This window comes from Tsuneonella sp. CC-YZS046 (assembly GCF_035581365.1).
Taxonomy (GTDB): Bacteria; Pseudomonadota; Alphaproteobacteria; order Sphingomonadales; family Sphingomonadaceae; genus JAWKXU01.
In genome coordinates this window covers 2263284-2318867 of sequence record NZ_CP141590.1, presented here as the reverse complement: position 1 = coordinate 2318867, position 55584 = coordinate 2263284, and the positions used below count along the sequence as shown (strand labels likewise).

The window sequence follows — 55584 nt, the reverse complement described above, 5'->3', positions numbered from 1 at the left end:
TATCCCAGGGTTCAGGCGGATCTCTATTACTTCGTTGGCAGCGTGATCGAGGAAAGCTGGATCAAGCGCGCCTTGAGGCAGGCGACCGGCTTTCCGGCGGGGGTCATCTCGTTCTGGGGCTGCGGCATGAGGAACGAGACGCCTCTTTCGCCCACGGCCAGGGCCTTGTGCCGCTTCCATGGAGTAAGAGGCCCGGTGACGCGGGATCTGCTCGGCCTGCCCGCCGATACGGTGCTGGGCGATCCGGGCCTGCTGGTTCCGCTGATATATCCTAAGCCGAACATTCCGACGCAGCCCGGAGCGGACCTGCGTGACGGCAATACGATATGCATTCCGCATATTTCCGATGAGAGTGACGATACGCAATTGCTTGCCTTGTCCGGCTGCGGGCGCGTGGTCAGGCCGGAGATCGAGGCATCGGAAGCGGGCCTCGCCGGGATCATCTCGGAAATCGCCCAAGCCGATTTCGTGCTTTCCAATTCGCTGCACGGCGCGATCATCGCCTGCGCCTATGACGTTCCCTTTGCCTTCTGGGACAGCGGCCACATCGATTGCCCGCTGAAATGGCGGGACTTTTCCCAGTCCATCGGAATTCCCGATATTTTCGCGAGGAATCTCCGGCAAGGGATCGAACTGTATCGGGAGAACGCCTCCCTCATAGCCAAGCCCAAAGCCGCCGACATGCTGCTGGCGGCGCCATGGGGCTGCCGGATCTATCCTCTGATGAAAGCGCTGGCGGCCGACGGAACTGATATATCCGACGGCGATGCGCTGATCGAATATCTGGAAGCGCGAGAGAAGATAGAGATACAGAAAGATTTTGCGAACGATAAATTGAACATGGAATACAATATGAGAAAAGAAATGCGCATGATGCAGATCATCAGTGATGTCAGCAAGAATGCACAATATTTCAAAAGGACAATATTCGAGAAATTTTCAAGGTGAAATCCAGATAATTTTTTGGTCCTGCGTCGATGAAGGGTTTCCGATGACCAGCATTGCCCCCGCTGCCCTCATTTCCCGATTGGGAAGTATGATAAACGATTGCCTTGGCCGTTATGTCGAGCCCGACCAGCCGCTGGCCATCGTCGACTTTCCCGACATCCGCAATTGCGGCGATTCGGCGATCTGGCTGGGGGAGATGGCCTGGCTCAAGCGGCATTTCGGCAAGGAGCCGTCTTATGTCTGCCGGCTGCACGATTTTTCCGAGAGCGAGCTGCGCAAGGCGGTGCCCGAAGGCCCCATCTTCATTCATGGGGGGGGATCGTTCGGCGATATATGGCACGGCATCCAGGACTTCAGGGAACGGGTTATCGAGGCATTTCCGGACCGGACGATCATCCAGTTCCCGCAGTCCATCCATTACAACTCGCCGGAGCGGCTGGCCCAATCCGCCCGCGTGGTCGGGCGCCACAAGAACTTCAAGCTGATGGTGCGCGATCGGGTGTCGAGGGAGATCGCCGAGAAGCACTTCGATTGCGAGATCACGCTTTGCCCCGATATGGCCTTCGCCATCGGCCCGCTGCCGCCGCGCCCGTCCAGCTTCCCGATCCTGGCGATGCTGCGCGAGGATCTGGAAAAGGCCGATATCGGCAAATGGACCTTCCCGGATATTCCGCGCGAGGACTGGATCACCGAGAACCGCTACAAGGTGAAGCTGGCCAAGCTCGGCGGGGCGATCCGCGCAGGCTTCACCTCCGGCGCGGTCCGCAAATACCGCTTCCTGGATGCCGCCGCCAATCAACGGTTCGAGCGGGGAATCAGCCAGATCGCGCGGGGCGAGGTGATCGTCACCGACCGGCTGCACGTCCATATCTGTTCGACCCTGCTGGGCCGGCCCCATGTCGTGCTCGATAACAGCTACGGCAAGATCGGCAGGCTGATGGACACCTTCTATCCCGAGGGCACGGGCATCACCTGGCGGGCGACCGATGTCGAGGAGGCCGTTTCCCTGGCCAGGGCGCAGCTATCCCGGGTGGAGAGCGCCGCGGCCTGACCCATCTTCATCGCCTGCATTTCCAGAAGGGCAACCATGACGCTTGTCACATTCATCATCCCCGTCCGCCATCAGGACAATGCGCGCGACTGGGGGCAATTGACCGCGAAGCTCAGGCAGACGATGGCCTCGATCGCAAACCAGACCCATCCGGACTGGCGATGCATCATCGTGGCCAATGAAATGGCGGAACTGCCGCCGTTGCCGGACAAATTCTCGATCACCAGAGTGACGTTCCCGCCGAACGATCTGCATGATCTCGGCAAGGCGTCGGAAGAGGTGATTCTCGACGCCTTCCGGTTCGACAAGGGGCGGCGCGTGCTGAAGGGCATGCTGGACGCCCCGGACACCCGGTTCTTCATGCTGGTCGATGACGACGACCTGGTCAGCAACCGCATCGTCGCGCATGCGGCCGCCAACCCGGATGCGAACGGTTGGTATGTGTCCAGGGGGTATCTGTGGAACGATGGCAGCCGGACCTTCTGCGGGGTCAACAATTTCAACGACCTGTGCGGCTCCAGCCTGATTATCCGGGCAGACAGCTATGAAATCCCCCCGACATTCGAAAGCGCGTCGACGGAGTGGATCAAGGACATGCTCGGCAGCCATCGGCGCATCCGGGATATTCTTAAGAGCAAGGGGGTTCCGCTGCAGCCCTTGCCCTTTCGCGGCGCCGTCTATCGGGTGGGCAACGCCGGCTCCCACAGCGGCACGCCGGGCATCGGCAAGCTGCTCATATTGAACAGGACCAACATGCGGAGGCCGGACCGCTCGGTCCGCGCGCTGCTTCGCCTTCGCCATGTGGGAGCAGGACTGGCCGGGGAGTTTTTCGGCGCCGCCGATCCTGCCGGGTGAATTATGCTGCGGGCTCTCCACGGCGCGCCCGCAAGGACTGTATCGCCGAGCCGAGCGTGTGCAGGATGGTCGTTTCCGGCCCCTGCGGGCGGCCTGCGGCCAGCCACAGCAGCAAGTGGCTGCATATATAGAGGCTGGCCCCCGCCGACATTATGATGGCGAGTTGAAGCAGCAACATCAAGCTGCCGGTTCCAAGGTGCTCGGTTGCGGCCTGTAGCGGGAAGACGCCCGCGACCATCACCGCGATGCTCAACAGCGCGCGCCCGTTCTGGAAGATCTGGCGCTTCACGCCGACCCCTATGAGCTTACGCACGAGATGAAGATTGAAGCCGATCGCGATCAGGCCGGTCGCCATGCGGGCGATGATGACGCCGTGCAGGCCGCCGAGCAGCAGGCCGGCCACCACCAGCGGTATGCGGATGAAGAAGCTCAGCAGATCGCGCCTGAACAGCAGGTCGGGCACCCCCTTGGCCATGGCAAGCGGTTGCACGAGCTTGCCGAGGGTCTGCAGCGCGAGGATGGCCGCCAGCCCCTGGATCACCGGCACGATGGGAAGCCATTTGGCGCCCATGGCCAGCAGCACGACCGATTTGGCGCAGAGCGCGAAGCCGAAGCCGACCGGCAATACCACCGATGTGAGTAGTGCCTGCGCCGCCGTGTAGGCGGCCTGCATGCGTTCCGGGTCGTTCTTTATGAGAGAAAGGCCGGAAAACAGCACCTTGGTGACTGGCTCGCTGGCCTCGCGGGTGGGGATGCCGGCGAGATTGTCGCCAACCGAATAATAGCCGAGCGCGGTTCGCCCGGCGACGCCGCCGATAAGGAAATAGTCCAGCCGCCAGTTGATCGTGTTCAGGATCTGCCCGAAGGTGAGCCAGAGAGAGAAGGAAAACAGCTCTTTATAATAGGTTATCCTGAAATAGGGCCGGTAGGGGATCAGCACGTAGGATACGACGATCATCGTCAGCTGCGAGGCCACGGTGCCCAGGACGAGCGCCCAATAGCTCTGGTAGATCAAGGCTATCGCGACGGACACCGCGAATCCGATGATCTTCTGCGAGACGTTCAGCATGAAGTCCTGCGCGAAGAGGAGATCGCGCAGGAAAACCGTCATCTTCGGGTTGGTGAAGCCGGTCAGGAAGACACTCAGCGCCAGCACGAGCGTGATCCCCTGCAGGCGGGGATCGTCGTAGACATAGGCAAGCGGCCAGGCGGCGACCGCGACCAGCCCGCCGATCAAGGCCGAGCGCGCCAGATTGAGCGTCCAGGCGGTATGGAAGTGATCCTCGGTCGGATCATCGTGCTGGATGAGCGCGTTGGCGAGCGAGAGGTCGGTCAGCGCGTTGACGATCATCAGCAGGGTCGTCGCAAGCGCGACCAGGCCGAAGTCGTCCGGCGTCAGGATGCGCGCAAGAATGAACGTGCTCAGCAGGGAAATCAGATTGACGAGCGCGCGGGACAGGATCACCCATCCCGCGCCTTTGGTGAGACGACCGCGCATGCCAGTCATATCGTGCTCTCTATCGGGATGATCCCGGCCGTGCCGTGGGATGGGTAACGCACTCGCTCGAATGCTGACGAATCGGCTCCGCTGATAAGGGGCTTGCTGTCACTGGGACGGGATACCGATGCCGGGCGGTCGACTCCATGAAGGATCGGAGCGGTTGGTCGCATAAAGTATACGGCTGGACGCCAGCGGGATGCCGGGCAAGCCGGCTTGCCTGTCTCCATGGGCAAGGAAGTTCGGCCGCCAGGCCAATCTCCCGGCGCAAACTTTTCCAATAAATATAAGGGTCTTATGCGCGTCTTTCCGCAGCGGGCCAGCAGGTTTCCGGGATCATCCAAAGTGCCGTTTCCCAATGAAGCGCTGTAGCTTTATCCTTGCATTATTTCGCAGTTGCAGCAAATTCTTTTTGCGGCTGCGATAATGCTGGCTGCTGCGGCAATCGCGAGGAGCACAAGGTGAGAAATCCGCGTCGGGTGGTGGTCAATGGCAAGTTCCTGACCGCCGAATCGACAGGCGTGCATCGCGTCGCCAGCGAACTGGTCCGAAACAGCATTGCGATCATTGAAGAGGACCCGCAGCTTTCGCGTCAGCTTGCGCTCGAAGTCTGGGTCCCGACCGCCGGCATCGCGCGGGCGCGCACGCTTGGCGTGCCGTTCCGGGTCGTGCAGCCGCTCCAGGGCATTCCGTGGGAGCAGATTACCCTGCCTGCCCGCGCGCGTGGCCGATTGATCCTGAGCCTCTGCAACGTCGGGCCGTTGGCCGCCCGCAACGCCGTCACCATGTTCCACGATGCCCAGGTTCATATCACGCCCCAAAGCTACGGCTTCGGTTTCCGTTCCTGGTATCGGCTCCATCAGCCGCTGGCGGGCCGGCGGCATCGGCGCATTCTCACGGTATCCGACTTCTCCCGCGAACAGCTTGAGCAATACGGGCTGTCTGCCAGGGAGCGGATCGGCGTGATCCTGAACGGGGTGGATCATGTCCTTGCCATCACGCCGGACGATGCAATCCTGGATCGGCTGGGATTGCGGCCGCAAGGCTATGTCGTCGGGCTGGCCAATACCCAGCAGCACAAGAATATCGGCCTGCTGCTGCGCGCCTTCGCCGATCCGTCCCTGCGCGATCTGAAACTGGTCCTGTTCGGTTCACACACCGCCGCCGACTTCGCGGCCCTGGGGCATGACGTGCCGGAGAACGTCCTCTTCGCCGGGCGCGTCAGCGATGCGGAACTGCGCGCGCTTTATGCATCCGCGCTTTGCATCGGGTTTCCATCCACCACGGAAGGTTTCGGGCTGCCGCCGCTGGAAGCGATGACCACGGGCTGCCCCGCTGTCGTCGCGCCTTGCGGAGCCTTGCCGCAAGCCTGCGGATCGGCCGCGATCTACGCGGCGCCCGATGCGCCGGATCAATGGGTGGCGGCGATCCGGAAGCTCGCGGACGATGCCGATCTGAGGCGGGACCTGTCGGAGAAGAGCCGCGAATGGGCGGCGGGGTTCACCTGGCGGAACGCCGCCAACCGCCTGATTGAGGAATTGCTGGCGCTTTAGGCGGCAATATCGCCCGATCGGCCTGGCGTTTGGATGCGCGAGCGCCCAGCGGCTCCAGCGCGGGACGGCGCAAGGCCAGCGAAATCCCGGCGAATGCGGCAAATTCCATGCCGGGATCGGGTGCGCCCAGCATGACCATGGCGGGGATCAGCCCTGCCACCGCGGCCCAGGCGGTCGCTTCCGAAATCGCCTGGCGGGTCTTGTCTTCCATCGGCTTGCGCGGGAGAAACAATACGGCGCAGCTTGCGACGAAGGTGACGATGCCGATCACCCCCATGCTGCCGATGATGGCCATGATAAGGCTGGATGAACGGAAACTGCCCGCGCCGATGCCCAGCCCCATGGAGAAGGTGAAGGCGTTGATGCCCTGCATGGCCCAGAACATGCGCTGCTGGCCTGAATCGGAACTCGATTTCCCGACGGTCATCTGATCGACCATTTCGGCGAAGGCATCCGCCGCCGGTCCGTAGAACAGGATCAGGCCCAGCATCATGATGAAGCCCAGCATCATGAAAATCGCCAGGGGAACAACGCGATCGGCGGCGAGATAGCGCGGCAATGTCGCGAAACGCGCGCCCAGCAGCAAGGCATAGCCGGCCAGCCCGATATAGGCCGTTGATGAGGTCGACAGGACGAGAACGGCGGCCAGCAGAAGCGCGGCGAATCCTGTCCAGGCCGGCGAAATTTTTCGCAGCCACAGCTCGAACGCCAGTATCATCCATGGGATGGACAGGCGGGAATAAGCGGAAGGCTCAGCCATGAATCCGGATATGCGGACATAGCCTTCGGCCGCTTGCCTGAGCTGGGAGTAGGAACCGTTGCGAACGAAATCGACGACGAGATCCCATGGCGTCCCGCTCAGCGCCACGCCCATTATGCCCGTGACCGCTTGCACAAGCGCGATCCCGACACAGAACTTCACGATCAGCGAGACATTGGGCGAGAGGCGGCAGGCGATATAGGCGCAGACTGCCGTCAGGCCTGTTCCCGCCATGTAGAAGCCGGTGGTGATGTTCTGGGCGGAGAAGAACAACGGCAGCGTATCGGTGAGGTGACGCAATCCACCCGCCCGCATAGGCACTACATTGATCTGGCCGGCAAAGATCTTGGGAAGGAAAAAGGCGCTTATCAGGCCGTAGGCGGCGAAGGTCACGAATGCCAGATTCGCGCCGACGGCTTCGCGCAGCAGGCTCGATCGCGTCTGAATCTGCTGGATGACAGCCAGCGCCAGAAACCCCAATGCGAAGCGTGGAGGAGGTATCGAAGAACCGCTGAGGGCTGTCAGGATCACGGCGGCGGAGGCTTCGAACAGCCCCATCGCGAGCATGGCGCACAGCAGTTGCAGCGGAGTTCCCCGCAACAGCAGCCATATGCCGATCGCCACGGTGACGAGGCCGATGAATGTGGGGATCATGGCTTGCCCGCCAGCTCCACGGCGTCTGTCAGGGGGCGGATATCCGGAGCGTCATCCCGGTTCAGGCCAGTCATCGCGGCGGCCATGAACTTGCCGTCGAACACGTCCGGGGCGAAGCGCCGGGCATTGGCGCGGGCCGCCTGCGGATCGAATTCAGGCAGCCATTTCTCGAATTGCTCGACCGCATCGATCAGCGCCTCGACGGTCTGCTGCCGGAAGAACAGCCCGGTTTCGCCCGGACGGATGGAGTCGATCGCGCCTCCCTTTCCATAGGCTATCACGGGCCGCCCGGCGGCATTGGCTTCGACCGGCACGATGCCGAAGTCTTCCTCCGGCGGAAAGATCAGCGCCTTGCATTCGGAATAGGCGCGCCGCAAATCCGCGAAATCCAGCCGGTCGACGATGCGGATATTCGGCCCGGCGCGTTTCGCGATATCTGCCGAGAGTTCGCCGGTTCCGACCATGACCAGCGGAAGGCCCAGGCGAGTGAAGGCGTCCGCCACCAGATCGGCGCGCTTGTAGGGGGTCATCTGGCCCACCCACAGATAATGATCGCCCGGCGCATCCGACAGGGAGAAAAGGTCCACGTCGACCGGCGGATGCACCACATCCGCATCGCGGCCCCAGGATTTGCGCACCCGGCGCGCGATGAAGCTGCTGTTTGCGAGGATCTTGTCGGGACGCTGGGCGGAAGTCGTATCCCACTGGCGCAGATTGCGGAACAGGAACGGCATCGCCATCCTCGTCAATCGGCCGGACATCTCCTTGTAGGGCTGATAGTGGTCCCACAAATAGCGCATGGGCGAATGGCAGTAGCAGAGATGGAAGGCGTCAGGCGGCGCCAGGATGCCCTTGGCGGGTCCGGATTCGCTCGAGATCACCAGATCGTAGCCGCGCAGATCCAGTTCCTCGAGAGCCATCGGCATGAGCGGCAGATATTTCTGGTAGTGCCTGACCGCCCCCGGCAGCTTCTGGATGAAGCTCGTCCGCACGCGGTGCGAGCGTATGAATGCGGAAACGGCGTCCGGGTCGTAGACATGGGTGAAGATGTCGGCCCCCGGGAACAGGCGGAGGATACGCTCGAGCACGCGCTCGCCGCCGCGCATTCCCACCAGCCAGTAGTGAACGACCGCGACCTTCATGCCGATTTGGCAGGGCGCGTTCATGCAGCCGCCGTCATGTAGCGCTGATAGGCCGATGCGTAGGCCGCGGTTTCGTCATTCGCGTAGCGATTCTGCTTGCGCAGGTCGACCCGGCTGAGAACCACGCCGGTGAAGTTGGAAAGGCGGGGCGGCAGGAGGCGGGCGGCGGCCCGCACCGCATCGCTGGATGTCTTGCGCCAGTGCGCCGCCAGCAGAACGCCATCGGCCATGGCCGCTATTTCTCTGGCCTCCGCGATTGCCAGCAGCGGCGGGCAATCGAGCAGGACCAGGTCGAAATGTTCCTTGAGTTGCGCGACGACTGCCTGGATCGCACCCTTTGCGGTCAGGCGCTCACCCGCCTCGGCGCTGGAGGTGATCGGCAGGATGGCGTGATCCCTGTCATCTATGAAGCGCAAGGTGTTATCCAGCGTCTCCTCGCCATTTGCGATTTCCCGCAGGCCCGCGCCATGGTTCAGGCCGTAAAGCCGGCTGAGCCCGCGCAATATGATGTCGCAATCCACAATCACCGTGCTCACGCCGCTATCCGCCGCGGTCTTGCCGAGCATGGCCGAGAGGACTGTCTTGCCTTCGCCGGGCAGGGCGGAGGTGATCGCCAGGACCCGGCCTCTGCCGGCGACGGGAATATGCGTCGCGGCATGGATGCCCCGGACCGCTTCCGCGAGCACGGAATCGGGCTGTTCGGTGAGTGTGTCGAGCGGCGTCGGGGCGTGACGGTCGATGGATTTGTTGTCGGGCGTCAAGCCGAGATAGGGAAGCCCGACCTTCTTCTCGACGTCCGCCGCCGTGGTCAGGCCCTTGTATTGCATCTCCGCCGCAAGGGCGAGGATGACCCCGAAGACAATGCCGCACAAGCCGGCCAGAATGAGATTGAGCATCACATTGGGGCTGTAGGGGGCGGTCGCCGGCAGGGCTTCGGCCAGTATTCTCGCCTCGGGTTGCTCGGTGCCGCTTCCCGCCATCAGCTCGCGATAGCGCGCGAGATAGGATTCATAGAGCCCCTGGGATGCCTCCGCGCGCCGCTGGAGATCGGCGAGAGTAATCAAGGCGCTGTTGTTCCGGGCAAGCTCGCCCTTGGCTGAGCCCAGGGTCGAATTGAGCGATGCGAGACGGCCCGAGGAGACGGCCGCCTTCGCTTCCAGGTTGGAGATCACCCGGTCTATCTCGGCCTGGATCTGGGAGTCGACCGAGGCCAGTTCTTCCTTGGCCCGCAGCAATTCCGGATGGCGGCTGCCATAGCGGGCCGAGAGATCGGCCACGCGCGCGGCGATCTGCGCCCGTTGGGTGCGCAGGGACGAGACGACCGACGAAGACAGCGCTTCGCCCACGTCATCGCCGGTCGATCCGCCCTGCAGCTGGCGCCGGGCGGTGGCAAGGCGGGCGATGTCGGCGGCGGCCTCCGCGCGGGCGGATGCCGTCTGCTGATTGTAGACGGAAATATCCTGCTCGGTGAGCGCCGTCGCCGCATTGCTGAGAAGGCCATGGCTCACCCGATAATGCTGGACTGCCGCGAAGTCCGATGTGGCCTGGTTGCGAAGCTCCTCGACCTTGGCGGACAGGAACTCCGCCGCCTCGGCGGTTTCATCCTTCTTCCTGGTGACTTGCGACTGGACATATTCGGTGGCGAACGCATTGGCCATCTTCGCGGCCACCTCGGGGTCGGAACTGCGATAGACGATACGGACGGAATAGGCGGTGCCGAGCCGCTCCGCCCCAAGGCCATAGCGCACGATCTGCGCCAGCTTGGCTTCCATCGCCTCACGCTGCTCGGGCGAAAGTTTCGCCAGATCCACCGGCTGGGGATCGGCTCCGAACAGGCGGCCTAGCAGGGAAGGCTGCGGGTCCAGCCAGGGATTGACCTTCGGGTCCTCGATCAGGTTCAGCTTGCGCACCACGTCCCTGGCCAGATCGACCGATCCGATGATCTGGATCTGGGTGGAAACGTCGGCATCGCCCTGCATGGTTTCCTCATCGGCCCGCTCCGTTACCCGCTTCTCGAGCTTCTGGTCGGTGCTTTTCAGGAGAACGACCGCATTCGATTCATACATCTTCGGCTGCAGCAGGGTCATCAGAACCCCGAAGGTCAGCAGCAGCGCGAAGGTGCTCAGGAACAGCCTGGACTGGCGGCGGAGCATATTGAGGAAAAGGCGGAAGTTCAGCCGCTCACTTTCCTGCTCGGCCATCGATGTATCGACACCGCGGCCGATTCCGCTGGTTGCCGGGGCAATTTTCGGCTCGTCGAACAGCTCGGGCAGGTTCATCTGTCTTCTACCTTTCAATCCGCTTTCGGATCATCCTTGCTTTCATCGCGCCACCGTCAGCGTCAGCATGAAGCGCAGCGCGTCGAATTCGGGGATCGTAACATCCGAGTTGCTCCCCCGCCGGTCGTAACTGGCGCGGCCTGTCACACGCAGCCACCGATTCGCCTTCCAGGCCGCCTGGCCTGACAGGGTGAGCAGGCCCGAGACATTGTCGCCGGCCCCGTATTTCTCATGGGAATAGTTCACGTCGGCCGAGATCAGGAGGTTGCGGCGCAGCTCGTAATCGGCCGCAAGCCGCCCCGAAGTCACCGCGACCGCGCTGGTCGCATTGAAGGAACTGGTCGTGGTCCGCTGCGATACATCGAAGCGGACGGTCAGAAGCGGTGTCGGATACCACCGCAGGCGGGCATTGAGGGCAAGGCCGGAAATATCGCCGAAGGCCGGATTGCGGAAATTGTGCTTCTGGATGCCGGCGTCGACTTCCGCTTCGAGCAGCTGGGTCAGCTCATAGCTTATGCCGCCCGTCACCGCATAGGCGGTGGCGTTACGATTGGTGAGCGGATCGGGATCGCTGTAATCGAACTTGTTGGCGGTGACGCGGGATACCAGGGAAAGGCGCGGGCCGACCACGTATCTGGCCCGCAGGGAACCGCCGATCTGGTGCCCGTTCCGGAAGGATTGATCGATCGACGTTCCATCGTCGAGGCGGACGTCGCCATAGCGGAAGCGGGATGCGCTGGCGCTGGCGACCACGGTAAGCCGGTTGAACCGCTGCAGGACGCTCAGATCCGCATTGACTTCTCGCATCCGCAGCGGGTCGCCGACCTGGAAGCCGTTCTCGAATGTGCCGCGCGTGGCGGTGACGTTCGCCCAGCCGAGATTGGCCGAGATGGCGGTATTGTCGGAAATCTCGAAGCGGGCGGCTGCCTGGGCGCGGTATTGCTCGTCGTTCTGGCGGTGGAGTTCGGCATAGCGGCGGATGCGCATCTCCCCATTCAGGGAGATCTGGCGACGGGGGTTGTTCCATTCCGCGCGCACCGCGGGAACCAGGGTCGCGGAAAAATCCGACACCGCATCGTCCGAACTGGCCAGGACATTGCTGTCCCAGCTGCCGGTCAGGCCCAGGGTCGGCAGGACGCGAATGCTTCCCAGCCGGATGCCCACCGCGTCATAGGCCGGCTGCGCCCGGTTGCCTGCCGTGTCCGCTGGCTCGGAGCCGTGCATGTCTTGTGCAATTGCAACATCGAGAGGGAGGAGAGCGCCGCCCCAGAACAGGATCGACGGCCCGCAAGCGACCACGGCGAAGCGAGTCGCATTGTTGGCGATGCGCCACTTTTTTTCTACAACACCTTGATTCGGCAGAGTCCTGACCATCAAGTCGGATCCAGCTCATGTTACTTGATTTACGGTTGGAAGCTTATCCTATCGCGCTATTGTTGCAATGCACAAAAAAGTTGCAACGCCCTATTTGTGTGGCAGGATGAAACGGTATCTGAATGGGGACAGCGCCATGTCGAAGGGGAGCGGCGTCGCTTCTTCGCTGCTGAGGATGCTCTTGCTTGCCGGTTGCGGGCTGATGCTGGGCATTTCTCTTCTGGGCGCGGTTTCATACCGGGCCGACAGCACGAATATCGTCGCGCCGTATTGGCTGGCGCTGGGCCTGGCGATATTATGCGTCATTGCCTGGTTCAGCCGCCGTGCCGCGAGATCGGCGGCGCTTGCGCTCCTGCTGGGCTATGCAGCCATGGCCGTGGCGCTGCTCGGGCCGCTGATACCCGGTTCGGCCAGCGCTTCCGACGCTACGCGCATCCGCGTCGTGAGCTTCAACATGTACAAGGCCAATCCCGATCCGGAGGCGGCGATGGACTGGATCATCGGGCAGGATGCCGATTTCGTGATCCTGCTCGAAGCGTTCCGGAGCAACCTTCCGGCAGTGGCCCGGCTCAGGCAGCACTATCCCTATTCCTACAATTGTGCCGGGTCCGGTTACTGCTCGACCGTGATCCTTGCCCGCCAGCCCGCGAAGGATGTGTGGCCTCTGGCCAGCGGCGATCCGGAAAACCGGCAGACCCTTTCCGCTGTCGCCGCGCATTTCGAGATCGCGGGGCGAACCATTCCGATAACCGGCGTCCACTTCGATCGCCCCTGGCCGCTGGGCCAGCAGGAGCAATATTGGGGCGAGCTTTCCAATGCGGCCGCCACGGTCGGGCGCCGGGGGATTCTCGCGGGCGATTTCAACTCCGCGCCCTGGACCTTCGCCATGCGCCGGCTGAGCGCGGGTGGAGAGTTGCGGCTCGCATCGGGCGCGATCGGCACATGGCCGACGAATGCGCCGGCCGGCGTGCTGCGCCTGCCGCTCGATCAGGTCTATCTCGGCCCGTGCCTGGACCCTGTATCGGTGCGCCGCGGCCCGGCGCTGGGTTCCGACCATTTCCCGATCGTCACGGACATAGATGTAGGAGATTGCGGTGGCTGATCGCCGCCCGCCTCGGGGCAGCGAGGCTTTCCGGGCGCTTCTCGCGCTGACCGATCCATGGATCGCAGATGCGGACCCTGTCAGGCTCCGGCGCATCGAGGCGCTGGGCGATGTGGACTGGGCGGAGGTCCTGGCCCATGCCCGCAGGCACCGCGTGGTGCCCCTTGCCGCGCACCGGCTGGAGGCGCTGGGGCCGGCCGCCGGTGTGCCCGCGCCGGTCGCGGCCGAGTTCCGCCGGGAAGCCAAGGCTGCCCTGTTTCATGAAATGGCGATGTTCGGCGAATTGTGCCGGATCAAGGCCGCACTGGACGGGGAAACCGTTCCTTTTCTGGTCATCAAGGGCATGGTGCTGTCTTCGGAAGGGCATGGGCGCATGGGCCTGCGCGTCAACCACGACATCGACCTTGTTGTCTCGCCCGGCGATCTGGATCGCGGCCATGGCGCCTTGACCGCGCTCGGCTATCGCAGGGTGGAGCCTGAGGGCGATCCGCCATCCGATGAACTGGCCCGATGGGTGAAGCGCAGCAAGGATTGGGTCTACATCCTGCCGTCCAACGGAACGGTCGTGGAACTGCACCATCGCCTGTTCGACAATCGCACCTTGTGCGATCCCGGCATCATGCGCCGCGCGCGTGCCGTCAGGCTGTTCGGGCAGGTGGAAGTGATGACATTGGGCGAGGAGGATGAGCCGGCATACCTCGCGCTGCATGGCGCCCTCCACGCCTGGTCCCGACTGAAATGGCTGCTGGACATGGCCATAATCGCCCGCAAACTCGGGCCGGAGGGCACCAGCGCTCTCCTGAGCCGGCAAAGAAAACAACCCGCCGAGCGTGCGTTGCGGCAAGCATTCCTCCTGTGTAGCGAATTGTTCGAGACGGAGCATCCGGTGGGGCGCAAGGCCGCTCCGCTGAGTGTCCGTCTGCTCGTGGCGGCAGCGCGGCGGGCGCTGAATGGCGAAGGCGCGACCGAGCTGGAAGCCACGCGCTTCGGCACGTCGATAAAGAACGCAAGCCATTATCTCCTGTGGTGCAAGCCGGCCTATCTGGCCGCGGAATTGGCGTTCGACCTGACGGATATGTCGCGCGACCAGGATGCCACGGGCGGAAAAGTGCCTATATGGTTCAATCGTCCCTTGGCGTGGCTTGTGCGCCATCGGCGCTAGAATCCGGCTGCCCGCCCTTTCCCTGCGGATTGCATCGTTCCGACTCGGATTCTCGATTCGAATCGGAGATATTGCATATGCACACTATCGCACATTTAAAACGAACTGCCGTATTTCCTGTCCCTTAATGGGAAACAAAAGGTAAATAGCCAAGTTCAAGCCATCTCGTTTGTGCGTCGCAACATATTGACTCATGCGGCGCACCATGAGAGCCTTTGTGCTGGGTGAAGCGTCGTGCCTAACCCAAATTCAGGAAGGTAAGTGTTATGCAGACTTCCAAAAAACAAGCCTACCAAAAACCAGAAGTGAGCCAGATTGGTTCGTTTGAAGAAATCACTCTCGGTGGTACGGATGGGGACTTCACCGATTTCCCTTTTCCGGCAAACACTCCGCGGGGTGATCTCACTTTTTCCTGATCCCAGATCAGGCCGCCTTTTGGGTGGAACTTGATTCGGGGGGTGGGGCCCCGGTCCTGGCCCCCCGAATATCTTTCGGCGTTTTCATGTCACGGGTCTGGAGCAGGTGATGGAAACAGCGGAGAAAGCCTGGCGGCCGGCTGCCAGCGTCATTTACAGCGATCTCGATGATGGGGCGGCGCTGCTCGACACCACGAAGAACGTATATTACTCGCTGGCAGGCACCGGCTATTTCCTGTGGGGCGAATTACTCAAGGGCGCGGATTTTTCCGCGCTCTGTTCGGCGCTTACCGGCGCATTCGAGGTAAGCCCGGATGTGGCCGAAGCCGATGTCGCCGATTGGATCGGCGCGATGGCGGGCGCTGGCCTGATCGAAGAGCGCGAACATGCCTGAACTGCACCGCCCGGCGTTGCTGTCGTTGCTCTGGCGCGAAAAGTGGCTGCTGGGGCTAGCGTTCTGCTATCTTTGGCAAGCCCGCATTCTTCTGAGCCTGAAGGGTTTCGGCGATCCGAGAGAAGGCTGTGCCGCAACGGCTCGGGAAGCACAGGCTCCGACCGCCCTTGCGCGCCGGATTGCCTGGTCGGTCGATCAGGCCGCGCGTTTCGTCTTGCGGCCGACTTGCCTTGTCCGCGCCATGGCCGGGCAACGGATGCTGGCATTGAAGGGCCATGGCTCTGAAATCCATGTCGGCGTGCGCAAGACCGCGGACAAACCCTTCGACGCCCATGCCTGGCTCATCAGCGGCGATGAGATCGTGCTGGGCGGCACGCAAACCGAGCTTGCCGCGTTTTCGCCCTTGATCGGAGCGCGGTGAATGAGCGGGGTCTGCGGCATCCTGACCCCGGCTTCCGATCGGTCGACGCTTTCCTGCCAGGTGCAGGCCGGGCTTGATGCCATGGCGCATCGCGGCCCGGACGGATTCTCGCTATATCCGGGCGATACCGTTGTGCTGGGCCACGGCCTGTTCGACACCGGCTGCAATGGCATGCATATCGACCGGGACGGTTACGTGCTGAGCTTCGATGGCCGCCTCGACAATCGGGATGCATTGCTGGCCGCGCTGCGCGATAGCGGGGCATCTCCGGATTTCGAATGGCGGCATTGCCACGACAAGGTGCTGCTGCTGGCCGCCTACCGGCATTTCGGCGATGGTCTGCCGGCTCTGCTGCGCGGCGATTTCGCCTTCGCGATATGGGACCCGTCCAGGGCCGGGCTGTTCCTCTGCAGGGATCACTTTGGCGTGAAGCCCCTGTTCTGGCGTCAGGCGGCGGGGGCATTCCATTTCGCTTCGGAGATCAAGGGGCTGCAGGCCATGGCCCAGGCGCCGTTCGACGTTAGGGAACAGACCATTGCCGGTTTCGTGGATGGCGACCGTGGCGGACACCGGCCGGAACTCACTGCCTTCGAAGGGGTGTATCGATTGCTGCCGGGCCATCATGGCTGGGCCGATCGAAATGGCTTCAAGGTCACACGCTACTGGTCGCTGAATCCCGGTTTGCCGGTTCGCCGGCGTGACGCGGCGGCCGATTTCAGGACCCTGTTCAGGCAGGCCGTCGACCGGCGGCTGCGCACGACGCGGCCGTTGGGCGCGCTGTTGAGCGGCGGTCTGGATTCCTCGTCCATCGTCTCGGTGATCGGATCGGGCCAGGCCGATCGGAAGCTGGGCGATGTCCCGGTGTTCTCATTGGTGTTCGACGGGGGAGTGGACGAATCCGAATACATCGCGGCAGTGGAAGACAGGTTCGGTTTTCATGCCCATCGTGTGGATGGGTCGGGCATTTCCGCCTTTGACGATTGCGACGCGATCGTTGCGGAGCAGGACCAGCCGATCCTGGGTCCGAACATGGCCACGTTGCGATATTTCATACGCACCATTTCGCAGCAGAGCGATGTTCGCATCCTGCTGGATGGCAATGGCGGTGACGAAGTCGTGTCATACGGCAATAGCATCTTTCAGGAGCTTGCGGAAAGCGGCCGCTGGCTGCGGCTTTGGCGGGAATTGGGCGCTTCGGAGGATTTGCGGCCCGAGCGCGGCAAGCGGTTCTGGCGGCTGGTCCGCCGATGGGGGCTGCGGGGCTGGCGCCGCCGGGCGGGCTGGCTGCTCAAGCGGAAGCGCCGGGTGGATGACCCCGTCCGTTATGCGCCCGATGGTCGCCCGCGTCCCACCGAGCAGGCCGCGCACCTCAGCAAGCTGTCCGCTCCGTTGTTCGCGCATGCGCTGGAAGCGCTCGATCACAATGCCGCTGCGGCGGGGGTCGAGATCCGCATGCCATTCATGGATGTCGATCTAGTGAGCTTTTGCGTTACGGTTCCGGCCAGCGAGAAATGGGCGAACGGAGTTTCCCGGTTGATCCTGCGCAAGGCGATGGCTGGCCTGCTGCCGCCCGCCGTCGCCACGCGGTTAGACAAGTTCGATTTTACCGACCGCATCCGCAGTTCGATGCTGGCCCGGCATGGTGAACTGGTCGAGCGGAGTCTTCAGGCCGATGCCGGGGAATTGGCGCGTTTCGCCGACATGGATGGCCTGCGGGCAAGCTGGCGGACACTGCGGCAGGAAGGAACTCTCGAAGGTGCGAAGTTCCAGCAGATCTGGCGGGCGGTGGTGTTGGGGCGTTGGCTCGAACACCAGCGCGGCCTGATGCCCTATGCATTCCATCAACATCTGCCCGAGGCGGCGGAATGAGTGGGGCCGGCTTTCATTTCCGTGCCTATGGGCTGACGATCGGCTCGGATTTCGAGGTGCTCGAAGCCGAGGCCGTTGTGCCGTCCAGGCCGGAGCTGACGATAAGGCGGGCTGATATTCCCGGCTCCGTCTTTCGCTTCGACGATTTCCGGAACTACCGGATCACTCCGGACGGCGATTTGATCGAGTTTCAGGATGTGGGACGCTTCCTGGTGCGCAATCCCACTGCGATTGAAGTCGATGTCGAACCGCAATTCGACCGTCGCCTGATCGGCATGCCGCTGCTGGGCCCGGTTTTCTCCGTTCTGCTGCACCGCCAGGGATTGCTGGTGCTGCACGGCAGCGCCGTGATGATCGGCGGCACGGCCCATGTTTTCCTGGGGGACAAGGGTTCGGGCAAATCCACCACGGCGGCGGCGCTGATCGCATCCGGATTTCCGCTGATTTCCGACGATGTCGTGGCGATAGAGCGGCTTTCTTCGGGGCAGCTTGTCGTGCGCCCCGGCTATCCCGCGATGAAGCTGGACAAGCACATGTTTTCATCCTTCCCGAAAGGATCATACACTGTGCTGCAGCCCGATGACGGTTGCTATACGGCAGGCAAGTCTCGCGTTCGCCTGAAGGCGCGGATGCCGCGAGCGGCGGTTCCGCTGGGCAGGATACACTGCCTTGCGCGGGGAACCCGCAATGCAATTAGGCCATTGAGCCAGCCCGAGAAGCTCCATGCGCTGATCCGCTTTTCCCATTATCCGAGGCTGGGGCCGGCTGCCAATGTTCCGGCGCAGACCGCGCGGCTGTTCGCTCGCGCGGCGGCGTTGGCGCTGCATATCGATGCGGATATTCTCACCGTGAAGCACAGCCTGGAGGAAATTTCCCAATTGGGCCCCTTCCTCGCATGCGAGACAGAAAATGCCCGCGCTTTCACCTGAGCCGCTGCGCATCGCGCGTCTGATCGCGCTGGTAAGGCGGGAAACCGGACGGGATTTCGACAAGGCAGTGCTCCTGCAGACGATCGGATCGCTGACCGAAGCCTTGTCTGTTGCGCTGCTGATTCCGCTGCTGCATGTGATGGGCAAGGGCGCCGTGCCCCTGACCATACCCCTGGTCGGAATCCGGTTCACGCCGTCGCTGCCGCTGGTGCTGGGGGCGTTTGTCGTGCTGATCGTGCTGCGCTCCCTGGCGCTGGAGCGCAAGGAAGCCTTCAATGCAAGAGTGACCTTCGGCTTTGCCGAACGGATGAGCGCACGGCTGTTCGCCGCGCTGGCGGCCACGCGCTGGTCCGCCGTAAGCAATTGGCGAACCGCCGACATGACGCATGTGGTGACGGGAGACAGCGACCGGCTGCTGCAGACCATCAATCTTCTGCTTTCCTTCATGCAATCGCTGGCGATGGCCGCGATTCTGACCTGCCTGTCATTGTTCCTGTCATGGCAGATGACTTTGCTGGCCATGGGGGTCGGGCTGGTACTTCTGCTGATAACGCTGCCCGGCCGCGGTCAGACCCTCCAGAAAGGCCGCCGGCTGGTCGAGGCGCGCCAGACGCAGTTCCGGATCACCGACGAATTCTTCAACGGCCTGCGCACTGCCAAGGCCTTCGGGCTGGAGGACCGGCATGTCGGAGCGATGAAAGATATCCTGCGCGAGATACGCAACGGCAACGTCGGGTTCGTGGTCGTGCGGGCGCGCAGCACGACGATCTATCAGGTGTCGACCGCCATCGCGCTGGCTGGCTTCGTCTGGTTCGCGCTGAGTTATGCCGGGCTTGGGCTGGCCAAGATCGTGGCGCTTCTGTTCCTGTATATGCGCCTCGCCCCCCGGATCGTCACCTTGCATACCTCGCTGCAGGAATTGCTGACCCAGATCGGCGGCGTGGAAGCCATGTTCGGGGCCTTGCATGCGGCGGAAAGCAATGCCGAGCAGAACCCGCAACAATGTCTGCCGACGCCGCGTTTGCGCCGCTGCCTGCGCCTTCGGGATGTCAGCTACCGCTATCAGGATGCGAACAAGAACGCGCTCAGCCATATCGATGTGACCATCCCGGCCCACTCCATAACCGCGCTGGTCGGCCCGACCGGCAGCGGCAAGTCGACCCTGGTCGATCTCATTCTCGGCCTGATCGAGCCGGATGAAGGCGAAATCGCGGTGGACGATGACGTGCTGGAGGTCGGCAATTGCCAGGGGTGGCGCGGGCGGGTGGCCTATGTTCCGCAGGAAACCTTCCTGTTCAACGCGACCATCGCCGAGAACCTGCGGTTGGCCCGGCAGGAAGCAACCGACTCCGAACTTTGGGCCGCGCTGCAGATTGCCGATGCTGCGACTTTCGTGAGGATGCTTCCCGGTGGGCTGGAACATCGCATCGGCGACCGGGGACGGGGCCTTTCGGGGGGCGAGCGCCAGCGCATTGCCATTGCCCGCGCCTTGCTGCGCAAACCGGATCTGCTCATTCTCGATGAAGCCACCAGCGCGCTCGATGCGTTGAGCCAGCGGCGGGTCGCCCAGGCGATTGCCGGCTTGCGCGACAGCATGACGGTGGTCGCGGTGGCGCACCGGCCGTCCATGGTCAGCTTCGCCGATCATGTTATCGTGCTGGAGAATGGCGAAGTGACCGCCGCAGGCTCTCTGGACGCGATGATCGCCAGCGAATCCGGCCATATCAGAGAAGTCATCGACGCCGAGGGCGATTTCGCCTATAGCGCTACTTGATCGGCAGGGGCGCCAGTTCAAGAGGAAAGTCGCACCGCCGTAGAGGAGCGGTGCCGAATGTCAGATCAGTCGAAGCTGGAGGATGCCCCGGACGATCGTCCGGACGTTTACCAAGGCTTTGCAAATTCGGCGCATAAGGACGGGCAGGAACCGGACGGAGACTCCCCAATGCCTGCACCCGCCACCCAGTCTTCGGTCCGCCAGAGCCAGTTGGGCGCGCCGCCTATCCATTGGGGATGGTGGGGCATCGGCCTGGTCTTCAGCCTGGCCTTGTGGTGGCTGATTGCGGCCCTGTCCGGTTGGATTTGACGTCCGGTTGGGTTTGCGCCTCGCCTCAATGAACCGCTTCGGCGCGTTTCACGCCGGATGCTTCGAGTTGTTCATCTATATCCTTCAGCAGGAGCTTGAGCGTTTCCTGATCCGGCGCTTCGGCGCGGGCCACCAGCACTTCCTGGGTGTTGGAAGCGCGCAGCAGCCACCATCCGTTCCGGGTGCTGACCCGCGCGCCGTCAGTACGGTCCACATCGGCTCCGCTCTCTTCGAGGCGTTGCAGAACTTCGTCGATCACCGCGAACTTGCGATCCGCATCCACGTCGAACCGCATTTCTGGGGTGTTGACCATCGACGGCATGGCCGATTTCAGGGCGGTGAGCGAGCCGCCCAGCATGTCGATCGCTTCGATCGAGCGCAAGGCTGCGTAGATCGCGTCATCAAAGCCGTACCAGCGGTCGCCGAAGAAGATATGGCCGCTCATTTCCCCGGCCAGCGGACTGCCGGTTTCCTTCATCTTGGTCTTGATAAGGCTGTGTCCGGTCTTCCACATCAGCGGTTGCGCGCCCAGTTCGGCCAGCCGATCGTATAGCGCCTGGCTGGCCTTGACGTCGCCGATGATGGTGGCGCCGGGGTGGCGTTGCAGTACGGGCTCGGCCAGGATGGACAGCAGCTGATCGCCCCACACGACCCGGCCCAGCGAATCCACCGCGCCGATGCGGTCCCCGTCGCCATCGAACGCGAAGCCGAATTCCAGCTCCTTGCCCGCGACCAGCTTCTGGAGGTCGGCAAGGTTGTGCTCTTCGGTGGGGTCTGGATGATGATTGGGGAAACGGCCGTCTATTTCCGTGTAGAGCAGGTGATGCTCGCCGGGCAGCACTTCGGCCAGCCGTTCGATGATGCGGCCGGCCGCGCCATTGCCGGCATCCCAGGCCATGCGGTGCGGCTTGAAGGAAAGCCCCTGCAGGAGACGGTCGAGATAGGCGTCCTCGATGTCGTGGGAGATGATTTCGCCTTCCCCGCTCTCCCAGTCTCCGGCGGCGGCCACGCGGCCCAGCAGCTGGATGTCCTCGCCGAAGAAGCTGGCATGGTTCATGACCATCTTGAAACCGTTGTATTCGGCCGGGTTATGGCTGCCGGTCACCTGGATGCCGGCATCCACCGGCAGTTCGGCTTCGGCGTAATACAGCATCGGCGTCGGCCCCAGCCCTACTTCGATGACGCTGCAGCCGGTTTGCGTCAGGCCCCTGGTAAGGGCGGCCGCCAGCAGCGGCGAAGTCAGCCTGCCATCGTAGCCCAGCGCTACCCGGGTGCCGCCGCGCCTGCGCAGGATCGATCCGAACGACCGGCCGATCGCCCAGGCATCGGTTTCGTCGATGGTCTGACCCACAATGCCGCGGATGTCGTATTCGCGGAGGGCGGAAAGATTGAAATTGTGGGTCAAGGGATTCCTCTGCAAAAGCGCGACGGGCGAAGGCTGGGGGGAAGTGACCTTCGCCCGGCGCGGAGTGCTACGTTCAGTAGCAGCCGCGCGAACTGAGAATGGCCGGAACCGTCTGGAAACAGATGGATACGTTCAATGCGAGCGATTGCCGCCGGGCATAGAAGGAATCCAGCCTGACCCGCCGGGCATAGGACACGTCGTTCCGCCCGCTCACCTGCCACAGGCCGGTAAGCCCCGGGCGCACGGTGCAATAGGCTGCAAAGCGCGGGCCGTAGCGAACGATTTCGCCCTGGACGATCGGGCGTGGCCCGACGATGCTCATATGGCCGATCAGCACGTTGAACAGCTGGGGCAGCTCATCCAGGCTCGTCCTGCGAAGGAAGCCGCCGATCGCCGTTATCCGGGGATCGTATCTGAGCTTCTGGTCCCTTTCCCATTCGAGCCGGGCTTCTTCCGATTCCGCCAGCAGCCGTTCGAGCTGCTGCTGCGCGTCCGGCACCATGGTGCGGAACTTGAGGCAGGGGAACAACTGGCCATCGCGCCCGACGCGCTGCTGGCAGAACAGCCCCGGCCCGGAGCTGGTCGCCTTGACCAGCAGGAAGACGGTCATCATCAAGGGAAGGAAAAGAATGATCGCGACCAGGGAAACCAGGATGTCGAAGCCTCGCACGGCCCATGCGGACGAGATACTGGCTTCCTGCGCCGCCATCTGGCTGGGCAACTTCCTGGGCGTGGCGATGAGGACTTCCGGCGCGATCTTCGCGGCCATGGTGTGAGGCTGCATTGAAATCCTGGGAGAGACTGGTTCGGACCAGCTGTCCTGCTGGGCTAGAATAGCCTTGAGCGGCTCCCGGCTGCCGCTGGAATACGATTCGAGAACTGGCATAAAAATTCTCCAAACCGGATAAAAATGCCACTGCCGTCAAAATTAACGGCGCTGCCCCCGGGCACCACTCGACTACCCCCTTCGAATCCTTACATGGTGAAGATTATCCTACCTCCAACTCAGGTCAATCAAAAAATTGTGCGTCGCATCATTGGTGCAAAAAGGGACAGTATTGCAGCCCTATTATCCTTCGCATGTGCAAAAAATAAGACATTCCGAAGGCAGTCGCAGGGGCAGTCGCCCAATATTTATAACGCAGTGCAGCATTGCCGCGTTGCGCAGCAAGGCAATGCATCATGAGAGAGAAGGCGATTGAGAGCAGACCCGGGAGTGCAGCCTATATGGTTATCTAGAAAAGCCGTTCGGACACACGAATGGTATCGCCCGGCTGCACGGGCGTGCTTCCCTCCAGGCGGTAGGCCACTTCGTCTCCGCCCGACTTGTGGCGGATGTATATCCTCTTCTTATCCGCGCGATAGGTAAAGCCCCCGGCCCTCGCGACTGCGCTGAACACTGTAAGACCGTCGGCAAACTGATATTCGCCCGGTTTGGTGATCTCGCCGAGAATGTAATAGGGCCGGTAATTGGCCACTTCGACGGTTACACTGGGATTGTTGACGAAACCGTCGGCCAGCCCCGCGCTGATTTCCTTCTCGAATTCCTGCAGCGTCCTTCCGGCGGCGGAAACTTCTCCGAGCAACGGGAAAGCGACGTTGCCCTGGCCGTTCACCGGAAACTCCCCGGTAAGCCGTTCCTCCCCGTAAACCGTTACCTTCAGCTGATCGCCGATCCCCAGGCGATAGACCGCCTGTTCCGGCGCAAGGCTCAGGGTGGGCAGATTGGCGCTGGAAGCGCAACCCGCGAGAAGGATGGCAAAAGCGGCAGCTACGAATGTCTTTTTCATTATGAAGCTCCTGCTCAGTGAGGCATGCCGATGGGCTGGGCGGAACGGGCCACCAGCAAGGATGCGCCGGGTTCGGCCTGCCAGCATAGCGGATCGTCGGTGGCGACGCACTCTCCCGAGGCGGCCGTCATGTCGCCCAGATGCAGGGCGCCGCCGATCGGGATCAGGAAGGTGGGGCCGAAACCTTCGAGCGCCGGGATTTCCCCATGGCAGAAAGCGAGCCGGAAATACCGGCTGTCGACCAGCTGTTCGGTCTGCCTTCCCGTGACGTGCCGATGCAGGGAAGGCGGATAGGGCGCCGCCCGGGCGACCGCTACGGCATCGTCGAGATGCAGCTCGCGCGGGCGCCCGTAATCGTAGAGGCGATAGGTGACATCGCTGTTCTGCTGGACTTCGACCAGGGTGATTCCCGCGCCGATCGCATGGATCGTGCCCGCCGGAATATAGAAGAAATCCCCTGCCTGCACCGGCTTCCAGTCCATCAGTTGCTCGATTTCGCCACTGGATGCGGCCTGCCGCACTTCCCGGGCTGTCAGGCTTTGCTTCAGGCCGATGCCCAGGCAGGCGCCCGGTTCCGCTCCGGTCACGAACCAGCATTCCTCCTTGCCGCGCGGCAGGCCCCGCTCGTTTGCCTGAGCGTCGTTCGGGTGAACCTGGACCGACAGCTTCTCGCTGGTGAAGATATGCTTGACCAGCAGATCCTCGCCATCGGGGGGCGGGGGAAACCAGACCTCGCCGATCTTGCGCCCGCCGGTCGAAAAATGACCGGGCAGGTCCGTCCGCCCCCAGGGTTTCTCGACGAAAACGGTTTCGAGCTTCATGAACGCCCCTTTCGCGCTGCCGCTCGCGGAAGGGACATCTGCATTCCTACAGGCACGGACCTGTTCGATACTACCACGGGGTGACCTTGGCCCTCGATGAATCCTGATGAGGAAGGTAGCATAGTGATTGTGCGCCGCAATAATATTTTGCACCGCACAATTTATCCGCCGTGGAGCACCATTCGTCGTGGCTCGGCTGTCTGCGGGACTGCCATTGTCCAGCGGGCATGCCGTGCTAGAACGAAGCATTCCCCGGACCAGAAGGGCGCCGCGCGAAGGCCATGCAGCCGGTATTCAACCTGCACAATTTCTATGACGGGCTTCCCCTGGCGGTGCGCGAGGAATTCGATCGCTTCAGCCGCTATCGCAATCTCGAAGCGGGCGCGGTGGTGGTCCGCACGGGGGACCGCAGGGAAAGCCTGCATCAGCTGGTCGAAGGCCAGATAAAATATTGCTCCTTCGACCGGGCGGGGCGCGAAACGGTGTCGGCCACGATGAAGCCGGGCGACTGGATCGGCTTGTCCGAGGTCTTCGCGGGTATTCCCGCGCTGGTCGATGCGGTGGCCGTTACCCCCGCACGGCTCAGGACGATCGCCCGGCAGGATTTCGAATCCCTGCTGGATCGCCATCCGATCATCGCGCGCAAGCTGCTGCGCCTTTTCAGCCTGCGCTTCAGCATCATGTATCGCACCGCCCAGGACCGGCACCAGTTGACGCTGCGGGAGCGGCTGCTCAAGCTGCTTCATCTCCTGTCGTTCGAGGAGGATCGGGGCAGGGCGCCCGGCGATGCGATAATGATCCGGGCGTCCCAGGAAGATCTGGCCAAGATGCTCGCCGCTTCCCGTCAGACGCTCAACCGGCTGCTGCGCCAGTTCGAGCGGGAAGGGCTGGTGGAGTTGGGCTATCGCAGCATCCGCCTGCCCCGGCCGGAACGGCTGGAGCAGGATTACGCCGATCTGTTCGGAACGGGTGATGCGCCGGGCTTTTGAAGGGGCGACAGGCAAATTGTCGCCCATGCGACAATTTTTGCGCCGACTCCTGGGTTAGAAAGCAGCCAGCGAAGCAGGGCCGTGCAATGGCCCGCCACTGACGGAGGATGCCCAGCCATGCTGCTCGAGAAAGTCACCAGCGATTGCGCCCCGCTCGATCCCGCCGACGACGGCCGCCACCCGCTGCCGAATGAGCCGCTGGCCCGCGAATCGCTCGTTTTCTGCATCGAGTTGCCGGAGGAGCAGCTGGCGTTCTGGGTCTATCCGCGCGTGACGGGGGATGGGCTGGCCGGCGGCACGGTCTGCGCCTTCGGGCCGGCGGTGGAAGGCGGTTCGATCTTCGAGAGCTTTCGCAACATTCCCGTTCCCGATACCGCCGATTTCGTCGATTGGGACGCGGGCGGGGTGCGGCTCAAGCTGCCCGATCCGCTGCGCCGGGCCGAAGTGTCGTTCACCGGCGAGAGGATCAGCACCGAATTCACTTTCGACGCCATCCACCCGGCCTACAGCTACGCTTCCCATCCCGATGGCTGCCCGCCCTATTTCGCGCTCAACCGCTTCGAGCAGGGCGGCAAGGTCAAGGGCTGGATCAAGGTCGACGGCAGGGAATACCGCTTCGACGGGATCGGTCAGCGCGACCACAGCTGGGGCACCCGCAACTGGGGGGTGAATTACCATTACAAGTGGTTCCACGCCACGCGCGAGGACATGAGCGTCCACTTCTTCAAGATGGAATATCTCGGCCGCCACCTGATCCGGGGCTATGTCTTCAAGGACGGCCACATGTCCCAGATCACCGATGTGAACGTGATCGATTTCGAGCTGGACGCGGACATGATCCACAAGGCCATCGAAGTCTCGATCAAGGATCAGGCCGGGCGGACGACCCAGGTGACGGGCGCCTATTTCGGGCACCGCGTCTATCCGATCGACGAGCTGAACATCCTCAACGAGGTCGCGATGACCACGGTGATCGACGGCAGGCCGGCGGTGGGCTGGTGCGAGTTCTACTGGGACAGCCGCTATCTCGACCACATGAAGAAATTCCCCGAACTGCGCCGCTGACATGGCCGCCGCACCGCAGGATACGCGCCAGCAGCCGTCCGACGCCTTCATAGAGGATCTGCGCCGGCGCTATCCCACCGAGGCGGAGATCGACCGGGTGCTGACCCGCAAGATGCGCCAGCGGGGCGGGGTGCCGCACCAGCCGGTGACGCTGGCGCAATTGACGCAATCCCTCGAGAGCCTGCTGCGGCGGGAGCTGGACCAGCCCTTCACCATTGCCAACGCGCGGTGGATGACCGGCGGTTCCTCCAAGCTGCAAGCGGCTTTCGACCTGGAGTGGCATGGGGCGGCAGGTGACGAGCCGCTCCATGTCACTCCCATTGTCCTGCGGATGAGCCCGGCCGAATCCATCGTGGAAAGCTCGCGCCGCCGCGAGTTCGAGATGATCCGCGCGCTTTCGGGCCTGATCCCGGTGCCGGAGTGCTACTGGGAGGACGAGGACGCGGAAATCTTCCCCTATCCGGCGCTGGTGTTCGGCCTGGCGCCGGGCGTGGCGAAGCCGGCGTCTGACACGTCGCAGCAAGTGACCGGGCTGGGCATCAATTATGGCGAACGACTCCGCCCGGCGGTGACAGGGCAGTTCATGGAAGGGCTGGCCCGGTTCCACACCGCGGACATCGCGGCGATGCATCTGCCCTCCTTCGAGATCCCCCGCACCGGCACCAATGAAGGCATCCTGAAGCAGGTCGCGATGTGGCGGCGGATCTGGAGCGAGGACCGGGGCGAGGACGAGCCGTTGTTCACGCTCACCGCCAACTGGCTGGAAGACCATGCCCCGATGCTGGACCATGCCTCGATCATCCATGGCGATTGCCGCAGCGGCAATTTCCTGATCGACGAGGCGGATGGCCGCATCACCGCCTGGCTGGACTGGGAGCTGACCGTGATCGGGGACCGGCATCAGGACCTGACCTGGGCGACCTCGCTGGCCTATGCGCATACGGCGGAGGACGGGAAAACGCTGCTCGTCAACGGGATGCTGCCGATCGAGCAATTCTACGCCGCCTATGAAAAGGCCACGGGCCTGCCGGTCGACCAGTCCCGCATCCTTTATTACCGGGTCTATAATGCCTGGGTCGCGGCAATCGTCTGCGTGGCGACCGGCTATCGCGCGGCCAGGGGCGGCAAGTCGCATCAGGATGTGGTGCTGACCTGGCTCAACGGCATCGGCGGGATGCTGATGGCGCAGCTCCGGCATTCGCTGGCCGAGGCCATGGCCGCGCAGGGAGATGGCCGATGATCCCCGAAATCGACGTCCAGCTTGCCGCCGTCGCCAAGTCGCTGGCGGACAATGTCCTGCCGGCGGTGGACCCCGCCAATGCGATGGCGGTGGAGCAACTGCACCTCGCGCTGGCGACGCTGGCCATCGTGCGCCAGCGCCTGCCCGACCTCCACGCCTATCTGCGCCGCGATCTGGCAGACAATATTGCATTGGCCCGGCAGATCGGCGCGAATGCCGATACAATTGCCGATAGCGAAGCGGTGCTTGCCTCGCCCGAATCCAGCCCGCAGCGGATCGAGGCGCAGGTGCGCGCGCTCAAGGAAGCGATCGGCGCCGCGATCGACGAGGCGCGCGGCACCCCGGCCGAGGCGGCGGTGGCCGCCGCCGTGCTTGCCGCGCAGGGGCCGATGATCCTGCGGATGCGCGCCTGGGCGATCGGCATGGGCTTCGAGCCCGACCCTTCCCAGATTCCCGACCTGACCGAACTCCTTGAGGACAAGCAGCCATGATCGGCCTTGAAGACATCGAATATCACGTTCCCGAGGGGATCGATTACAAGTTCGCGGAAACCAATTATTTCATCGCGATGATTCCGGAAGAGCGCATTCTGGCGACGTTCTACACCGTGACGCGCAAGGCGGTGGGGGTGTGCCTGGTCGATGTCGCGATCTACGGCTGCCTGTCCGACAATCGCGGCGAGATGCTCTATTACGACAGCCAGCAGCAGCTACCCGCGCCGGAGCGCCTCTCCCGCTTCGAGACGCCCAACGGCATGAAGGTCCATGCCCACGACCCCCGCAATTATACGCTGGATTACGTCGGCTTCGACGATACCGAGGCGCATCTGGAGGTGCGCGGGCTGACCGAGCCGTTCGACATCAACGACCCCCGGCACAGCCCCCATGCCAAGCAGGATGCCAATGCGCGGGCCGAACAGTCCGGGCTGGGCACCGCCTACAGCAATCATTTCGACATGCCCTGCCACGTCACCGGCACGCTGCGGATCAGGGGCAAGGACTACAGGGTCGATTGCGTTTCCACCATGGACCATAGCTGGGGCGACCGCTGCGAGATCGGCCTGCGGTCGATGGCCTGGACCAACGCCAATTTCGGCGAGGATTACGGGCTGCACTGGATCAACAGCCTCGATTTCACGAAACCGGCGGGCGAGCAGGAAAAGCTCTCGCACGGCTATGTGTTCGAGAATGGCGAGCTGTATGGCCTCACCGACCTGCGGCTCAAGACCAACCGGCTCGGCTCCATCGCGGTCACCATCGACGCGGTCGCCACCGATGTGCGCGGCAAGCGGCATGTGCTGTATGGCTCCCCGCTCGTCGGCGCGCCGTGGTCCTGCTACACCAGCGTGATGCTCTATGTGGCGATGAGCCGCTGGATCACGGATGAAGGGCGGATCGGCCACGGCCTCAACATGGAGAACCATCCGCTGGACATGATGGCGCGGCTGCGCGGGCGGCGCTGGACCGCGGCGCCCGGCGCGATCTGCACCTGACGCGCGCAAGGCCTTTCCGCCCGGCCCGAAAATCGCCGCCCTGGCGAAAAACCTTTCCGGCCCGGGATACCGGCAGGGATTTTGTCATTATTCCATGGTAAGGCATTTCCATGGTCGATCATTCGTGATCGGTCGCCCGGAAATGCGACCTCGGAAGGTGCGAGCGTTTCCGCATGATGTGGAACGCTCAGGCGTTTCTGTGGTTCTCAAGAAGGGGACTGGCGGAGAAGCATGGCGTTTCGAAATACGGGTCGAAATACGGGCGATCCGAGCGGCCTTTGCCGGCGAGGGGTGGATTTCCCTGCGTCGGAGAGCATCCGGATCGAATCGAGGGAAAAAGTCGCATGAGCGGGATTGTTCCGGTTATCCTGTGCGGCGGCAGCGGCACCCGCCTCTGGCCTCGCAGCCGTGCGGCAAAGCCCAAGCCCTTCCTGCCGCTGGTCGGCGAAAGCACCCTGTTCGAGGCGACATTGCTGCGCTGCGCCGATTCGGCCCAATTCGCCCCGCCGCTGGTAGTGGCGGGCGCGGCCCATCTCGCCCATGTCGAAAGCCAGGCGCCCACGGCCCGCGTGATCGTGGAGCCGGAGGCGAAGAACACCGCCGCCGCCATTGCCCTTGCCGCGCTGCGCCTGCCGGGCGATGCGGTGATGCTGGTATGCCCCAGCGACCATCACATCGCGGATTGCGAGGCGTTCGCCCGCGCCGCCGCCGCCGCCGCCGATCTGGCCCGGGAAGGGTGGCTGGTCGCCTTCGGCATCGCCGCCAAATCGCCGGAGACGGGCTTCGGCTATATCAAGCGCGGCGAAGCGCTGGATGGCGGCTACCGCGTGGAACGCTTTGTCGAAAAGCCCGATCTCGCCACGGCCGAGAGCTTTCTGGCCGAGGGCGGCTACAGCTGGAACGGCGGGCTGTTCGCCTTCCGCGCCGACACTTATCTGGAAGAGCTTGAAACCCATCGCCCGGCATTGGCGCAGGCCGTGCGCGAGGCGGTGGAAAAGGGACGGGAGGATGACGCGCGGTTCCACCCGGATGCCGCCGCTTTTGCCCGGATCGAAGGCGAATCCGTCGATTATGCGGTGATGGAGGAAACCAGCCGCGCGGCCATGGTGCCCGCCGACATGGGCTGGTCGGATATCGGCAACTGGCCCGCCTTGCGCGATGCGCGCGGGGCGGATGCGGACGGCAATGTCGTGCATGGCCCCGCCGAGCTGGTCGACTGCCGCAATGTCATGGTGGAAAGCGACGGTCCGCGCGTGTCCGTGATCGGGCTGGACGATGTGGTGATCGTGGTGGACGGCGGAGAGGTCCTGGTCACCACCGCGGCCGGAGCGCAGAAGGTCGGCAAGCTTTCCGGGGCGGTCAATCAATGAGCGTGCTGCCGACCCGCATGGTGGAAAAGCCGTGGGGGATGGATGTGCTGCCCCCGCCGTTTCAGGCGCCCGAGGGGCAGCGGATCGGCGAAATCTGGTTCGAGCCGCCCGCCGAAATGCCCGAGCTGCTGGTGAAATATATCTTCGCCAGCGAGAAGCTGTCGGTCCAGACGCATCCTTCCGACACGCAGACCGAGGCGGCCGGCCTCGGCCGTCAGGGCAAGGAGGAATGCTGGCTGGTGATCGACGCGCAGCCCGGCGCGGCGCTGGGCATCGGCTTTGCAAGCGAAATCGGCGCGGAGGCGATGCGCGCGGCGGCATTGGACGGCAGCATCGAGCATCTGCTGGTCTGGCATCCGGTGCGTCCGGGCGATTTCTTCTACATTCCCGCCAATACGGTGCATGCCATCGGCGGCGGGGTGGGCCTGATCGAGGTCCAGCAGAACAGCGACATCACCTATCGCCTCTACGATTACGGGCGGCCGCGCGAATTGCATCTGGAAGAAGGGATAGCGGTGGCGAAAGGCGTGCCGCATGATCCGGCGCTACGCCGCCATCTGCCCGAGCATGGCAGCCTGGCGCTGGTCGATGGTCCGTATTTCCGGCTGGATCGGGTGGATAGCCCGCCCGATGCCGCGCTTGCCGCCCGCTATCCGGGCGAATTGCTGCTGATCCCGCGCTCCGGCGCGTTTCGGGTCAAGGGCGACAGGGTGGAGCCGGGCCAATGCGCGCTGGCTGGCGACCTCGCGGATGTGACCTTTGACGATGCCGGCTCCTGCCTGATCGCGCAGCCGGTCAAACCGGCGGGCTAGCGGTCAGATTTCCGGCAGGCGCTGCTCGGCAAAGCCCCATCCCGCCAGCCCCTTGCCTTCGGCGCGGCGCAGCAGTTCCTTCGCATCGCCGATGGAGAAGGGGTGGGCGTTCTTCTGGAATTTCAGCTCGTCCCATGTGATCGGCACGGCTACCGGCGCCTGGTTCCGGGACCGCGCGGAATAAGGGACCACGGCGGTCGATCCGCGCTGGTTGCGCAGCCAGTCGATGAAGATCTTCCCCTTGCGCTTGGCCTTGCTCATGGTGGCGGTGAAGCGGTCCGGCTCGGCCAGCGCCATGGCCTCGGCAAACCGGCGCGCGAAATCCTTGTGCGTTTCCCAATCATGGCCGCGCGTGAGCGGGACGATGACATGGACGCCCTTTCCGCCCGACAGCATGGCGAAGCTGGTAAGGCCGAGGCCGGTGAGACGGGTATGGATGTCGCTGGCCGCCTGCTTCACATCCCCGAAATCCAGCCCGACGTCGGGGTCGAGATCGAAGATCATCCGGTCCGGCGCTTCCACATCGTCGCTGCGGCTGCCCCAGGCATGGAATTCGATGGTGCCCATCTGGACGCAGGCCAGGATGCCCGCCGCATCCTCGATATAGATGTAATCCTCCGTGCCCCCGTCCTTCTCCGTGATCGGCACATGGTGGACATGCGGGCCGAACGATCCGCTGTCATGCTTCTGGAAGAAGCACTTCTTCGCCCGGCCCTGCGGGCAGCGGACCAGGCTGATCGGGCGGCGCGCGGCGAACGGCAGCATCAGCGGGGCGATGGCGGCGTAATAATCCGCCAGATCGCCCTTGGTCTGGCCGCTTTCGGGAAAGATCACGCGCTCGCGGCTGGAGATCGTCACATCGGCTTCCGGCTGCTCGGCCGGGAGCGTGTCGGGTTTCTCGGGCTTCACCTCGCTCACCTCCTTGTCGGGGCGCAGGCCGAGATAGCTGGCATGGCGGACCCGGCCTTCCGCCGTGAATTCCGCGAAGGCAATCTCCGCGACCAGCGCCGGGGCCAGCCAGGTGACGCCGCGCGCCTCGGTCCGCTCGACCTCCACCGGTGCGGTCTTGCGCTCCAGCCGCGTGAATTTCCCGGCGAGTTCCTCCATCGCATCGCTGTCGAAGCCGGTGCCGACCTTTCCCTTGTAGGCCAGCTTCCCGCCCTCGTTCTGTGCCAGCAGCAGCGAGGCGAAGACCCGCCCTTTCGCCTTGGAGCGGGAATAGCCCACGATCACGAATTCCTGCCGCCGCGTGCATTTGACCTTGGTCCAGGCCTTGGTCCGGACGCCGCGATAGGGGGCGTCGATCTTCTTGGAGATGATCCCCTCCTGCCCGGCGTCGCACATGGCGCGGAAAAGCTTCTCGCCCGCGCCGATGACATGGTCCGCCACATGGATCGGCGGTTCCGTCCCGGCCAGCAGCGCCTCGAGCCTCTCCTTGCGCTCGATGTTGGGCAGGGATGCCAGGTCCTCGCCATCGAGCTCGAGCAGGTCGAACGCATGGAAGGCGAGATGGTCGGCCTTGCCCTGCTGCCCGTGGCCGCGCTTCAGGATCGCCTGCAGCGAGGAGAAATCGGGGTTCCCGTCCCTGGCGTAGGCGACGATCTCCCCGTCGATCAGGCACGGCGGCAGGTCCAGTGCGGCAATGGCCTCTGCCAGCGGGCCGAACTTGGCGGTCCAATCCTTCCCGTTGCGGGTGTTGATGAGCACCTTGCCGCCAGCGACCGAGATCATGGCCCGGTAACCGTCGAACTTGATCTCGTGCATCCAGCCATTTCCGGCGGGGACGTTGTCGACCAGCGTGGCGAGTTGCGGTGTGCGGAACTTTGGCGGGGCTGAAGGCGCCTTGCGGCCCCCTCGGTTCCGCTTGGCCTGCCTTAGGTTCCGTTTTGCGGCCTTTGTCATCTGTTCGGCGAATGCGCCGGATTCCTTGCCTTGCAGCGAATATTCCCCGGCCCTGTCGGCCGCGATCTCATCCATCGAGCGGCCGGTCAGCACGCTGGTCAGGTTTCGTTCGACCAGCGCATCGCCTTCGCCCGCCTCGGCATCGGCGATCTTGCGCAGCAGCCAGTTCTCGCGCTTTTCTCCCGGTCTTCCCTTCATCCGGACCAGCAGCCATTCGCCCTTCATCCGCTCCCCATCCAGGGTGAAATGGAGATGGCCCTCGTCGATGTCGCTAGCGCTCTTGCCTTCGATCGGCGCCCAGGTTCCGCGGTCCCACAGCATCACGCTGCCGCCGCCGTATTCGCCCTTGGGAATGCTGCCCTCGAATTCCGCATAGGCGAGCGGATGGTCCTCGGTGCGCACGGCGAGCCGCTTGATGTCGGGATCGTTGGATGGCCCCTTGGTGACGGCCCAGCTTTTCAGCACGCCATCCACTTCCAGCCGGAAATCCCAATGCAGGCGGGTTGCGGCGTGCTTCTGGACGATGAAGCGATTGCCGCCGGTACTCGAAGCCTTCTTCCCGGCCGGTTCGGCGGTCTTCGCGAAATCCCGCTTGCGATTGTACTCCGCCAGGGGATCGGCCGCGCGGCTCATGCCCGCTTGCGGCGCGCGCCGCCTTTCCTCGCAGCAGGCTTTCCACCCTTGTCCTGCCCCACCGATTTCTTGAGCGCGGCCATCAGGTCGATGACGTTGGAGCCGCCCGATGGCGCCGGCTCCTCGACATCTTCCAGGATTTTCCTGCCCTTGGCTTTGGCTTTCTTGTCGATGAGCTTCCTGAGGGCGTCGACATAGCGGTCATGAAATTCGACCGGGTCGAAAGGCGCGGTCTTCTGCTCGATCAGGGCGCTGGCGAGATCCAGCAATTCCTTCTGCGGCTTGTCCTTGCCGATCTCCGAGAAATAGCTCTGCGCGCGCCTGACCTCGTCGGCGTAGCGCAGCACTTCCAGCACCAGCCCCTTGCCGCAGGGCTTGAGCGCAACGAGTTGTTCCCGCCCTCTTACAGAAAGCTGACCAAGGCCGACCTTGCGCGCCTGGCGCAAGGCCTCGCGCAGCACGATATAGGCTTCCTCGGCCAACTCATCGGCCGGCACCACGAAATAGGGCTTCTCGAAATAGAGCACGTCGATCTCGTGCTGCTCCACGAACTGGACGAGTTCGAGGGTCCGCTTGCTTTCGATCTTTGCCGCTTCGATCTCGTCGTCCTCGAGCAGCACATAATTCCCTTTCGAGACTTCGTAGCCCCGGATGATGTCGTCGCGATCCACGGGGCCGATGCCCTGGACGACTTTCTCATACGAAACCGGCTTGCCGCTCGGCTCGTGGATCTGCCGGAAGCTGATGGAGGCGCCCGATTTCACCGCCGGATAGATTTCCACCGGGATGGAAACCAGGGCGAGCCTGATCTGCCCCTGCCAATATGCGCGTGCGGCCATGCGATGCTCCCTTCGCAGGGTAAATCGCCCGGACGGCCCGGTAGGTTCCGGCAAAGCCCGTTTTTATCTCGCCTTCATCCGCTTCCAACCGCCCTTCAAGCAGGCGGCAGAAACAAATGCTGCTCCGCCTTCACCGTATCGCGCAGCCAGTTCATCATCGCGCGAACCTGCGGATAGGTGGAGGTTTCCTTGTGCGCCACCAGCCAGAAGCTGCGCAATATCCGCAATTCCGGCAATATGGGAGCGAGCGCCCGGTCCATCGCGCCGATGAAATGAGGAAGGACGCCGATGCCGGCGCCGGCCGCGATCATCCGGTGCTGGGCATTGATGCTGGAAGAACGGAGCATCACCGGGCCGGCATTGGGGATTTCGTCCAGATACCGCAATTCCGGCGCATAGACGATGTCCGGGACATAGCCGATGAGGCGATGCCCGGCGAGCGCTTCCCGCCGGTCGATCGGCCCCGCTTCGGCAAGATAGGCGTGGGAGGCATAGAGCCCGAGCGCATAATCGGTGAGCTTGCGGGTCACCAACGGCCCCTTGCGCGGCAGCGCCAGCAGCACGGCCAGGTCGGTTTCCCGCCTGGTCGGGTTGAGGAACCCGCTATTGGCGACCAGGTCCACCGAGACCGCTGGGTAGCGATCGGCGAAGTCCCGGATCCTGCGGGCCACGAACCAGCTGCCGAAACCTTCCGCGACACTGAGCCTCACAGTCCCGGTGAGATCGGCCGCCGCATCCCTCGCGCCGCCGACCTGCCGCGCCTCGACGGCGATGCGTTCCATCGCCCGCGCCTTCTGCAGCAGCCGTTCGCCGGCGGGCGTAAGGACAAAGCCGCTGGGCAGATGTTCGAACAGGCGCGCTTCGACCGCCCGCTCCAGCTTCTGGATGCGGCGGCCCACGGTGGTGGGATCGGTGCGCAGCAGGGCGCCCGCGCGCGCCAGCGTGCCATGTTCGGCCACGGCCAGGAAAAATGGCAGGTCACCCCAGTCCATCACCTGCATATATGCAGCCAGGCGCGGCGAATCTAGCGCTTGATCGCAGCGTTGCCCCATCCCATCTGCGCCGGAAGGCCGCATGAACAGGGTCTTGTGTGCTGGGACGGATGTATCGCCTCGGGCCGAGCGCCGCGATTGCGCCCCGAAAGCCCCGCTCTCGCTTGTCAGCGGGGCAGTGGACTGGCATGGGCAGGATCGCAGGAAGGCTGGAGAGAGTCGCTTCCAAATCGAAGCGGCGAATGGCGATGGATGCGCGGCCCAGGGTGCGCAGGTTGCCTTTTTCGGCGCTTGAACGGGATTTGCATTGGATGGCTGCGGTTCCCGGCAGCTTTTGGAACACGAGGAAGACGCTATGGCTACCGCTCTCGAATTGGACAGGAACGAAGTCGTTGACGAAATCGCCGCGCTGGTCGCGCGTTCGCGCGCCGCGCAGGAGCAGATCGCCAATTACACGCAGGAACAGGTCGATGCCCTGATCCGCGCCATGGTGTGGGCGGTCTGCAAGCCGGGCGTGAGCGAGGAAATCGCGCAGTTCACCGTCGAGGAAACCCAGCTCGGGAATTACGAGGGCAAGTTCCTCAAGATCGACCGCAAGACGCGCGCGACGCTGTATGACATCATCGACGACAAATCGGTGGGCATCATCGAGGAACTGCCGGAACGGAACATCGTCAAGATCGCGAAGCCGATGGGCGTGATCGGCGCGCTGTCGCCCTCGACCAATCCCGAGGCGACCCCGGTTATCAAGGCGATCTCCGCCGTGAAGGGCCGCAATTCGATCATCATCGCGCCGCACCCGCGCGCCAAGCTGACTAACAAGAAGATCGTTGACCTGATGCGCGACGCCATCGTCAAGATGGGCGCTCCGGCTGATCTGGTGCTGGGCATCGAGATCCCCTCGGTCGAGAAGACCAACGAACTGATGCGCCAGGTCGATCGCGTGCTGGCCACCGGCGGCGCGCCGATGGTGAAGGCCGCCTATTCCAGCGGCACCCCGGCCCTGGGCGTGGGGGTCGGCAATGCTGTGATTACCGTGGACGAAACCGCCAACCTCGACGACGCGGCCGAGAAGATCCGCATTTCCAAGACGCTGGACAATGCGGCGTCCTGCTCGTCCGACAACTCGGTCATCCTGCTGGATGCGATCTATGACGAGATGCTGGAGAAGCTGAAGGCGCAGGGCGGCTATGTCGTCAATGCGGACGAGAAGGCCAAGCTGCAGGGCGCGATCTGGGAAGACGGCCATATTAACGCGAAGATCGTGGCCCAGCCGGCCCAGTTCATCGCCAATTACGCGGGCTTCCAGGTTCCGGACGAAGTGAAGTTCTTCATCGTGCCCGAAACCGGCGCGGGCCCGGATTATCCGTTCTCCGGCGAGAAGATGACCGTTACCATGGCGCTTTACCGCGCCAGGGACATCGACGAGGCGATCGCGCTGACCAATGCGATCCAGTCCTATCAGGGGCAGGGCCACAGCTGCGGCATCTATTCCAATTCCGACGAGAACATCATGAAGCTGGCCTTCGGCACCAAGACCAGCCGCGTGATGGTCAACCAGCCGCAGGCGCCGTCCAACTCCGGCAATCTCTGGAACGGGATGCGCCAGACCTTCTCGCTGGGCTGCGGCTCGTGGGGCGGCAACGGCACCAACAACAATATTTCCTGGCGCGACCTCATCAACGAAACCTGGGTGTCGAAGCCGCTGGCCCAGCCCAAGGTTCTGCCGAGCGATGAGGAGCTGTTCGGCAAGGAGATCATGGAAAAGATCTGATCTTCGAGAGTTCCTTCCATGGCGGCCCGCTGTTCCGGCGGGCCGTTCGCTCATGAAAGGAGTTGGCCCATGATGCCCATACGCTACGCCGCTTTCCTGCTTGTTTCTCTTGCCCTCACCGCCTGCTCGTCGAAGCCGGCCGAGGAGGCGAGTGAAAAGGAAAAGGCCGAAAGCGAGATCGCGCCGCCGCCCTCGCCCGTGGGCGAGGCACCGGCCACGCCGGCCAGCCAGGACGGCGCCAGCGAGATTCCGGTTTCGATCCAGGGGCGTTGGGGCCTGGTTTCCGCGGATTGCACGTCCACTCGCGGGGACGCCAAGGGGCTGCTGGTGATCGCGCCCGCCAAGCTCACTTTCTACGAATCCGTCGGCACGCTCGGCGCCGTCAAGGAACGCACCGACACCCGCATCCGGGCCAGCTTCAGCTTCACCGGCGAGGGCATGGAATGGACCCGCGAAATGGTTCTCGAGACGGAAAATGGCGGAAAGTCGCTGGTGCGGCAGGAATTCGGGCATGATGCGATGCCCGGCCCGCTCAAATATGCGCGTTGTCCATAAGTAAGGAGGATGTCGATGGCTAGATTTCTGCCCGCGTTTTCGCTTTGCGCCCTGCCGCTTGCGGCCTGCGCCGCCGCTCCCGAAAAGGAAGTTGCGCCAGCCTCGCCACCGCCCGCCGTGTGCGATGCCGAGCCTGCGCAAAGCCATATCGGCCATACCGCGACCGCGGAGTCCGGGGCGGTGCTGCTGCGGATCACCGGGGCGCGGCAATTGCGCTGGGCGCCGCCCGGAGGCGCCCTGACAATGGATTTCCGGCCGGATCGGCTTACGGTGGGCTATGACCGCAACATGGCGATAACGACCATCGCATGCGGCTGACACGGCTGCGTTCGAGGGGGCAAGAGAGGATAGAATGACAGGACAGTTCCAGCTTACCGAAGACCAGCTTGCAATTCAGGAAATGGCCCGCCGGTTCACTGCGGACAACATCACGCCGAATGCGGGCAGATGGGATGAAGAGCATCATTTCCCGCGCGAAACCATCCTGCAGGCGGCCGAGCTTGGCTTCGGCGGGATCTATGTAAGCGAGGAAGCGGGCGGGATCGGCCTGGGGCGGCTGGAAGCCGCGATCATCATGGAGGCGATGTCCTACGGCTGCCCGTCCACCAGCGCGTTCATCTCCATTCACAACATGGCGACCTGGATGATCGACCGCTTCGGCGGCGAGGCGCTGAAGGAGAAATATCTCCCCGATCTCGTCTCGATGGAGCGGATCGCCAGCTACTGCCTCACCGAGCCGTCCTCCGGCTCCGATGCGGCGGCGCTCAAGACCAGGGCTGTGCGCGACGGCGACCATTACGTCGTCACCGGATCGAAGCAGTTCATCTCCGGCGGCGGCGAGAACGAGGTCTATGTCACCATGGTCCGCACCGGCGAGGAAGGCGCGAAGGGCATTTCCTGCCTGGTGATCGAGAAGGACATGCCGGGCGTCAGCTTCGGCGCGCAGGAGAAGAAGCTGGGCTGGCATTCCCAGCCCACCGCCGCTCTTATCCTGGAAGAAGCCCGCGTTCCGGTCGCCAACCTCGTCGGCCAGGAGGGCGAAGGCTTCCGGATCGCGATGATGGGCATCGACGGCGGCCGCCTCAATATTGGCGCCTGCTCGCTGGGCGGCGCCCAGCGCTGCCTGGACGAGGCGGTGGCCTATACCAAGGATCGCAAGCAGTTCGGCAAGGCGATCGCGGAGTTCCAGAACACCCAGTTCATGCTGGCCGACATGGCGACGGAACTGGAAGCGGCCCGTGCGCTGCTCTATCTCGCGGCGGTGAAGGTGACGGAGAACGCGCCGGACAAGACCCGCTTCGCCGCGATGGCCAAGACCTTCGCGACCGAAACCGGATCGAGCGTGGTGGATCGCGCGCTCCAGCTGCATGGCGGCTATGGCTATCTTCAGGATTATCCGATCGAGCGGTTCTGGCGCGACCTGCGCGTGCATTCGATTCTGGAGGGCACCAATCAGGTCATGCGGATGATCGTGGGGCGCGATCTGCTTAAATAGCAAGGGCTTGAGAGGGAGTGGGCGTGGATTTCGCAAGGCAGGCTGCAAACGCCGTGAAACGGCGATTGATGTGGTCCCGCATCGCCTGTATTGCTGCATTGCAGCATTTTTGAGTCCACCCCGGAGTTCCTGCCATGGCGACCAAAACCTCCCAGACCGACGAAGCCGAACAAGCCGCGACCGGCAATTATTGCGTCGAATCCTACCGGAAGCTGGGGGAGGCGGTCGGCGCCTTCTTCCGTCAGCCGCCGGTTTACAAGCCCTCGCGGCGTTACGATGCGCTTGCGGTGTTTTCCGCGTGGAACGACGTGGTGTCCGGCGCTTTCGCCCATCCCGACAAGGTGCTCAGGGCGCAGGCGGATGCCTGGTCCGAATGGGGCAGGTTCTGGACCAACATATGGGACACGTCCGGCGAGGTTGAGCCGGTCGCGGCTCCGGAGCGGGGCGACCGGCGCTTCAAGGGCGAGGAATGGGACAAGAATCCCTTCTATCGCAGCGTCAAGGAAAGCCATCTGCTGATCGCTCGGCAGATGCGCGAATTGATCGAGGCATCGACCGAAGCCGATCCTTCCAAGCGCGCGCTGGCGTCGCTGCTGCTCGAGCAATATCTCAACGCGGTGGCGCCTACCAATTTCGTCGTGACCAATCCCGATGTGCTGCGCCGCACGGTCGACACCGGCGGGGCGAATCTGGTGGCGGGCTTCGCCAACCTGTTGAGCGACATCACCGAAGGGCGGGGCATCATCCGCCGCCGCACCGATGACAATGCGTTCGAGCTGGGCAAGAACCTCGCCGCCACGCCGGGCGAGGTGATCTACCAGAACGACCTGATGCAGCTTATCCAGTATGCGCCCGCCACCAAGACGGTGCGGGCGCGGCCGCTGCTCTATGTGCCGCCGCTGGTGAACAAATATTACATGATCGACCTCCAGCCCAGGAGCAGCCTCGTCAAATGGCTGGTCGATCAGGGGCAGACCGTTTTCCTGATTTCCTGGGTCGATCCCAATGAAAGCCACCGCCATTGCGAGGTGGACGACTACGTCGGCCGCGGAGTTCTGGAAGCGCTGGACAAGGTCATCGAATGCACCGGCGAAAGCTCGGTCGATCTGTTCGGTTTCTGCATGGGCGGCACCCTGATCGCGATGGCCGATGCGGTGCTGGCCGCGCGCGGCGAAATCGACAAGGTGGGCACCAGCACGCTGATCGGCGCGCTGGTCGATTTCGAGGACATGAAGGAATGGTCCGCCTTCGTGAACGAAGCGCATGTCGATGCGCTGGAAGGCCATATTGAAACCAAGGGTTATATCGACAAGGACGAACTGCATCAGCTGTTCGCCATGATGCGCGCCAACGACCTGATCTGGTCGTCCTGGGTCAGCCATTATCTGCTCGACAAGGATTCCCCGCCATCCGACCTGCTGTTCTGGTTCGAGGACGGCTCGCATATTCCGCAGGCATTCCTGCGTTCCTACAACCGCAAGCTGCTGCTGGAAGATCATCTGCGCGTGTCCGGCGCGGTGGAATTGCTGGGTGAAAAGCTCGATCTGGGCAAGGTGACCGCGCCGCTGATGATCGTCGGCCTCAAGGACGATCATGTTTCCGCCTGGCCCAGCGTCTATCGCGGCCACCAGTATTTCGGCGGGCCGGTGGAATTCGTGCTGGGCGGTTCCGGCCACAATGCCGGGGTCATCAATCCCCCAGCCGCCAACAAGCATGGCTACTGGACCAATCCGGGGCTTGCTTCCGATGCCGGGGCCTGGCTGCAGAACGCGGGCAAGCACGAAGGGTCCTGGTGGCCCCACTGGGTGCAATGGCTGGAAAAGAACGATAAGGGTGGGCAGGTGCCCGCCCGCAAGCCGGGATGCAGCAAGCTGAAACCGATCGAGCCCGCTCCGGGGTCGTTCGTGCTCAAGCCGGAACGGCTTCAGGACGCCTGATACATCCGCAGAACAGGGAAACGACTTTGGAACAACAAGATCATGACGCGCTGACCTATGTCGACGGCCGGGTAGGCCGGATGCGGCTCAATCGCCCCAAGGCCATCCATGCGCTGAACCTCAACATGGTCCATGCGATGACCAATGCGCTGATTTCATGGCGTGACGATCCGAAAGTGGAACTGATCCTGATCGATCATGCGGAAGGCCGGGGTTTCTGCGCGGGCGGGGATGTGGTTTCGATCGCCAAGAGCGCGCGCGGGCACGGCGCGGCGGGCGACGCCTTCTTCTATCAGGAATACCGGATGAACCATCTGATGTATACCTACACGAAGCCCGGCCTCGTGTTCATGGATGGCATCACGATGGGCGGCGGCGTCGGCATTACCTGTCCGGCGAAATACCGCATCGCGACAGAGCGGACCGTGTTCTCCATGCCGGAAACCGGCATCGGCCTGTTCCCGGATGTGGGCGGCGGCCGTTATCTCTCGCGGCTTCCCGGCAGGTTGGCCCAATATCTCGGCCTGACCGGCGCGCGGCTGGACGGCGCGGAATGTTTCGCCACCCGCCTTGCCACCCATTACATACCCTCGGATCGGCTGGAGGACGTCAAGGAGCAGATCTGCATGCATCCCGAAGGGGTGCTGTCCATCCTCGATGCGGCCTCGGAAACGCCGCCCGAGCCGAAGATCTTCGAGCAGCTGGACGACATCAATCGCCTGTTCGCTTCGGACCGGCTGGAAGATGTGATGCTGGCGCTGGAAGCGGACAAGTCCGAATGGGCGCAGAAGCAGCTGGGGATCATGAAGAGCAAGTCGCCGCTGTCCTGCAAGATCACGCTGCGCCTGCTGATGGTCAGCCCGCATATCAGCGATTTCGCCGATGAGATGCGGCTTGAGTTCGGCATCGTCCATCGCCTGTTCCGCCAGCACGATTTCATCGAAGGCGTGCGCGCGCTGCTGCTGGACAAGGACAACAATCCGCAGTGGAACCCGGCCACCCCGGAAGGTGTCACCGATGCGCTGCTCAACGATATTTTCCGCCCGCTCGGCAGCCAGCGCGAATGGCGGCCGATCGACCTGGAACGGCATTGAGGCATTAAACGAGAGGATAGATTGCCATGAGTTACGAAACCATCCTCGTTGAGAAACGAGGCGCGGTGACGCTTATCACGCTGAACCGGCCGCAGGCGCTCAACGCGCTCAACGGCAAGGTGCTGGACGAGCTGATCGACGCCTTCGCCGCATATGAGGCGGATGGCACGCAGCATTGCGCGGTGCTGACCGGCAGCGGCGACAAGGCCTTTGCCGCGGGCGCCGACATCAAGGAAATGGCGGACAAGCCGGCAGCGGATTTCTATCTGGGCGATTTCTTCTCCAAATGGACCAGCCATGTCACCAACGGCACCCGCAAACCATGGATCGCGGCGGTCAACGGCTTCGCGCTGGGCGGCGGCTGCGAGCTGGCGATGATGGCCGATTTCATCATTGCGTCCGACACCGCGAAGTTCGGCCAGCCGGAAATCAAGCTGGGGGTTGCGCCCGGCATGGGCGGCTCGCAGCGCCTTACCCGCGCCGTGGGCAAGGCCAAGGCGATGGAAATGTGCCTGACCGGGCGGATGATGGGCGCCGAGGAAGCGGAGCGTTCGGGCTTGGTGGCGCGGGTCGTGCCTGCTGCCGAATTGCTCGACGATGCGCTCAAGACGGCGGAGACCATTGCCTCGATGCCGCTGATGGCCGCGATGATCAACAAGGAGATGGTGAACGCCGCCTTCGAGACCACGCTGGCCCAGGGCATTCTCATCGAACGGCGCATGTTCCAGATCCTGACCGCTACCGAGGACAAGGCCGAAGGCATGAAGGCTTTCGTCGAAAAGCGCCCGGGCAACTGGAAGGGCCGCTGAGGCAATATCGCTTCCGCCCAGGCGGGAGCGGCGGCAATGGCGGGCGCCGCGCTCGCCGATACATCTATTCGGGAAGGGTGAAAGTGCCCTTCCCCGCAAGCCGGAAGGGCAGCAGACTATGAAGATCGCATTTATCGGGCTGGGCAACATGGGCGGCGGAATGGCGGCCAATCTCGTGAAGGCCGGGCATGAAGTCCACGCCTTCGATCTGGCCGAAGCGGCGCTGGCCCGCGCCGCGGAGCAGGGCGCCAAGACCTTCACCGATGCCGGTGAGGCCGTGGTCGGCGCGGATGCGGTGGTGTCCATGCTGCCCAACGGCAAGATCGTGGACAGCGTCTATCACGCCAGCGTGTTCGGCAAGGCCCCGGCCGGAGCGATCCTGCTGGACTGCTCGACGATCGACGTGGCCACGGCGCGCAAGGTGATCGGGGATGCGGAAAAGGCAGGCTATGAAATGGTCGATGCGCCTGTTTCCGGCGGCATCGCGGCCGCCAATGGCGGCACGCTGACCTTCATGGTGGGCGGCACCGACAGCGCGTTCAAGCGCGCCGAGCCGATCCTCCAGGCGATGGGCAAGGCGGTGATCCATGCCGGCGGCGCGGGTTCCGGCCAGGCCGCGAAGATCTGCAACAACATGCTGCTGGGCATCCATATGATCGGCACCTGCGAAGCCTTCGCCATGGCCCAGAAGCTCGGCCTCGATCCGCAGACCTTCTACGACATCAGCTCGGTTTCGTCCGGCCAGAACTGGTCGATGACCTCCTATTGCCCGGTCCCGGGCGTCGGCCCGCAAAGCCCGGCCGACAATGGCTATCAGGGCGGTTTCGCCACCGCGCTGATGCTCAAGGACCTGCGTCTGGCGATGGAGGCGGCGGAAACCGCCGGGACCAAGACGCCGATGGGCCTGCGCGCCAAGGAGCTTTACGAGGAGTTCGAGCAGGGCGGCAATGGCGGCATGGATTTTTCCGCCATCATCAAGACCCTCTGATCGCGATACCCGGCCGCCGGGGCGATTGCGCTCCGGCGGCTAAACCAGCTCCGCCACCCTTGCGCGCAATACAGGCAGCAGATCCACCTCGAACCAGGGATTCTGTGCCAGCCAGCGATTGTTGCGCGGGCTGGGATGCGGCAGCGAGAGTATCGCGGGCCAATGGGCGCGCCAATTGCGCACACGGTCGGTCAGCGATGAACCGTCGCGTCCGAGATGCCACTGCTGCGCATAGGCGCCGATCAGCACCGTAAGCTCCACATCGGGCAAGTGTTCCAGCAGGCGCTCTCGCCAGCTCTCCGCGCATAGCGGGGGCGGGGCGAGATCGCCGCCGGAGCCGGTGCCGGGATAGCAGAACGCCATGGGCAGGATGGCGATGCGCGCGGGATCGTAGAATGTCTTGCGATCGATGCCGAGCCAGTCGCGCAGCCGTTCGCCCGATGCGTCGGCGAAGGGCATTGCCGCGGCATGGGTCCTGCGCCCCGGGGCTTGCCCGGCAAGCAGGATACGCGCGCTGCGGCCTGCTTGCAGCAGCGGCTTTGGGCCGAGCGGCAGGTCGGTGCAGAGCGAACAGGCGCCGATGTCCCGCAGCAGCGCCGCCAAGGGATCTGAAGGCAAGAGAATATCCGGCATCGTCGCAGCGATATGGGAAGCTGCGCGGAATAGACAATCCGGCCGCGAAGGACGGAACTCTCCTTGCCGCTGGCCTGGGCGCTACAACACGCTAAACTGAAAGAGCGATGCAGTGCGTTCGGGAGGCGACCGGATTGAACCATAACGCCGATTTCCGGGCCGATCTCCGGCCAAAGCGGTCCACCAGGCTGTGGACCATCATGGCTGTCGCATTGCTCCATGTCGCGGCGGTCCTTGGGCTGATCCGCGCCTTCGCCCCGGATTTCACCGAAGCCGTCGTGGATCGGGCCATCGCGACCTTCACGGTAACGGTCACCGCGCCAAGCCCGACGCCCACCGTCACGCCAAGCCCCGAACCCAGCCCCCTGCCGGACGAGGGCGCCGCCGGGGAGGAGGGGCGCAAGGCGACGCCCAGGGAAGTCACCGCGCCCAGGCCCAAGGTTCCGCTGCCGGTCGCTCCCGCGCCGCGGGCCTCGTCGACCGGCACGCAGGACAGTTCGGGCGCCAGGGAGCAGGGCGATGGAACAGGCGCCGGCGGTGTGGGCGCGGGCACGGGCAGCGGCCGGGGAGGTGCGGGCGGCGGGGGAATGCCTGTCCGCAAGCTGGAGAAGATCGCCGGCGATATCAATTCGGCAAAGGATTATCCCAAGAAGACCCGCGATCTGAGGATCGGGCAAAGCGTGACCATCCTGCTGAGTGTGGGCGCAGACGGGCGCGTCACCGATTGCCGGGTGACGGCGGCCAGCCCGGATGCGGATGCGGATGCGATCACCTGCCGCCTCGCCACGGAACGGTTCCGCTTCCGCCCGGCGGCCGATGCCGACGGCAATCCGGTCGCCGGGAAATATGCCTGGCGGCAACGCTGGTTCTACTGATGCCGGCTTGCGCCGGTTTCGATCATCAATAAGGATGAGCGTATGATCGCCCATACCATCCAACTTGCCCTGGCCCCCGTTTTCGTGCTGGTCGCCATCGGCAATATCCTGAACCTGCTGTCGACCAGGATGGGCCGCGTGGTGGATCGGTCCCGCCTGTTGATCGAACGCCATGCGGAGACCCAGGGGGCGGACCATGACAAGGTCGTTCGCGAAATCCGCACGCTGGACCGGCGGATTTCGCTGATCGGCAGCGCCATTTTCACCCTGGTGGTCAGTGCTCTTACCATCGGGATGGTCGTGGCGCTGCTGTTCCTGGAAGAACTGTTGGACCTCGATCTCCAGAAGATCGCGGCCACTGCGTTCATCTTCGCCATCGCCCTGTTGATGTGGGCGCTGACCCTGTTCGTGCGGGAAACCAGGGTCGCATCCGCCAGCCTGCGGATCGCGGAAGATTTCCTGGAATGGGAACGCAAGCTCTGACCCGGCGGGTCAGGCAAGCAGCTTCCTGCCCTGCTCCGTGATCGTGCCGGAGATCATCGGTTCGAGAAAGCCCAGCATCATCGGCAGGTCGATCGAGATGCGGACGAGATCATCCTCGATCTCCAGATTGCCCTGGATCACCTGCCCCATGGCCGTGATGGCCAGATCCATCCTGTCCTCGCTCGGCCAGCTGGTTTCCACTTCGGCCATTCCCCCGGGCACATGGCCGAGTATCTCGCCGGACTTGCTGCGCAGCCTCTCGCGCACTTCATCCCGGCTCAATCGGTGGGGAACGGTTATTTGCATCCTGTCTCTCCTGATGAAGGCGCGATGGGCAGAGTGGCAGCGGATCGCCGCGCCGAAAACCCCTTTTGCGGCCGCCATCCACATTCGCTAGAATGGGCTGGAAAAGCGCGGCCGGACTATTCGCCGCGCGGGGAGTGGGTGCGATGCCAGCGGAGATCGAAATACTCGCCTATGCTGCCATCCTGCTGATGGCGCATGTCTTCGCCGAGGGGCACTTCAAGACGAAGCAATATGGTGCCAGATGGAACATGGGCGCGCGGGACGAAGAACTGCCGCCGCTCAATCCCGTAGCCGGGCGGCTGGGCCGCGCCCGCGCCAATTACATGGAGACTCTGCCGGTTGCGATCATCGCGCTGCTGGGCGTGGTGATCGCGGGCAAGACGAGCTTCTGGACGGCATTGGGCGGCTGGGTCTGGCTGGGCGCGCGGATCATCTATCTGCCGCTCTACTGGGCAGGCGTGCCGGTGGTGCGCACGCTGGTCTGGGCGATCGGACTGGCCGGTATCCTGCTGGTGCTTGGCGTGCTGCTAGCCGGTTAGGGCCAGAGGCCTCGTCAAGCGTCTCCGCTCGCCAATCCGGGCTAGGCGCGCGGCTCAGGCCGCGAGGCTGTAAGGCTCGATCTCGCCCGAGAGATACAGCTTCTTGGCCCTGGCGCGGCTCAGTTTGCCGGAGCTGGTGCGGGGCAGGGTCCGTGGCGGGACCAGTTCCACCACGCAATGCATCCCGGTGATCGAACGAACCTTGTCGCGAATTTCGTCACGCAGCTTGATCCGCTCGACCGGATCGGAGACGCGGCAATGGACCAGCACGGCAGGCGCTTCCTCGCCATTCTCCGTCTCTACGGCGAAGGCGGCGATATCGCCCTGATGGAAGCCGGGGAGTTGTTCCACCGCCCACTCGATATCCTGCGGCCAGTGGTTCTTGCCGTTGATGATGATCATGTCCTTGGCGCGGCCGACAATGAACAGATAGCCGTCCGCCATATAGCCCATGTCGCCCGTATCCAGCCAGCCGTCGACCATGCATTCTGCGGTGGCGTCCGGATCGCGGAAGTAGGAATGCATCACACTTGGCCCCTTGCACCACACCTTGCCTATATGATGGTCGGACAGGGGCTGGCCGCTTTCGCCCCGGATCACCACTTCCATGTCGCGCACGGGCTTGCCGCAATTGACGATGGCCCGATAGCGCGCGGGGCGGGAAATGTCGCGCGGAGAGCCTGACAGGCGCTCCTCCTCGACCAATTCCACGCGGATACCTTCGCCCGGCGGCATGATGGTGACGGCCAAGGTCGCTTCGGCGAGGCCATAGCTGGGCAGGAAGGCGCTGGCCTTGAACCCGGCATCGGCGAAGGCATTGACGAAACCCTGCATGACATCGGGCCGGATCATGTCCGCGCCATTTCCGGCGATGCGCCAGCGCGACAGGTCGAAACGCTCCGCGACATGGGACTGGCTGGAAATCCGCCGCGCGCAGATGTCGTATCCGAAGGTGGGGGAATAGGAGAGGGTGGTGCCCTGGTTGCGGCTGATCATGTCCAGCCAGGCCAGCGGGCGGCGGGCGAAGTCCTCGGTCTTCAGGTAATCGGTCGAGACCTGATTGGCGATCGGTGAAAGGAAGCAGCCGACCAGGCCCATGTCGTGATACCAGGGCAACCAGCTTATGCAGCGGTCGTTGGCTTCCAGTTTCATCCCATGGCCGTGGCCGGCGAGATTGTTGAGCAGCGCTTCATGCGTAACCGCGACGCCATGGGGAAAGCGGGTGGAGCCGCTGGAATATTGCAGATAGCAGATATCGCCCGGCCGCAATTCCGGCAGATCGCAATCCGGCGCGTTCTCCTGTGCGAAATCGTCCCAGCTTGCACTGGCGCAGCCCTGCCGCTCGGCGGCCGCGCTGGCCATCGCGGCGATTTCAGGCGGATAGAACAGGATCGCCGGGTCGGAGCTTTGCAACTGCACGGTGAGCTGGCCGATATAGTTTTCCTTGCCGCCGAAGCTGGTCGGCAGCGGGAGCGGCACCGGCCATGCGCCCGCATAGATCGTGCCGCAGAACAGCGCGGCGAAATCCGGCCCGGTTTCGGCGATGAGGGCCACCCGATCGCCCGGCGCGATGCCGCGCGCCAGCAGGCGGCGCGCCACCGCCAGGGCATCGGCGCGCAATTCCGAAAAGGGGTAGCTGCGGATCAACTGGCCGCGCGGATCGTGGAAATTCAGCCCGCGGCGGCCTTGCGCGGCATAATCCAGCGCCTCGCCGAAAGTGGCGAAGTCGGACATGCGCCGCTCAAGCGGGCAGAAATTCGGTGTCGGCTGGATGGCGTCGTCGGTCATCGTTTCTCGCGTACCCTTTGTTCTCGCGGCGTTTTCTACGCAGGGCCCACTTCATTCCCTCTCGTGAACGCAACATGACCAACCCTGCCCGCAAAGGAGGGGCGTGGCTGCATGGTATTTCCCATTCCTACCGGACTGTGGCACGAATAAGGCCGATGCAGGATGAAATTGGTCACAATCCAGGCCGGCGGCCCGGCGGGCAATCAGGCCGGCAGCGCAAGGCCCGGCCGCTGGACGGGGCGGGGCTGGCGGAACTGGCGCTGGCCTATGTCGCCCGTTTCGCCACCAGCGAAGCCAAACTCGCGGCCTATCTTGCGCGCAAGCTGCGGGAGCGCGGCTGGATCGGGGAGGGTGAGGATTTCCCCGATGTCCAGGCGCTTGCGAGGCGTTATGCCGAACTGGGCTATGTCGACGACGAAGCCTATGCGCAGGCCCGATCCAGCGGGTTGCTGCGGCGCGGCTATGGCCCGCGCAGGGTCGCCCAGGCGCTTTATGCGGCCGGGATCGACGAACGGCACCGGGAAGCCGCATCGCCCTCCGATGAAGGCGCGCGCCGCGCCGCTCTGGTCATGGCGCGCAAGCGCCGCTTCGGCCCGTTCGGTGGGGAGAGGCCGGAACCGGCCCGGCGGGAGCGGCAGATCGCGGCCATGATCCGCGCCGGCCACAGGCTCGACAATGCCCGCGAAATAGTCGATGCGGCGTCGATCGAGGCCGCCGAGGAGTGGGCAGGCTGGCCTTGCGAATAGCGGAATGAGAACCATGCGCCTTTTGCCGATCTTCCTTGCCGCCGCGGCCCTGGCCGCCTGTTCGCCCCAGGCCGGGAACGCCTCGTCTTCCGGGGCCGCGTCGCAAGCCGAGGGCACCCGTCACCCGGTCTCGGGCCTGGAGGTGATACCCCTCACCATAACCCATGATGGGGCGAGCCATGCTTTCCGGGTCGAAGTGGCGCGGAGCGAGGCCGAGCAGGCAAAGGGGCTGATGTTTCGCACCGGCATGGGCGCGGACGAGGGAATGATCTTTCCGCGTGAGCCTGCCGCTCCCGCCGCCTTCTGGATGAAGAACACGGTCATCCCGCTCGATATCATCTTCATCGGCTCCGATGGCCGAATCACGAATATCGAGGCGAATGCCGAGCCCTATTCGCTGACCCCGCGCCTTTCCCAGGGGGCGGCCGCCGCGGTGCTGGAATTGAACGGCGGCCGGGCGGCCGAGCTGGGGATAGGCCCCGGAGACAGTGTCGCATGGTGACGGGCAGGGCGGGATTCGCCGCGTCGCGAACCGAACCGCGCGAGTCATGCTTGCGCTTTGCCCGCCTCTGCGGCTAACGCGCATTCCATGGGAATCCTGTCCAAGATATTCACCTGGTGGGATGGCGCGACCATCGGCACTTTGCTCAATAGCTCGCTGACCGGCGAGCATGTCGGCACGGATGCGCAGGGCAACCGGTATTACCGCTCGAAAAAGCCGGGGCCGCTCGGGAATGAGCGGCGCTGGGTGATTTACGAAGGCGCGAATGACGCCAGCCGGGTGCCGGCCGAATGGCACGGATGGCTGCACGGGGCCTTCACCGACGTGCCGGAAAGCAATCTGCCGCCGCCCAAGATCTGGGAAGCGGATTTCACTCCCAATGCCACGGGCACGGCTCAGGCGTATCGTCCGCAGGGCGCGCTTGAACGCGGCGGGAATCGCGCCCGCGCGACCGGGGACTATGACGCCTGGACGCCGGATAGCTGAAATGCGGCCGTTAACGGCCCCCCTCCGTGCCGGTGTGCTCGCTTCGGCAGCGGCGGCCGCGCTGCTGGCCGGCGCCTGCACGCAGGATGCGCCGGAACCCAAGCCAGTGGAAACGGAGATTCCTGAGGAAGTGGCCCGCACCCTTGGCTCCGCCCCGCCGGTGGCGGCGCAGGATGCAGGCACTCCGCTGGAGCAGCGCGTCGCCACCCTCGGCCTGCTGAACAAGCGCAACAATATCAGCGAGGATATCGTCCTCAAGCCCGGCGAAGCGCGGCGGGTCGGCAATGTGGTGGTCAAGCTCGCCAGTTGCGAACGCACCGCGCCCTGGGAATCTCCTTCGGAAACCGGGGCGTTCGTGCAGGTGCTGGTGAACGAGCGGGAGCGGGTCGATCAGCCCTTGCGCTGGCGGCGGATCTTCTCGGGCTGGCTGTTCAGGAATTCCCCGTCGCTCAATGTCGTCGAGCACCCGATCTACGATGTCTGGGTCAAGGATTGCGCGATGAAGTTCCCCGGGGAGGAACCGGCCGCCGCAGCCGAGGAAAGCAAGGCCGAATAGCCGGACGGCAGATCGGTGGCGGGTTTTCCGGCCGGGGCCGTGCCTTGCGCCTGCGCCAGCAGTTCCAGATAGCGCCGTTGGCTTATCTCGACCGCTCCCATCGAAGCGAGATGGTCGGTCATGAACTGGCAATCGAGCAATTCCGCGCCCGATTCGCGCAATGCGGCCACCAGCCAGGCCAGCGCCACCTTGGACGCGTCGCGCTCATGGCTGAACATGCTTTCCCCGCAGAAAACCCGGTCGAAGCCCACCCCGTAGAGCCCGCCCACCAATTCACCGTTCCGCCAGCATTCGATGGAATGGGCCCAGCCCTGCGCGTGCAACGCGCGATAGCTGGAAGCGATGCGATGGCTGATCCAGCTTTCGGGATGGCCGGGGCGCGGCGCGGCGCAAGCGTCGATCACTTCGGCGAAGGCGGCGTTGCAGGTCACGCGAAAGCGTTCCTGCCGGAGTGTCTTGGCAAGCGAGCGCGAACAATGGAACCCGTCCAGCGGCAGGATGGCGCGTTCCCTCGGCTCGATCCAGAACAGCTCCGAATTGTCCCGGCTGTCCGCCATCGGGAAAATTCCGCCGCGATAAGCCGCTAGCAACAGGCTGGTCGGAATGATCGAAGAACTGGGTGCATGCACCCGCGAAGGATAGCAGATAGGGCAGGGGTCCGCCAAACTCCTTCTCCAGGTGGTGCTTTGGGCATGAGATGGCGGAGCTGTCGCTTGCCAAGGGCCGGGCTTGCCTATAGAGGCGCATTCCGCCTGCAGGAGTGTAGCTCAGCTGGTAGAGCATCGGTCTCCAAAACCGAGGGCCGGGGGTTCGAATCCCTCCACTCCTGCCATGGCATTTCCCGAATTGCCGAAATGATTGCCGCGTCTCACGGCCCGGCGGGCGGTTGCGGGCTACTGGCTGGTCTGCCCCATCGTCAGGACGTAGACGACCGGCCCCGAGCTCTTGCCCGGCTCCGGGCGAATCACGGCTTCGATCCGGGCATTGCCCATGACCTCACGGTAACGGCGCAATTCTTCCGCGAACTGGGCGGGATCGGCGCGATACCGCTCGTAATGGGTCAGCACCGCATAATCGGCGCGGCAGGACGGCAGCAGGCTCATGTCCATATGCCCCAGATCGACGATCGGGCTTGAGGAGCGTGCGGTTTCGACCTGCGAATATTTTATCCGCCCGGTCAGAATCCGCTTCGCGTCGATGCAGCCCTCCGCCCCCAAGGGGAAAAGCAGGCGGGTGCCGTCATGCAGCAGGTCGATGGCGGCATCCTCCACTAGCACGGTGGAACCTGCGGGCGCATGGCCGCGAATCCAGGCCGAGGCGATCTGGCGCGTATCATGAGTCCTTTCGAGGGTGCTGATCCGATTGGTGTTCAGCATGGGCGCCAACAACAGCGCGAGAGCCACCGGCACCGCAAACCATGCCCGTTTCCCGAAGCGGTTGCGTAGATAATCGCCCAACGCGCATAGCGTGAACGCAATGCCCAATGCGAAGAACGGGAGGATTGGTCCGATCCAGCGTTCCCAGAGCAGATTCTGCGAGCAGATCACGATGAAGAACACCAAGGCGCCCGGCAAGGCGGCGACCGCCCATCTGCGATCACGAAACGGAATCCAGCACAAGCCGATGATAGCGAGAGCAAGCCCCGCTAGCCCGAATGAACCGATCAGGGGATTTGCCGCATACCATGCCAGACTGGCGAAGAATCCCTCGCTTGTCGCGCCGGGATGGATGGGGCGCGCTTCTCCGGCGATGTCGCGCAGGACTGTCCGGTAATCGATCAGCAGGAAAGGCGACGCCGCGAACAGTGTCGCTGCCGCAGTCATGCCGAACAGTACCAGGCGTGATTTTTCGCGCATCCCATGCGCAAGGCGCCACAGCCCCGCGCAGATCGGATTCACGGCAATGACGGCCGCGGGCCATTTCGTGGCGGTGGCAAGGCCGACAAATATGCCCGCCAGCACATATTGGCGCGTCTTGCCTTCCCGTGCGATCGCCAACCCGGACAAGGTGCAGAGCAGCATGAACACGGATGCCTGCATGTCGGTGCGGATGATCTGGGAATATTCGATATGGACCGAGTTCACCGCCAGCACCGCAGCGGAGATCAGCCCCAGTTGCTTTCCGCCAAGTCTCTTGCCGAGGTGATAGGCGAGCAGGACGCAGAGAATCCCGCAGATGGCGATAAACAGGCGAGCGGGCAACCAGACCAGGCCGGGATCGGCATAGACAGCGCTGACAAAGCTATCCACATCCGCATAGCGCCCGGTCAGCAGCCCGAAGGCGCCAACCAGAACGCAGGTCAAGGCCAGGCAATAAAGGGTTATCGTGCCGGGGTGGCCGAACCAGCCGGGATTGAGGGTCTGGTTCCGCAGCATGTCGAACGCCATCATCATGAACAGCGGTTCGTCGGGGTCGTTCAGGGCGGGCAGGCCGAAATTCAGGCCGTAGATTCGCAGCGCAGTGGCCGCCGTCAGGATCAGCAGCAGGAGCAAGGGCGCGATCACGCTTTTCACGCGGTCGTTACGGGCTTTGGGAGATGGTTCCGTCATGTTGCAGAATGCCTTGACGTGGAGCAACGATGAAAACCGTAATTTTGGCAGGTGGTCTCGGCAGCAGGTTGGGGGAAGAAACCGCAGTCAGACCCAAGCCCATGGTGGAGATCGGCGGGATGCCGATCCTGTGGCATATCATGAAGATATATTCCTCTGCCGGGCTGAACGATTTCGTGATCTGCCTTGGGTACAAAGGCTATATCATCAAGGAATTCTTCGCGAATTATTTCCTCCACACGTCCGACGTAACCATTGATCTGCGCAATGGCAACGGCATGGAAGTGCATTATGCCCGGAGCGAGCCGTGGCGGATCACCTTGGTGGAAACCGGCGCGGACACGATGACCGGGGGCAGGCTGGGAGCGATCCGGCAATATCTCGATCCGGATACGCCGTTCTGCTTCACCTATGGCGATGGCGTGGCGAATATCGACATCGCGGATCAGGTGAAATTCCATAATTCGCACGGCTTGCGCGCGACGATCACCGCCGTGTCGCCGCCCGGCCGCTTCGGTGCGCTTCAGTTCGATGAAGGCAAGGTCATCGACTTCGCTGAGAAGCCGGCCGGTGACGGCGGGCTGATCAATGGCGGCTTCTTCGTCGCCGATCCATCGGTGCTTGATCTGATCGAAGGGCCGGATACGATTTGGGAATCCGGGCCTCTTGAGACACTCGCCAGAGGCGGCGAACTGATGGGCTACCGGCATGAAGGCTTCTGGCAGCCGATGGATACGTTGCGCGACAAGATATATCTCGAGGAATTGTGGAGCGCGGGCAATGCACCGTGGAAGCGCTGGTGAGCGCCGCCCACGACCGGGAATGGGCCGGACGCCGGGTGCTGGTGACCGGCCACACCGGCTTCAAGGGGAGCTGGCTCAGCCTCTGGTTGCACGCGCTCGGCGCGGAAGTCACCGGCTACGCGCTGCCCGCCCCGACCGAGCCGAGCCTGTTCGAAACCGCGCGGATCGCGGATGTGATCCACCATGTCGAAGGCGATGTGCGCGATCTGGCCAGCCTGCGGGCGGCGGTCGAACAGGCCCGGCCGGACGTGATCTTCCACCTCGCCGCCCAACCGCTGGTTCGCCTGTCCTATGATGAGCCGGTCGAAACCTATGCCACCAATGTGATGGGCACGGTCCATCTGCTGGAAGCGGCGCGGCAGGTTCCGGGCGTTCGGGCGATCGTCTGCGTGACCAGCGACAAATGCTACGAGAACCGCGAATGGGTGTGGCCCTATCGCGAAAGCGATCCGATGGGCGGGCACGACCCCTACAGCAGCAGCAAGGGCTGCGCGGAGATCGTCACGGCCGCCTATCGCAGCTCCTATTTCAGGGAAAGCGGCCCGGCGCTCGCTTCGGTGCGCGCCGGCAATGTCATCGGGGGGGGGGATTGGGCGGCCGACCGGCTGGTGCCCGACCTCGTGCGCGCCTTCGAAGCCGGCGCGGCGCCGCTGATCCGTTCGCCCGATGCGGTGCGCCCCTGGCAGCATGTGCTGGAAGCGCTGGGCGGCTATCTGATGATCGCGGAAAGGCTGCTGGCGGGCGAGCGGAGCTTCGCCGACGCCTGGAACTTCGGACCGGCGGACGAGGATGCGCGGCCCGTGTCCTGGATCGTGGAACGGATGCG

The 55584-nt window shown here is 63.7% G+C and carries 55 protein-coding genes and 1 tRNA gene (2 of these 56 running past the window's edge); 39 read left to right on the top strand and 17 right to left on the bottom strand.

Annotated features, from left to right (window positions below; translation table 11 throughout):
* The 3 genes from U8326_RS11365 to U8326_RS11355 all read left to right on the top strand — a co-directional run.
* Window positions 1-948: the 3' portion of a polysaccharide pyruvyl transferase family protein gene (locus U8326_RS11365; RefSeq protein ID WP_324740402.1), read on the top strand. The gene continues 135 nt to the left of window position 1, outside the view; 948 of the gene's 1083 nt are visible here — the last part of the coding sequence; its start codon lies off the left edge, out of view; the stop codon is at window positions 946-948.
* 88 nt (window positions 949-1036) lie between these two features.
* Complete coding sequence (locus U8326_RS11360) at window positions 1037-1999, top strand: polysaccharide pyruvyl transferase family protein (RefSeq protein ID WP_324740401.1); 963 nt, start codon at window positions 1037-1039, stop codon at window positions 1997-1999.
* A gap of 36 nt (window positions 2000-2035) precedes the next feature.
* Complete coding sequence (locus U8326_RS11355) at window positions 2036-2854, top strand: glycosyltransferase family A protein (RefSeq protein WP_324740399.1); 819 nt, start codon at window positions 2036-2038, stop codon at window positions 2852-2854.
* 1 nt (window position 2855) lies between these two features.
* On the opposite strand, the gene U8326_RS11350 is transcribed toward U8326_RS11355, so the two are convergent.
* Window positions 2856-4361 carry a lipopolysaccharide biosynthesis protein gene (locus U8326_RS11350; RefSeq protein WP_324740398.1) on the bottom strand — a complete coding sequence of 502 codons (1506 nt, stop codon included), beginning with the start codon at window positions 4359-4361 and terminating at the stop codon, window positions 2856-2858.
* A 452-nt stretch (window positions 4362-4813) separates the two neighbouring features.
* Between U8326_RS11350 and U8326_RS11345 the strand changes: the two genes are divergently transcribed.
* A complete protein-coding gene (locus U8326_RS11345; RefSeq protein ID WP_324740397.1) occupies window positions 4814-5905 on the top strand; it encodes a glycosyltransferase family 1 protein in 1092 nt (363 codons plus the stop codon).
* Here the strand turns inward: U8326_RS11345 and U8326_RS11340 are convergent.
* Genes U8326_RS11340 through U8326_RS11325 form a run of 4 tightly spaced genes read right to left on the bottom strand, consistent with a single transcriptional unit; the run spans window position 5853 to window position 11964 of the window.
* Window positions 5853-7319 carry a glycoside hydrolase gene (locus U8326_RS11340; RefSeq protein ID WP_324740396.1) on the bottom strand — a complete coding sequence of 489 codons (1467 nt, stop codon included), beginning with the start codon at window positions 7317-7319 and terminating at the stop codon, window positions 5853-5855. The genes U8326_RS11345 and U8326_RS11340 overlap by 53 nt on opposite strands.
* Window positions 7316-8485: a glycosyltransferase gene (locus U8326_RS11335; protein WP_324740395.1), complete on the bottom strand. Its 1170-nt coding sequence runs from the start codon at window positions 8483-8485 to the stop codon at window positions 7316-7318. Before U8326_RS11335 ends, U8326_RS11340 begins: the two co-directional genes overlap by 4 nt.
* Complete coding sequence (locus U8326_RS11330) at window positions 8482-10740, bottom strand: polysaccharide biosynthesis tyrosine autokinase (protein WP_324740394.1); 2259 nt, start codon at window positions 10738-10740, stop codon at window positions 8482-8484. The genes U8326_RS11335 and U8326_RS11330 overlap by 4 nt, the downstream gene beginning before the upstream one ends.
* Before the next feature lie 42 nt (window positions 10741-10782).
* Entirely contained in the window at window positions 10783-11964 is a 1182-nt protein-coding gene (locus tag U8326_RS11325) for an outer membrane beta-barrel protein (protein ID WP_324740393.1), read from the bottom strand.
* Between the two features lie 256 nt (window positions 11965-12220).
* Here U8326_RS11325 and U8326_RS11320 point away from each other — a divergent pair, with 256 nt between their 5' ends.
* The 9 genes from U8326_RS11320 to U8326_RS11280 all read left to right on the top strand — a co-directional run bounded on the left by U8326_RS11320 (window position 12221) and on the right by U8326_RS11280 (window position 20490).
* Window positions 12221-13216 carry an endonuclease/exonuclease/phosphatase family protein gene (locus U8326_RS11320; RefSeq protein WP_324740391.1) on the top strand — a complete coding sequence of 332 codons (996 nt, stop codon included), beginning with the start codon at window positions 12221-12223 and terminating at the stop codon, window positions 13214-13216.
* The gene (locus U8326_RS11315) at window positions 13209-14378 is read left to right on the top strand and encodes a nucleotidyltransferase family protein (protein WP_324740390.1); all 1170 of its coding nucleotides are present in this window, start codon (window positions 13209-13211) and stop codon (window positions 14376-14378) included. Before U8326_RS11320 ends, U8326_RS11315 begins: the two co-directional genes overlap by 8 nt.
* 266 nt (window positions 14379-14644) lie before the next feature.
* The gene (locus tag U8326_RS11310) at window positions 14645-14794 is read left to right on the top strand and encodes a lasso RiPP family leader peptide-containing protein (RefSeq protein WP_324740389.1); all 150 of its coding nucleotides are present in this window, start codon (window positions 14645-14647) and stop codon (window positions 14792-14794) included.
* 109 nt (window positions 14795-14903) lie between these two features.
* Window positions 14904-15188 carry a PqqD family protein gene (locus tag U8326_RS11305; protein WP_324740388.1) on the top strand — a complete coding sequence of 95 codons (285 nt, stop codon included), beginning with the start codon at window positions 14904-14906 and terminating at the stop codon, window positions 15186-15188.
* Window positions 15181-15609 carry a lasso peptide biosynthesis B2 protein gene (locus U8326_RS11300; RefSeq protein WP_324740387.1) on the top strand — a complete coding sequence of 143 codons (429 nt, stop codon included), beginning with the start codon at window positions 15181-15183 and terminating at the stop codon, window positions 15607-15609. The genes U8326_RS11305 and U8326_RS11300 overlap by 8 nt, the downstream gene beginning before the upstream one ends.
* Window positions 15610-17478 carry an asparagine synthase-related protein gene (locus tag U8326_RS11295; protein WP_324740386.1) on the top strand — a complete coding sequence of 623 codons (1869 nt, stop codon included), beginning with the start codon at window positions 15610-15612 and terminating at the stop codon, window positions 17476-17478.
* Complete coding sequence (locus U8326_RS11290) at window positions 17475-18407, top strand: hypothetical protein (RefSeq protein WP_324740385.1); 933 nt, start codon at window positions 17475-17477, stop codon at window positions 18405-18407. The genes U8326_RS11295 and U8326_RS11290 overlap by 4 nt, the downstream gene beginning before the upstream one ends.
* Window positions 18388-20181 (top strand): ABC transporter ATP-binding protein, encoded by a 1794-nt coding sequence (locus U8326_RS11285; RefSeq protein WP_324740384.1) that lies wholly within the window; start codon window positions 18388-18390, stop codon window positions 20179-20181. Before U8326_RS11290 ends, U8326_RS11285 begins: the two co-directional genes overlap by 20 nt.
* 57 nt (window positions 20182-20238) lie before the next feature.
* Window positions 20239-20490, top strand: coding sequence for a hypothetical protein (locus tag U8326_RS11280; RefSeq protein ID WP_324740382.1), 252 nt, complete (start codon window positions 20239-20241; stop codon window positions 20488-20490).
* A 25-nt stretch (window positions 20491-20515) separates the two neighbouring features.
* Here U8326_RS11280 and pgmG read toward each other — a convergent pair whose 3' ends face one another.
* Window positions 20516-21895 (bottom strand): phosphoglucomutase/phosphomannomutase PgmG, encoded by a 1380-nt coding sequence (pgmG, locus tag U8326_RS11275; protein ID WP_324740381.1) that lies wholly within the window; start codon window positions 21893-21895, stop codon window positions 20516-20518.
* A 73-nt stretch (window positions 21896-21968) separates the two neighbouring features.
* Window positions 21969-22508, bottom strand: coding sequence for a sugar transferase (locus U8326_RS11270; protein WP_324740380.1), 540 nt, complete (start codon window positions 22506-22508; stop codon window positions 21969-21971).
* A 40-nt stretch (window positions 22509-22548) separates the two neighbouring features.
* On the opposite strand from U8326_RS11270, the gene U8326_RS11265 reads away from it, so the two are divergent.
* Entirely contained in the window at window positions 22549-22671 is a 123-nt protein-coding gene (locus U8326_RS11265) for a hypothetical protein (RefSeq protein ID WP_324740379.1), read from the top strand.
* A 459-nt stretch (window positions 22672-23130) separates the two neighbouring features.
* On the opposite strand, the gene U8326_RS11260 is transcribed toward U8326_RS11265, so the two are convergent.
* The gene (locus U8326_RS11260; RefSeq protein ID WP_324740378.1) at window positions 23131-23685 is read right to left on the bottom strand and encodes a polysaccharide biosynthesis/export family protein; all 555 of its coding nucleotides are present in this window, start codon (window positions 23683-23685) and stop codon (window positions 23131-23133) included.
* Window positions 23686-23699: 14 nt separating this feature from the next.
* A complete protein-coding gene (locus U8326_RS11255; protein ID WP_324740377.1) occupies window positions 23700-24506 on the bottom strand; it encodes a class I mannose-6-phosphate isomerase in 807 nt (268 codons plus the stop codon).
* A gap of 281 nt (window positions 24507-24787) precedes the next feature.
* Between U8326_RS11255 and U8326_RS11250 the strand changes: the two genes are divergently transcribed.
* The 7 genes from U8326_RS11250 to U8326_RS11220 all read left to right on the top strand — a co-directional run bounded on the left by U8326_RS11250 (window position 24788) and on the right by U8326_RS11220 (window position 31474).
* A complete protein-coding gene (locus U8326_RS11250; protein ID WP_324740376.1) occupies window positions 24788-25495 on the top strand; it encodes a Crp/Fnr family transcriptional regulator in 708 nt (235 codons plus the stop codon).
* Between the two features lie 117 nt (window positions 25496-25612).
* Entirely contained in the window at window positions 25613-26560 is a 948-nt protein-coding gene (locus tag U8326_RS11245; RefSeq protein WP_324740375.1) for a DUF7064 domain-containing protein, read from the top strand.
* Between the two features lies 1 nt (window position 26561).
* Window positions 26562-27800 (top strand): phosphotransferase family protein, encoded by a 1239-nt coding sequence (locus tag U8326_RS11240; RefSeq protein ID WP_324740374.1) that lies wholly within the window; start codon window positions 26562-26564, stop codon window positions 27798-27800.
* A complete protein-coding gene (locus tag U8326_RS11235; RefSeq protein WP_324740373.1) occupies window positions 27797-28291 on the top strand; it encodes a hypothetical protein in 495 nt (164 codons plus the stop codon). Before U8326_RS11240 ends, U8326_RS11235 begins: the two co-directional genes overlap by 4 nt.
* A complete protein-coding gene (locus U8326_RS11230; protein WP_324740372.1) occupies window positions 28288-29292 on the top strand; it encodes a DUF7065 domain-containing protein in 1005 nt (334 codons plus the stop codon). The genes U8326_RS11235 and U8326_RS11230 overlap by 4 nt, the downstream gene beginning before the upstream one ends.
* Before the next feature lie 344 nt (window positions 29293-29636).
* The gene (locus U8326_RS11225) at window positions 29637-30662 is read left to right on the top strand and encodes a mannose-1-phosphate guanylyltransferase (protein WP_324740370.1); all 1026 of its coding nucleotides are present in this window, start codon (window positions 29637-29639) and stop codon (window positions 30660-30662) included.
* A complete protein-coding gene (locus tag U8326_RS11220) occupies window positions 30659-31474 on the top strand; it encodes a class I mannose-6-phosphate isomerase (RefSeq protein WP_324740369.1) in 816 nt (271 codons plus the stop codon). Before U8326_RS11225 ends, U8326_RS11220 begins: the two co-directional genes overlap by 4 nt.
* 3 nt (window positions 31475-31477) lie before the next feature.
* Here the strand turns inward: U8326_RS11220 and ligD are convergent, their stop codons facing one another.
* The 3 genes from ligD to U8326_RS11205 form a co-directional block, all read right to left on the bottom strand.
* The gene (ligD, locus tag U8326_RS11215) at window positions 31478-34009 is read right to left on the bottom strand and encodes a DNA ligase D (RefSeq protein WP_324740368.1); all 2532 of its coding nucleotides are present in this window, start codon (window positions 34007-34009) and stop codon (window positions 31478-31480) included.
* Window positions 34006-34848, bottom strand: a complete 843-nt coding sequence (locus U8326_RS11210; protein ID WP_324740367.1) for a Ku protein — start codon at window positions 34846-34848, stop codon at window positions 34006-34008. Before U8326_RS11210 ends, ligD begins: the two co-directional genes overlap by 4 nt.
* Before the next feature lie 95 nt (window positions 34849-34943).
* On the bottom strand, window positions 34944-35840 hold the full coding sequence (locus U8326_RS11205) for a LysR family transcriptional regulator (RefSeq protein ID WP_324740366.1): 897 nt from the start codon (window positions 35838-35840) through the stop codon (window positions 34944-34946).
* A 355-nt stretch (window positions 35841-36195) separates the two neighbouring features.
* On the opposite strand from U8326_RS11205, the gene U8326_RS11200 reads away from it, so the two are divergent.
* The 8 genes from U8326_RS11200 to mmsB all read left to right on the top strand — a co-directional run bounded on the left by U8326_RS11200 (window position 36196) and on the right by mmsB (window position 44492).
* Window positions 36196-37614, top strand: coding sequence for an aldehyde dehydrogenase family protein (locus U8326_RS11200; protein WP_324740364.1), 1419 nt, complete (start codon window positions 36196-36198; stop codon window positions 37612-37614).
* Between the two features lie 69 nt (window positions 37615-37683).
* The gene (locus U8326_RS11195; RefSeq protein ID WP_324740362.1) at window positions 37684-38169 is read left to right on the top strand and encodes a hypothetical protein; all 486 of its coding nucleotides are present in this window, start codon (window positions 37684-37686) and stop codon (window positions 38167-38169) included.
* 15 nt (window positions 38170-38184) lie between these two features.
* Window positions 38185-38487: an I78 family peptidase inhibitor gene (locus U8326_RS11190; protein WP_324740361.1), complete on the top strand. Its 303-nt coding sequence runs from the start codon at window positions 38185-38187 to the stop codon at window positions 38485-38487.
* Window positions 38488-38521: 34 nt separating this feature from the next.
* Window positions 38522-39664: an acyl-CoA dehydrogenase family protein gene (locus U8326_RS11185; protein WP_324740360.1), complete on the top strand. Its 1143-nt coding sequence runs from the start codon at window positions 38522-38524 to the stop codon at window positions 39662-39664.
* Window positions 39665-39798: 134 nt separating this feature from the next.
* Window positions 39799-41601, top strand: coding sequence for a PHA/PHB synthase family protein (locus U8326_RS11180; RefSeq protein ID WP_324740358.1), 1803 nt, complete (start codon window positions 39799-39801; stop codon window positions 41599-41601).
* 26 nt (window positions 41602-41627) lie between these two features.
* A complete protein-coding gene (locus U8326_RS11175; RefSeq protein WP_324740356.1) occupies window positions 41628-42695 on the top strand; it encodes an enoyl-CoA hydratase/isomerase family protein in 1068 nt (355 codons plus the stop codon).
* Between the two features lie 26 nt (window positions 42696-42721).
* Window positions 42722-43504 (top strand): enoyl-CoA hydratase-related protein, encoded by a 783-nt coding sequence (locus tag U8326_RS11170; RefSeq protein WP_324740354.1) that lies wholly within the window; start codon window positions 42722-42724, stop codon window positions 43502-43504.
* A gap of 118 nt (window positions 43505-43622) precedes the next feature.
* Entirely contained in the window at window positions 43623-44492 is an 870-nt protein-coding gene (gene mmsB, locus U8326_RS11165) for a 3-hydroxyisobutyrate dehydrogenase (RefSeq protein WP_324740353.1), read from the top strand.
* Between the two features lie 39 nt (window positions 44493-44531).
* On the opposite strand, the gene U8326_RS11160 is transcribed toward mmsB, so the two are convergent.
* On the bottom strand, window positions 44532-45125 hold the full coding sequence (locus U8326_RS11160; protein WP_324740351.1) for a uracil-DNA glycosylase family protein: 594 nt from the start codon (window positions 45123-45125) through the stop codon (window positions 44532-44534).
* A 107-nt stretch (window positions 45126-45232) separates the two neighbouring features.
* Here U8326_RS11160 and U8326_RS11155 point away from each other — a divergent pair, with 107 nt between their 5' ends.
* Both U8326_RS11155 and U8326_RS11150 read left to right on the top strand, forming a co-directional pair.
* Entirely contained in the window at window positions 45233-46000 is a 768-nt protein-coding gene (locus U8326_RS11155; protein WP_324740350.1) for a TonB family protein, read from the top strand.
* 42 nt (window positions 46001-46042) lie between these two features.
* The gene (locus U8326_RS11150; protein WP_324740349.1) at window positions 46043-46483 is read left to right on the top strand and encodes a DUF2721 domain-containing protein; all 441 of its coding nucleotides are present in this window, start codon (window positions 46043-46045) and stop codon (window positions 46481-46483) included.
* A gap of 9 nt (window positions 46484-46492) precedes the next feature.
* On the opposite strand, the gene U8326_RS11145 is transcribed toward U8326_RS11150, so the two are convergent.
* Window positions 46493-46789, bottom strand: a complete 297-nt coding sequence (locus U8326_RS11145) for a polyhydroxyalkanoic acid system family protein (RefSeq protein WP_324740348.1) — start codon at window positions 46787-46789, stop codon at window positions 46493-46495.
* Window positions 46790-46932: 143 nt separating this feature from the next.
* Between U8326_RS11145 and U8326_RS11140 the strand changes: the two genes are divergently transcribed.
* Window positions 46933-47328 (top strand): MAPEG family protein, encoded by a 396-nt coding sequence (locus tag U8326_RS11140; RefSeq protein WP_324743589.1) that lies wholly within the window; start codon window positions 46933-46935, stop codon window positions 47326-47328.
* 54 nt (window positions 47329-47382) lie between these two features.
* On the opposite strand, the gene U8326_RS11135 is transcribed toward U8326_RS11140, so the two are convergent.
* Window positions 47383-49116, bottom strand: a complete 1734-nt coding sequence (locus U8326_RS11135; protein ID WP_324740347.1) for a fatty acyl-AMP ligase — start codon at window positions 49114-49116, stop codon at window positions 47383-47385.
* A gap of 155 nt (window positions 49117-49271) precedes the next feature.
* Between U8326_RS11135 and U8326_RS11130 the strand changes: the two genes are divergently transcribed.
* The 4 genes from U8326_RS11130 (at window position 49272) to U8326_RS11115 (ending at window position 51406) form a co-directional block, all read left to right on the top strand.
* Window positions 49272-49862 carry a regulatory protein RecX gene (locus tag U8326_RS11130; protein ID WP_324740345.1) on the top strand — a complete coding sequence of 197 codons (591 nt, stop codon included), beginning with the start codon at window positions 49272-49274 and terminating at the stop codon, window positions 49860-49862.
* Between the two features lie 4 nt (window positions 49863-49866).
* Complete coding sequence (locus U8326_RS11125; RefSeq protein WP_416385476.1) at window positions 49867-50364, top strand: DUF192 domain-containing protein; 498 nt, start codon at window positions 49867-49869, stop codon at window positions 50362-50364.
* 87 nt (window positions 50365-50451) lie between these two features.
* Window positions 50452-50850: an NADH:ubiquinone oxidoreductase subunit NDUFA12 gene (locus tag U8326_RS11120; RefSeq protein ID WP_324740344.1), complete on the top strand. Its 399-nt coding sequence runs from the start codon at window positions 50452-50454 to the stop codon at window positions 50848-50850.
* Window positions 50851-50884: 34 nt separating this feature from the next.
* Window positions 50885-51406 (top strand): DUF2155 domain-containing protein, encoded by a 522-nt coding sequence (locus U8326_RS11115; protein WP_324740343.1) that lies wholly within the window; start codon window positions 50885-50887, stop codon window positions 51404-51406.
* On the opposite strand, the gene aat is transcribed toward U8326_RS11115, so the two are convergent.
* On the bottom strand, window positions 51322-52035 hold the full coding sequence (gene aat, locus U8326_RS11110) for a leucyl/phenylalanyl-tRNA--protein transferase (RefSeq protein ID WP_324740341.1): 714 nt from the start codon (window positions 52033-52035) through the stop codon (window positions 51322-51324). The two genes, U8326_RS11115 and aat, sit on opposite strands and share 85 nt — an antisense overlap.
* A gap of 127 nt (window positions 52036-52162) precedes the next feature.
* Between aat and U8326_RS11105 the strand changes: the two genes are divergently transcribed.
* Window positions 52163-52238 (top strand) — tRNA-Trp (locus U8326_RS11105).
* 61 nt (window positions 52239-52299) lie between these two features.
* Here U8326_RS11105 and U8326_RS11100 read toward each other — a convergent pair.
* The gene (locus tag U8326_RS11100; protein ID WP_324740339.1) at window positions 52300-53955 is read right to left on the bottom strand and encodes an ArnT family glycosyltransferase; all 1656 of its coding nucleotides are present in this window, start codon (window positions 53953-53955) and stop codon (window positions 52300-52302) included.
* Window positions 53956-53984: 29 nt separating this feature from the next.
* Between U8326_RS11100 and rfbF the strand changes: the two genes are divergently transcribed.
* The gene (rfbF, locus tag U8326_RS11095) at window positions 53985-54758 is read left to right on the top strand and encodes a glucose-1-phosphate cytidylyltransferase (RefSeq protein WP_324740337.1); all 774 of its coding nucleotides are present in this window, start codon (window positions 53985-53987) and stop codon (window positions 54756-54758) included.
* A protein-coding gene (gene rfbG / locus U8326_RS11090; protein WP_324740336.1) for a CDP-glucose 4,6-dehydratase crosses the window boundary here: on the top strand, window positions 54755-55584 show its 5' portion. Its footprint extends 235 nt past the window's final position; only the first 830 of its 1065 coding nucleotides appear in the window; the start codon lies at window positions 54755-54757; the stop codon falls past the right edge of the window. Before rfbF ends, rfbG begins: the two co-directional genes overlap by 4 nt.

What these genes read in the sequence shown, in the direction of transcription:
- U8326_RS11190 (WP_324740361.1), top strand. Translation starts at nt 38,185, where the DNA reads ATGGCTAGATTTCTGCCCGCGTTTTCGCTTTGCGCCCTGCCGCTTGCG.
- U8326_RS11170 (WP_324740354.1), top strand. Translation starts at nt 42,722, where the DNA reads ATGAGTTACGAAACCATCCTCGTTGAGAAACGAGGCGCGGTGACGCTT.
- U8326_RS11355 (WP_324740399.1), top strand. Translation starts at nt 2,036, where the DNA reads ATGACGCTTGTCACATTCATCATCCCCGTCCGCCATCAGGACAATGCG.
- U8326_RS11330 (WP_324740394.1), bottom strand. Translation starts at nt 10,740, where the DNA reads ATGAACCTGCCCGAGCTGTTCGACGAGCCGAAAATTGCCCCGGCAACC.
- U8326_RS11235 (WP_324740373.1), top strand. Translation starts at nt 27,797, where the DNA reads ATGATCCCCGAAATCGACGTCCAGCTTGCCGCCGTCGCCAAGTCGCTG.
- U8326_RS11255 (WP_324740377.1), bottom strand. Translation starts at nt 24,506, where the DNA reads ATGAAGCTCGAAACCGTTTTCGTCGAGAAACCCTGGGGGCGGACGGAC.
- U8326_RS11145 (WP_324740348.1), bottom strand. Translation starts at nt 46,789, where the DNA reads ATGCAAATAACCGTTCCCCACCGATTGAGCCGGGATGAAGTGCGCGAG.
- U8326_RS11200 (WP_324740364.1), top strand. Translation starts at nt 36,196, where the DNA reads ATGGCTACCGCTCTCGAATTGGACAGGAACGAAGTCGTTGACGAAATC.
- ligD (WP_324740368.1), bottom strand. Translation starts at nt 34,009, where the DNA reads ATGAGCCGCGCGGCCGATCCCCTGGCGGAGTACAATCGCAAGCGGGAT.
- U8326_RS11310 (WP_324740389.1), top strand. Translation starts at nt 14,645, where the DNA reads ATGCAGACTTCCAAAAAACAAGCCTACCAAAAACCAGAAGTGAGCCAG.
- U8326_RS11150 (WP_324740349.1), top strand. Translation starts at nt 46,043, where the DNA reads ATGATCGCCCATACCATCCAACTTGCCCTGGCCCCCGTTTTCGTGCTG.
- U8326_RS11210 (WP_324740367.1), bottom strand. Translation starts at nt 34,848, where the DNA reads ATGGCCGCACGCGCATATTGGCAGGGGCAGATCAGGCTCGCCCTGGTT.
- U8326_RS11160 (WP_324740351.1), bottom strand. Translation starts at nt 45,125, where the DNA reads ATGCCGGATATTCTCTTGCCTTCAGATCCCTTGGCGGCGCTGCTGCGG.
- rfbF (WP_324740337.1), top strand. Translation starts at nt 53,985, where the DNA reads ATGAAAACCGTAATTTTGGCAGGTGGTCTCGGCAGCAGGTTGGGGGAA.
- U8326_RS11340 (WP_324740396.1), bottom strand. Translation starts at nt 7,319, where the DNA reads ATGATCCCCACATTCATCGGCCTCGTCACCGTGGCGATCGGCATATGG.
- U8326_RS11155 (WP_324740350.1), top strand. Translation starts at nt 45,233, where the DNA reads ATGCAGTGCGTTCGGGAGGCGACCGGATTGAACCATAACGCCGATTTC.
- U8326_RS11325 (WP_324740393.1), bottom strand. Translation starts at nt 11,964, where the DNA reads ATGCACGGCTCCGAGCCAGCGGACACGGCAGGCAACCGGGCGCAGCCG.
- U8326_RS11180 (WP_324740358.1), top strand. Translation starts at nt 39,799, where the DNA reads ATGGCGACCAAAACCTCCCAGACCGACGAAGCCGAACAAGCCGCGACC.
- U8326_RS11265 (WP_324740379.1), top strand. Translation starts at nt 22,549, where the DNA reads ATGTCGAAGCCTCGCACGGCCCATGCGGACGAGATACTGGCTTCCTGC.
- U8326_RS11135 (WP_324740347.1), bottom strand. Translation starts at nt 49,116, where the DNA reads ATGACCGACGACGCCATCCAGCCGACACCGAATTTCTGCCCGCTTGAG.
- U8326_RS11120 (WP_324740344.1), top strand. Translation starts at nt 50,452, where the DNA reads ATGGGAATCCTGTCCAAGATATTCACCTGGTGGGATGGCGCGACCATC.
- U8326_RS11100 (WP_324740339.1), bottom strand. Translation starts at nt 53,955, where the DNA reads ATGACGGAACCATCTCCCAAAGCCCGTAACGACCGCGTGAAAAGCGTG.
- U8326_RS11300 (WP_324740387.1), top strand. Translation starts at nt 15,181, where the DNA reads ATGCCTGAACTGCACCGCCCGGCGTTGCTGTCGTTGCTCTGGCGCGAA.
- U8326_RS11350 (WP_324740398.1), bottom strand. Translation starts at nt 4,361, where the DNA reads ATGACTGGCATGCGCGGTCGTCTCACCAAAGGCGCGGGATGGGTGATC.
- U8326_RS11240 (WP_324740374.1), top strand. Translation starts at nt 26,562, where the DNA reads ATGGCCGCCGCACCGCAGGATACGCGCCAGCAGCCGTCCGACGCCTTC.
- U8326_RS11130 (WP_324740345.1), top strand. Translation starts at nt 49,272, where the DNA reads ATGCAGGATGAAATTGGTCACAATCCAGGCCGGCGGCCCGGCGGGCAA.
- U8326_RS11185 (WP_324740360.1), top strand. Translation starts at nt 38,522, where the DNA reads ATGACAGGACAGTTCCAGCTTACCGAAGACCAGCTTGCAATTCAGGAA.
- U8326_RS11205 (WP_324740366.1), bottom strand. Translation starts at nt 35,840, where the DNA reads ATGGACTGGGGTGACCTGCCATTTTTCCTGGCCGTGGCCGAACATGGC.
- U8326_RS11305 (WP_324740388.1), top strand. Translation starts at nt 14,904, where the DNA reads ATGGAAACAGCGGAGAAAGCCTGGCGGCCGGCTGCCAGCGTCATTTAC.
- U8326_RS11245 (WP_324740375.1), top strand. Translation starts at nt 25,613, where the DNA reads ATGCTGCTCGAGAAAGTCACCAGCGATTGCGCCCCGCTCGATCCCGCC.
- U8326_RS11335 (WP_324740395.1), bottom strand. Translation starts at nt 8,485, where the DNA reads ATGAACGCGCCCTGCCAAATCGGCATGAAGGTCGCGGTCGTTCACTAC.
- U8326_RS11125 (WP_416385476.1), top strand. Translation starts at nt 49,867, where the DNA reads ATGAGAACCATGCGCCTTTTGCCGATCTTCCTTGCCGCCGCGGCCCTG.
- U8326_RS11250 (WP_324740376.1), top strand. Translation starts at nt 24,788, where the DNA reads ATGCAGCCGGTATTCAACCTGCACAATTTCTATGACGGGCTTCCCCTG.
- U8326_RS11285 (WP_324740384.1), top strand. Translation starts at nt 18,388, where the DNA reads ATGCCCGCGCTTTCACCTGAGCCGCTGCGCATCGCGCGTCTGATCGCG.
- U8326_RS11220 (WP_324740369.1), top strand. Translation starts at nt 30,659, where the DNA reads ATGAGCGTGCTGCCGACCCGCATGGTGGAAAAGCCGTGGGGGATGGAT.
- U8326_RS11320 (WP_324740391.1), top strand. Translation starts at nt 12,221, where the DNA reads ATGAAACGGTATCTGAATGGGGACAGCGCCATGTCGAAGGGGAGCGGC.
- U8326_RS11290 (WP_324740385.1), top strand. Translation starts at nt 17,475, where the DNA reads ATGAGTGGGGCCGGCTTTCATTTCCGTGCCTATGGGCTGACGATCGGC.
- U8326_RS11260 (WP_324740378.1), bottom strand. Translation starts at nt 23,685, where the DNA reads ATGAAAAAGACATTCGTAGCTGCCGCTTTTGCCATCCTTCTCGCGGGT.
- mmsB (WP_324740353.1), top strand. Translation starts at nt 43,623, where the DNA reads ATGAAGATCGCATTTATCGGGCTGGGCAACATGGGCGGCGGAATGGCG.
- U8326_RS11360 (WP_324740401.1), top strand. Translation starts at nt 1,037, where the DNA reads ATGATAAACGATTGCCTTGGCCGTTATGTCGAGCCCGACCAGCCGCTG.
- U8326_RS11295 (WP_324740386.1), top strand. Translation starts at nt 15,610, where the DNA reads ATGAGCGGGGTCTGCGGCATCCTGACCCCGGCTTCCGATCGGTCGACG.
- U8326_RS11230 (WP_324740372.1), top strand. Translation starts at nt 28,288, where the DNA reads ATGATCGGCCTTGAAGACATCGAATATCACGTTCCCGAGGGGATCGAT.
- U8326_RS11270 (WP_324740380.1), bottom strand. Translation starts at nt 22,508, where the DNA reads ATGATGACCGTCTTCCTGCTGGTCAAGGCGACCAGCTCCGGGCCGGGG.
- U8326_RS11140 (WP_324743589.1), top strand. Translation starts at nt 46,933, where the DNA reads ATGCCAGCGGAGATCGAAATACTCGCCTATGCTGCCATCCTGCTGATG.
- U8326_RS11225 (WP_324740370.1), top strand. Translation starts at nt 29,637, where the DNA reads ATGAGCGGGATTGTTCCGGTTATCCTGTGCGGCGGCAGCGGCACCCGC.
- U8326_RS11280 (WP_324740382.1), top strand. Translation starts at nt 20,239, where the DNA reads ATGTCAGATCAGTCGAAGCTGGAGGATGCCCCGGACGATCGTCCGGAC.
- U8326_RS11195 (WP_324740362.1), top strand. Translation starts at nt 37,684, where the DNA reads ATGATGCCCATACGCTACGCCGCTTTCCTGCTTGTTTCTCTTGCCCTC.